At 65.6% G+C, this 56,402-nt stretch carries 56 protein-coding genes, 1 tRNA gene and 1 pseudogene (2 of these 58 running past the window's edge); 19 read left to right on the top strand and 39 right to left on the bottom strand.

All coding sequences use genetic code 11. The annotated features are described in order from the left end of the window. The 10 genes from U5S82_17980 to arsS form a co-directional block, all read right to left on the bottom strand. Positions 1–706 carry the 5' portion of a chemotaxis response regulator protein-glutamate methylesterase gene (locus U5S82_17980; GenBank protein MDZ7753475.1) on the bottom strand. 353 nt of this gene lie to the left of the window's left edge, so 706 of the gene's 1,059 nt are visible here — the first part of the coding sequence; the start codon lies at positions 704–706; its stop codon lies off the left edge, out of view. A 24-nt stretch (positions 707–730) separates the two neighbouring features. Next, positions 731–1,207 (bottom strand): hypothetical protein, encoded by a 477-nt coding sequence (locus U5S82_17975; GenBank protein ID MDZ7753474.1) that lies wholly within the window; start codon positions 1,205–1,207, stop codon positions 731–733. 88 nt (positions 1,208–1,295) lie between these two features. Next, positions 1,296–1,667 carry a response regulator gene (locus U5S82_17970; GenBank protein MDZ7753473.1) on the bottom strand — a complete coding sequence of 124 codons (372 nt, stop codon included), beginning with the start codon at positions 1,665–1,667 and terminating at the stop codon, positions 1,296–1,298. 65 nt (positions 1,668–1,732) lie between these two features. After that, positions 1,733–2,584 carry an HDOD domain-containing protein gene (locus U5S82_17965; protein ID MDZ7753472.1) on the bottom strand — a complete coding sequence of 284 codons (852 nt, stop codon included), beginning with the start codon at positions 2,582–2,584 and terminating at the stop codon, positions 1,733–1,735. Further along, positions 2,574–3,059, bottom strand: coding sequence for a chemotaxis protein CheD (locus tag U5S82_17960; protein MDZ7753471.1), 486 nt, complete (start codon positions 3,057–3,059; stop codon positions 2,574–2,576). Before U5S82_17960 ends, U5S82_17965 begins: the two co-directional genes overlap by 11 nt. Positions 3,060–3,071: 12 nt before the next feature. Beyond that, complete coding sequence (locus U5S82_17955; protein MDZ7753470.1) at positions 3,072–3,890, bottom strand: protein-glutamate O-methyltransferase CheR; 819 nt, start codon at positions 3,888–3,890, stop codon at positions 3,072–3,074. A gap of 94 nt (positions 3,891–3,984) precedes the next feature. After that, positions 3,985–6,588 carry an Hpt domain-containing protein gene (locus U5S82_17950; protein ID MDZ7753469.1) on the bottom strand — a complete coding sequence of 868 codons (2,604 nt, stop codon included), beginning with the start codon at positions 6,586–6,588 and terminating at the stop codon, positions 3,985–3,987. A gap of 288 nt (positions 6,589–6,876) precedes the next feature. Further along, positions 6,877–7,524, bottom strand: a complete 648-nt coding sequence (locus U5S82_17945) for a TIGR04282 family arsenosugar biosynthesis glycosyltransferase (GenBank protein ID MDZ7753468.1) — start codon at positions 7,522–7,524, stop codon at positions 6,877–6,879. Beyond that, on the bottom strand, positions 7,496–8,227 hold the full coding sequence (locus U5S82_17940) for a TIGR04283 family arsenosugar biosynthesis glycosyltransferase (protein MDZ7753467.1): 732 nt from the start codon (positions 8,225–8,227) through the stop codon (positions 7,496–7,498). Before U5S82_17940 ends, U5S82_17945 begins: the two co-directional genes overlap by 29 nt. Before the next feature lie 96 nt (positions 8,228–8,323). Further along, positions 8,324–9,283 carry an arsenosugar biosynthesis radical SAM (seleno)protein ArsS gene (gene arsS, locus U5S82_17935; GenBank protein ID MDZ7753466.1) on the bottom strand — a complete coding sequence of 320 codons (960 nt, stop codon included), beginning with the start codon at positions 9,281–9,283 and terminating at the stop codon, positions 8,324–8,326. A 218-nt stretch (positions 9,284–9,501) separates the two neighbouring features. Here arsS and U5S82_17930 point away from each other — a divergent pair. Further along, positions 9,502–9,577: transfer RNA gene (locus U5S82_17930), tRNA-Ala, on the top strand. Positions 9,578–10,029: 452 nt separating this feature from the next. Here the strand turns inward: U5S82_17930 and U5S82_17925 are convergent. The 9 genes from U5S82_17925 to U5S82_17885 form a co-directional block, all read right to left on the bottom strand. After that, on the bottom strand, positions 10,030–10,461 hold the full coding sequence (locus tag U5S82_17925) for a heme-binding protein (protein ID MDZ7753465.1): 432 nt from the start codon (positions 10,459–10,461) through the stop codon (positions 10,030–10,032). Next, a complete protein-coding gene (locus tag U5S82_17920; protein ID MDZ7753464.1) occupies positions 10,461–11,384 on the bottom strand; it encodes a catechol 2,3-dioxygenase in 924 nt (307 codons plus the stop codon). The genes U5S82_17925 and U5S82_17920 overlap by 1 nt, the downstream gene beginning before the upstream one ends. A 34-nt stretch (positions 11,385–11,418) precedes the next feature. Further along, entirely contained in the window at positions 11,419–11,763 is a 345-nt protein-coding gene (locus tag U5S82_17915) for a 2Fe-2S iron-sulfur cluster binding domain-containing protein (protein ID MDZ7753463.1), read from the bottom strand. A gap of 9 nt (positions 11,764–11,772) precedes the next feature. After that, complete coding sequence (locus U5S82_17910) at positions 11,773–12,834, bottom strand: 2Fe-2S iron-sulfur cluster binding domain-containing protein (GenBank protein MDZ7753462.1); 1,062 nt, start codon at positions 12,832–12,834, stop codon at positions 11,773–11,775. Positions 12,835–12,850: 16 nt separating this feature from the next. Further along, positions 12,851–13,210, bottom strand: coding sequence for a phenol hydroxylase subunit P4 (locus U5S82_17905; GenBank protein ID MDZ7753461.1), 360 nt, complete (start codon positions 13,208–13,210; stop codon positions 12,851–12,853). Between the two features lie 29 nt (positions 13,211–13,239). Next, positions 13,240–14,757 (bottom strand): aromatic/alkene/methane monooxygenase hydroxylase/oxygenase subunit alpha, encoded by a 1,518-nt coding sequence (locus U5S82_17900; GenBank protein ID MDZ7753460.1) that lies wholly within the window; start codon positions 14,755–14,757, stop codon positions 13,240–13,242. 17 nt (positions 14,758–14,774) lie between these two features. Next, positions 14,775–15,050, bottom strand: coding sequence for an MmoB/DmpM family protein (locus U5S82_17895; GenBank protein ID MDZ7753459.1), 276 nt, complete (start codon positions 15,048–15,050; stop codon positions 14,775–14,777). 9 nt (positions 15,051–15,059) lie between these two features. Further along, positions 15,060–16,061 (bottom strand): aromatic/alkene monooxygenase hydroxylase subunit beta, encoded by a 1,002-nt coding sequence (locus tag U5S82_17890; GenBank protein ID MDZ7753458.1) that lies wholly within the window; start codon positions 16,059–16,061, stop codon positions 15,060–15,062. A gap of 100 nt (positions 16,062–16,161) precedes the next feature. Further along, entirely contained in the window at positions 16,162–16,419 is a 258-nt protein-coding gene (locus U5S82_17885) for a phenol hydroxylase subunit (GenBank protein ID MDZ7753457.1), read from the bottom strand. Positions 16,420–16,806: 387 nt separating this feature from the next. Between U5S82_17885 and U5S82_17880 the strand changes: the two genes are divergently transcribed. From U5S82_17880 to U5S82_17850, 7 genes are all read left to right on the top strand, one after another. After that, positions 16,807–18,501: a sigma 54-interacting transcriptional regulator gene (locus U5S82_17880; GenBank protein MDZ7753456.1), complete on the top strand. Its 1,695-nt coding sequence runs from the start codon at positions 16,807–16,809 to the stop codon at positions 18,499–18,501. A gap of 84 nt (positions 18,502–18,585) precedes the next feature. After that, a complete protein-coding gene (locus U5S82_17875; protein MDZ7753455.1) occupies positions 18,586–19,554 on the top strand; it encodes a 2-dehydropantoate 2-reductase in 969 nt (322 codons plus the stop codon). A gap of 88 nt (positions 19,555–19,642) precedes the next feature. Next, positions 19,643–20,938, top strand: a complete 1,296-nt coding sequence (locus U5S82_17870; protein MDZ7753454.1) for a hypothetical protein — start codon at positions 19,643–19,645, stop codon at positions 20,936–20,938. Between the two features lie 143 nt (positions 20,939–21,081). Next, the gene (locus tag U5S82_17865) at positions 21,082–21,384 is read left to right on the top strand and encodes a hypothetical protein (GenBank protein ID MDZ7753453.1); all 303 of its coding nucleotides are present in this window, start codon (positions 21,082–21,084) and stop codon (positions 21,382–21,384) included. After that, positions 21,381–21,572 carry a hypothetical protein gene (locus U5S82_17860; GenBank protein ID MDZ7753452.1) on the top strand — a complete coding sequence of 64 codons (192 nt, stop codon included), beginning with the start codon at positions 21,381–21,383 and terminating at the stop codon, positions 21,570–21,572. Before U5S82_17865 ends, U5S82_17860 begins: the two co-directional genes overlap by 4 nt. Positions 21,573–21,964: 392 nt before the next feature. After that, entirely contained in the window at positions 21,965–22,798 is an 834-nt protein-coding gene (locus U5S82_17855) for an SH3 domain-containing protein (GenBank protein MDZ7753451.1), read from the top strand. Next, entirely contained in the window at positions 22,795–23,730 is a 936-nt protein-coding gene (locus U5S82_17850) for a hypothetical protein (GenBank protein ID MDZ7753450.1), read from the top strand. The genes U5S82_17855 and U5S82_17850 overlap by 4 nt, the downstream gene beginning before the upstream one ends. A gap of 222 nt (positions 23,731–23,952) precedes the next feature. Here the strand turns inward: U5S82_17850 and U5S82_17845 are convergent, their stop codons facing one another. The 5 genes from U5S82_17845 to U5S82_17825 form a co-directional block, all read right to left on the bottom strand. After that, on the bottom strand, positions 23,953–24,657 hold the full coding sequence (locus tag U5S82_17845; GenBank protein MDZ7753449.1) for a PEP-CTERM sorting domain-containing protein: 705 nt from the start codon (positions 24,655–24,657) through the stop codon (positions 23,953–23,955). Between the two features lie 28 nt (positions 24,658–24,685). Continuing rightward, on the bottom strand, positions 24,686–25,270 hold the full coding sequence (locus tag U5S82_17840; protein MDZ7753448.1) for a hypothetical protein: 585 nt from the start codon (positions 25,268–25,270) through the stop codon (positions 24,686–24,688). Between the two features lie 493 nt (positions 25,271–25,763). Further along, positions 25,764–26,438 (bottom strand): hypothetical protein, encoded by a 675-nt coding sequence (locus U5S82_17835; GenBank protein ID MDZ7753447.1) that lies wholly within the window; start codon positions 26,436–26,438, stop codon positions 25,764–25,766. Then, positions 26,435–26,986: a sigma-70 family RNA polymerase sigma factor gene (locus U5S82_17830; GenBank protein MDZ7753446.1), complete on the bottom strand. Its 552-nt coding sequence runs from the start codon at positions 26,984–26,986 to the stop codon at positions 26,435–26,437. Before U5S82_17830 ends, U5S82_17835 begins: the two co-directional genes overlap by 4 nt. A gap of 379 nt (positions 26,987–27,365) precedes the next feature. Further along, positions 27,366–29,105 (bottom strand): VWA domain-containing protein, encoded by a 1,740-nt coding sequence (locus U5S82_17825; protein ID MDZ7753445.1) that lies wholly within the window; start codon positions 29,103–29,105, stop codon positions 27,366–27,368. A gap of 222 nt (positions 29,106–29,327) precedes the next feature. Between U5S82_17825 and U5S82_17820 the strand changes: the two genes are divergently transcribed. The 4 genes from U5S82_17820 (at position 29,328) to U5S82_17805 (ending at position 32,876) form a co-directional block, all read left to right on the top strand. Beyond that, entirely contained in the window at positions 29,328–29,693 is a 366-nt protein-coding gene (locus tag U5S82_17820; protein ID MDZ7753444.1) for a hypothetical protein, read from the top strand. A gap of 2 nt (positions 29,694–29,695) precedes the next feature. Beyond that, entirely contained in the window at positions 29,696–30,292 is a 597-nt protein-coding gene (locus tag U5S82_17815) for a cytochrome c (GenBank protein ID MDZ7753443.1), read from the top strand. A gap of 3 nt (positions 30,293–30,295) precedes the next feature. Continuing rightward, positions 30,296–31,780 carry a cbb3-type cytochrome c oxidase subunit I gene (locus U5S82_17810; GenBank protein ID MDZ7753442.1) on the top strand — a complete coding sequence of 495 codons (1,485 nt, stop codon included), beginning with the start codon at positions 30,296–30,298 and terminating at the stop codon, positions 31,778–31,780. A 307-nt stretch (positions 31,781–32,087) separates the two neighbouring features. Further along, positions 32,088–32,876 carry a Crp/Fnr family transcriptional regulator gene (locus U5S82_17805; GenBank protein ID MDZ7753441.1) on the top strand — a complete coding sequence of 263 codons (789 nt, stop codon included), beginning with the start codon at positions 32,088–32,090 and terminating at the stop codon, positions 32,874–32,876. Between the two features lie 294 nt (positions 32,877–33,170). Here the strand turns inward: U5S82_17805 and U5S82_17800 are convergent, their stop codons facing one another. From U5S82_17800 to U5S82_17755, 10 genes are all read right to left on the bottom strand, one after another. Then, positions 33,171–34,721, bottom strand: a complete 1,551-nt coding sequence (locus U5S82_17800) for a cytochrome D1 domain-containing protein (GenBank protein MDZ7753440.1) — start codon at positions 34,719–34,721, stop codon at positions 33,171–33,173. Positions 34,722–34,739: 18 nt separating this feature from the next. Next, on the bottom strand, positions 34,740–35,918 hold the full coding sequence (gene nirJ, locus U5S82_17795) for a heme d1 biosynthesis radical SAM protein NirJ (GenBank protein ID MDZ7753439.1): 1,179 nt from the start codon (positions 35,916–35,918) through the stop codon (positions 34,740–34,742). 9 nt (positions 35,919–35,927) lie between these two features. Further along, positions 35,928–36,926, bottom strand: a complete 999-nt coding sequence (locus tag U5S82_17790) for an Lrp/AsnC family transcriptional regulator (protein ID MDZ7753438.1) — start codon at positions 36,924–36,926, stop codon at positions 35,928–35,930. Then, a complete protein-coding gene (locus tag U5S82_17785; GenBank protein MDZ7753437.1) occupies positions 36,923–37,474 on the bottom strand; it encodes an AsnC family protein in 552 nt (183 codons plus the stop codon). The genes U5S82_17790 and U5S82_17785 overlap by 4 nt, the downstream gene beginning before the upstream one ends. Continuing rightward, positions 37,465–37,932, bottom strand: coding sequence for an Lrp/AsnC family transcriptional regulator (locus U5S82_17780; protein ID MDZ7753436.1), 468 nt, complete (start codon positions 37,930–37,932; stop codon positions 37,465–37,467). Before U5S82_17780 ends, U5S82_17785 begins: the two co-directional genes overlap by 10 nt. A gap of 2 nt (positions 37,933–37,934) precedes the next feature. Then, entirely contained in the window at positions 37,935–39,098 is a 1,164-nt protein-coding gene (locus U5S82_17775; GenBank protein ID MDZ7753435.1) for a cytochrome D1 domain-containing protein, read from the bottom strand. 65 nt (positions 39,099–39,163) lie between these two features. Next, positions 39,164–39,487, bottom strand: a complete 324-nt coding sequence (locus U5S82_17770; GenBank protein MDZ7753434.1) for a cytochrome c — start codon at positions 39,485–39,487, stop codon at positions 39,164–39,166. Further along, positions 39,471–40,274: a uroporphyrinogen-III C-methyltransferase gene (gene cobA, locus U5S82_17765; GenBank protein ID MDZ7753433.1), complete on the bottom strand. Its 804-nt coding sequence runs from the start codon at positions 40,272–40,274 to the stop codon at positions 39,471–39,473. The genes U5S82_17770 and cobA overlap by 17 nt, the downstream gene beginning before the upstream one ends. A gap of 120 nt (positions 40,275–40,394) precedes the next feature. After that, positions 40,395–42,119, bottom strand: coding sequence for a cytochrome D1 domain-containing protein (locus U5S82_17760; GenBank protein MDZ7753432.1), 1,725 nt, complete (start codon positions 42,117–42,119; stop codon positions 40,395–40,397). Between the two features lie 88 nt (positions 42,120–42,207). After that, complete coding sequence (locus tag U5S82_17755; GenBank protein MDZ7753431.1) at positions 42,208–43,725, bottom strand: 4Fe-4S binding protein; 1,518 nt, start codon at positions 43,723–43,725, stop codon at positions 42,208–42,210. A gap of 274 nt (positions 43,726–43,999) precedes the next feature. On the opposite strand from U5S82_17755, the gene U5S82_17750 reads away from it, so the two are divergent. The 5 genes from U5S82_17750 to U5S82_17730 all read left to right on the top strand — a co-directional run bounded on the left by U5S82_17750 (position 44,000) and on the right by U5S82_17730 (position 47,872). Continuing rightward, complete coding sequence (locus tag U5S82_17750) at positions 44,000–44,242, top strand: DUF2249 domain-containing protein (GenBank protein MDZ7753430.1); 243 nt, start codon at positions 44,000–44,002, stop codon at positions 44,240–44,242. A 113-nt stretch (positions 44,243–44,355) separates the two neighbouring features. Next, complete coding sequence (gene nhaR / locus U5S82_17745; protein ID MDZ7753429.1) at positions 44,356–45,255, top strand: transcriptional activator NhaR; 900 nt, start codon at positions 44,356–44,358, stop codon at positions 45,253–45,255. Positions 45,256–45,412: 157 nt separating this feature from the next. Beyond that, positions 45,413–45,796: a hypothetical protein gene (locus tag U5S82_17740; protein ID MDZ7753428.1), complete on the top strand. Its 384-nt coding sequence runs from the start codon at positions 45,413–45,415 to the stop codon at positions 45,794–45,796. Between the two features lie 40 nt (positions 45,797–45,836). After that, positions 45,837–46,736: a DMT family transporter gene (locus U5S82_17735; GenBank protein ID MDZ7753427.1), complete on the top strand. Its 900-nt coding sequence runs from the start codon at positions 45,837–45,839 to the stop codon at positions 46,734–46,736. Positions 46,737–46,903: 167 nt separating this feature from the next. Further along, positions 46,904–47,872, top strand: coding sequence for a nitroreductase (locus tag U5S82_17730; GenBank protein ID MDZ7753426.1), 969 nt, complete (start codon positions 46,904–46,906; stop codon positions 47,870–47,872). 81 nt (positions 47,873–47,953) lie between these two features. On the opposite strand, the gene U5S82_17725 is transcribed toward U5S82_17730, so the two are convergent. After that, the gene (locus tag U5S82_17725; GenBank protein ID MDZ7753425.1) at positions 47,954–48,295 is read right to left on the bottom strand and encodes a TusE/DsrC/DsvC family sulfur relay protein; all 342 of its coding nucleotides are present in this window, start codon (positions 48,293–48,295) and stop codon (positions 47,954–47,956) included. A gap of 106 nt (positions 48,296–48,401) precedes the next feature. Here U5S82_17725 and U5S82_17720 point away from each other — a divergent pair, with 106 nt between their 5' ends. Next, positions 48,402–49,346 carry a LysR substrate-binding domain-containing protein gene (locus tag U5S82_17720; protein MDZ7753424.1) on the top strand — a complete coding sequence of 315 codons (945 nt, stop codon included), beginning with the start codon at positions 48,402–48,404 and terminating at the stop codon, positions 49,344–49,346. Next, a complete protein-coding gene (locus tag U5S82_17715) occupies positions 49,336–51,159 on the top strand; it encodes an SLC13 family permease (protein MDZ7753423.1) in 1,824 nt (607 codons plus the stop codon). The genes U5S82_17720 and U5S82_17715 overlap by 11 nt, the downstream gene beginning before the upstream one ends. 34 nt (positions 51,160–51,193) lie before the next feature. Here the strand turns inward: U5S82_17715 and U5S82_17710 are convergent, their stop codons facing one another. The 4 genes and pseudogenes from U5S82_17710 to U5S82_17695 form a co-directional block, all read right to left on the bottom strand. Beyond that, positions 51,194–52,162, bottom strand: coding sequence for an FAD-binding oxidoreductase (locus U5S82_17710; protein MDZ7753422.1), 969 nt, complete (start codon positions 52,160–52,162; stop codon positions 51,194–51,196). A gap of 58 nt (positions 52,163–52,220) precedes the next feature. Then, a complete protein-coding gene (locus U5S82_17705; protein MDZ7753421.1) occupies positions 52,221–54,620 on the bottom strand; it encodes a DEAD/DEAH box helicase family protein in 2,400 nt (799 codons plus the stop codon). Positions 54,621–54,804: 184 nt separating this feature from the next. After that, positions 54,805–55,349, bottom strand: a pseudogene (gene rhuM, locus U5S82_17700) (RhuM family protein). Next, positions 55,346–56,402: the 3' portion of a restriction endonuclease subunit S gene (locus tag U5S82_17695; protein ID MDZ7753420.1), read on the bottom strand. The gene runs 212 nt beyond the window's last position; only the last 1,057 of its 1,269 coding nucleotides appear in the window; its start codon lies off the right edge, out of view; it ends in the stop codon at positions 55,346–55,348. Before U5S82_17695 ends, rhuM begins: the two are co-directional and overlap by 4 nt.

Below are 56,402 nucleotides of genomic sequence, written 5' to 3'. Positions count from 1 at the left end.
CCGGGGCGATGAGGGCGAGCCCCGGCAGCACCGAGTCGTTGTCCCTGGCCTCCCTCACCTCGATATCGCAGAGCTGATTCAGGCGCTGGGCGAAGGAAGCGGTGAAGTGTTCCGGCATATGCTGCACCACGACGATGCCGGGCGACCCCGACGGCATGGCCATCAGCAGGGTCTGGAGGGCCTGGGTGCCACCGGTGGAGGCCCCGATGGCAATGACGGTGTGGGTCATCCCCGCCTGGGAAATGCGGATCTCCCGACGCACCCCGCCCGGTGGTGCCTGGGGCTGGGCTATCCCCACTTTCGCCCGTGCCGCCGCCCTGATCTTCTGGATCAGATCCGCCGACATGTCGTTCACCGACAGCGCCGATCCGGGCTTGCACAATACCTCCACCGCGCCGCTGTTCATGGCCTCCAGGGCCAGTTCGCCGCCCTTCGGGGTCAGGGAGGAGACGATGATCACCGGCAACGGGTAGTACTTCATGATCTTCTTGAGAAAGGTGAGGCCGTCCATGCGTGGCATCTCGAGGTCCAGAAGCATCACGTCGGGCCGGTTCTCCACGATCATGTCCCGGGCCACATAGGGGTCGGGTGCGGTCCCCATCACCTCGATGTCCTCCGCCCGGGCCAGTTCCCGCGACAACACCTGGCGCACCACGGCCGAGTCGTCCACCACCAGCACCTGGATCTTCCCTTTCGTCGTCGTCATCGCCCTAGCCGCCGTGGCGCCCCGTCATGCCGGCGACTCGGCCGGCGACTCGGAAAGCCGCGCCAGCAACGGCGCATCATCCACCGCGAAAAGCACGTAGCGGTCGTCTTTGGACAGACCATCCCATTCACCCGCCGTCACGGGCCGCGTGTGGGGGATGGAGAGGTCGAAGATATGGTCATCGCCATGCTTCTGCACCAGCAGGTAGCCGCAGGCGACGTTGAGCACCTCCGCCAGGGCACCGGCCGCCGAGTCTTCGGGCAGAGGCTCGTCGTCATCGTCCGTCCCGAGGATGTTCTCGGCCAGTTCTTTGCACAAATCGGCGGGCACGATGATCTCCATTTCCCCCGATACGCCCCGCCCCCGAAACTCGATGCCGGCACCGATGAAGGCATCTGCCGTCCCCAGGTCATCATCGGCCTCATCGACGAACATGAACGCCAGGCCCTCGAAAACGCTGGCCAGGGATCTCAGCAGGTGTGCCCTGTCTTCATCATTCATATCCGGTCCGTTCTCCTGTTTGTGCCGCCTTGAGTGGCGCCTTCTGCGCCGGACAGGCCGGTGCGCCCGGCGCTGACCGCTCCTCGTCTCACAGCAGACCCTTGATGACGGTGGCAAACTCCTCCGGCGTGAAGGGCTTGTTGATGTAGGCCTTGACCCCCATCTCCTTCAAAGCCGCGATCCGTTCCTTGCTGCGCTCCGTGGAGATGATCACCACCGGAATGGTGGCGGTAAGTTCCCGGCGGTTCATCTCGGCGATCAATTCCAGGCCGTTCATCACCGGCATGTTGATATCCGCCAGCACCACGTCTATCCAGTGCTGCTCCAGCTTTTCCAGAGCCTCCCGGCCGTTGGCCGCTAAATGAACCTCGCCGAGATCGATATCCGCCATGGCGAGATTCCTGGCCACCATTTTGCGAATGATGGCGGAGTCGTCCACGATGAGAACATTGTTAGCCATAAGGCCGGCCCTTACCTGTTAGTCCCCGCTCCGGCGTCGACCGGTTCGTCGTCGGGCCGGCCATCTCAGGGTCTCAACCCCAGGATGCCGGCCAGCTCTCTCATTTTGTCCACCGTCTCGCTCGCCACGTACTCCACCTGCTTCTGCCGCAACCCCAGGGCACTGATAGCGTCGGAGGAGGCCCGGAAGCCCATGCCGTAGTCGCCGGTGCCGATGCCCTGGGAGAAGGCCAGGATGTCGGCCAGGTGGATCAGGTTCACCAGTTCCCGGTGCGCCTCCACCCGTTCCGGCTCGTGATGCCACCTGACGGCCGTCACCACCGCGTCGCTGAGGCGCCAGTCGGCGAGGATGCGGGCCCCGGCCTCGGCGTGGTCGATGCCGAGGACCTCCTGCTCGACCTGCTCGAAGGAGCGATCCGAGGCCTGGAACAGATCGTCGAAACGCGCCTTGTGCCGGGCCACGAAGGGATCCAGCACCACCATACCCAGGTCGTGCATGAGACCGATGGTGAACGCCATCTCGGTATGCCGCATGCCCAGCAGGCGCGCCAGTTCCCCGGCGGCCACCGCGGTGAAGATGGAATGGCGCAGCAGGTCGTCGCCCCCCAGGCCCATGCCCGGCAGGTCGGTGACGAGACGGGTGGAGACCGTCAGGGCGAGCACCATCTCCAGCACGCGGTTGACCCCCAGCCGCGGCAGCGCCGCCCTCAGGGAGTCCACCTTACGCACGCCGCCATAGGCCACCGAGTTGGCCATCTTGAGGATGTTTGCGGTCAACCCCGGGTCGTACTGGATCATCTCGGTGACCCGGGCGAAGTCAGCCTCCGGGTCCTGCAGATAGACTACCAGGTCCTGGCTGAAGGCCGGCATCCCCGGGAATTCCCTGAGATGGCGCTCGATTTCCGGATTAAGGGTCATAGTGGGTCGTGATGCCTGCCGCCTTGATGTTGAACCTGCCGCTGCCGATCTCCAGGGACACGGTGCGGGAGGTCTTGCCCCCCACCTCCTGCACATGCATGAGCAGACTGTTCTTCCAGAACAGTTTGCGCAATACCGTGACATTCCGTTCGCCGATCTTGAATACTCCCTTGTCGTCCAGCACCTGGGCCCCACCGGCCACGCTGATGACCGCCCGCGACTTTCTCAGGCCCATGTCGTAGAGCCGGTTCAGCATCATGGATACCCCGGTGTCCACGAACATGTAGGGGCGCTGGGCCGCCTTCTCGGGATCCACCTTGGACAGGGGCAGCATGCAGTGGACCATACCGCCCAGGTGCAGCACCGGGTCATAGATGGAGACCCCCACGCAGGACCCCAGGGAATAGGTGATCAAGACATCCTCGGGGTTGCTGGAGATCTCCATGCCCGCGATATCGACGACGATGGTGGTCATAGATGCGCCCCCTCAGTCCTTGACATAGACCGAGGGCTTGACGGCCCTGAAGGTGTTGCCGAGGCCGGTGAGGCTCTCGGAATGGCCCACCATCAGGTAGCCGCCGGGCCGCAACAGGCGATGGATCTCGTCCACCAGCAGTTGCCTCACGCGCTGGTCGAAGTAGATCATGACGTTCCTGCAGAACACCACGTCCAGGGGACCCTTCATGGGGAACGGCGGGGTGGCGAGGTTGAGCCGGGCGAATTTCAGCATGCGCCGCAGGCCCTCCCTGACCTGATAGAAACGCTCACTCCCGCTGCCGGTCGACGCAAAGTATTTGCCCAGGAACTCCCGCGGCACCGTCTCCACCTTCTTCGCCTCGTAACGCCCCCGCCGGGCGGCCGCCAGCGCCCGGGTGGAGATGTCGGTGGCCAGGATGCGGACGTCGGAGACGTCCCCCAGGGCCTCGGCCAGGGTGATGGCCAGGGTATAAGGCTCCTCCCCCGTGGAGGCGGCCGCGCACCAGACACGAAAACGGCTCTGGCCTTCGTTGCGCCATCGCCGCAGCAGGGTGTCCAGGATCTCGAAATGCACGGCCTCGCGGTAGAACTGGGTGACATTGGTGGAGATGGCGTCGATGAGCATGACCAGTTCGCCGCCGGCCCCATCCTCCCTGACGTAGGCGAAGTAGTCCTCGAAACGGCCGATCCCGAGGCTGCGCATCCGCTTGCCCAGACGGGCCGCCACCAGGGAATGCTTGTGGCTGCCAAGGGTAATCCCGGCCTCGCTGTAAATGAGGTCCGCGAAGCGCGCGAAGGTGTGATCATCCAGGACGGCGGGACCGTTCATCGGGGATCCTTGTCATTATCGTTTTCGGTCGTCACGCCATTGATGAATGGTACCCGGCATCGCCGGAAGATGCGCGGCCCATGGTCCGCCGCCATCAGACGCCCATCTTGAACAGGCCGCCCACATCGATGATGAGCCCCGGGAACCCGTCGGGCATGATGCTCGCCCCCGCGATACCCTGAACCCGCCCCAGGCCGCGCCCCAGGTTTTTGATCACCGTCTGATTCTCCCCCAGTAACTCGTCCACCAGCAGCGCCAGCTGGTGGCCCGAGTCCTCGATGACCACCACGATGGCCTTCGTCGGATCGGCCTCGGCCCCCTCCACCTCAAACAGACGGGCCAACCTCACCATGGGCAGCGGACGCTCGCGAAAGGGTACCATCTCGCCGCGGCCGTAGACGGTTGTGATCATGTCCGGGGTGGGCTGGAAGGACTCGACGATGGACAGCAGGGGCAGGATATAGCGGTCCGTGCCCACCCGCAGGATCATGCCGTCGATGATGGCCATGGTCAGCGGCAGCACCAGGGTCACCCGGGTGCCCCGGCCCTTTTCCGAGGTGATGCGGATGTTCCCCCGCATGCTCAACACGTTGCTGCGCACCACGTCCATGCCGACGCCCCGGCCCGACACCTCGCTCACCTGTTTCGCGGTGGAGAAGCCAGCCTCGAATATCAGGCCGTAGATCTCGTCGTCCGTGAGACTATCGGGGTTGGTGATGAGGCCCCGCTCCAGGGCCTTGGCGGCGATGGCCTCGCGGTCCAGGCCGCGGCCGTCGTCTTCGATCTCCACGTGGATATTGCCCCCCTGATGGTAGGCCCGCAGGGTGATGGTGCCCGCCGGATCCTTGCCTGCCGCCTCACGGTCCGCCGGGGTGGCCTCGATGCCGTGGTCCACGGAGTTGCGGATCATGTGCACCAGGGGATCCCCCAGCTTCTCCACCATGCCCTTGTCGAGCTCCGTCTCCTTACCTTCCACGACGAGATTGATCTTCTTGCCCGTCTTCTTCGCCAGGTCCCGCAGCAGGCGGCTCATCTTGCGGAAGGTGTTGTCGATGGGGATGAGACGCATGGACATCCCCATGTCCTGGAGGCTGCGGGTGATCTTGGTGAGCTGGCTGAGATTGGACTCCAGTTCCCGGGATTCCGCCCGATAGCCCGCCACCTCCTGGGAGACGATGGACTCCACGATCACCAGCTCACCGATGATCTCCAGCAACAGGTCGATGCGATCGGCGTCGATCTTCATGGTCTGGCGCACCCGCGTGCTCCCGCCCCCGCCCTCCCGCGGGACCTCCGATGCTGCTGCCCGGGCGGGTGGCGGGGGCGCGGCGGCCGGCGCCACTGCGGGCGCCGCCGGGGCCCGTGCGGGCCCTTGAGGCAGGGTCCTCGACCGGCCTTCCGCCGCCTGCTTGAGACGGTTGAACACCTGCGGCAACTCGGGATCGGGGGTGAAGGGCTCGCCGGCATTGAGAGCGGCCTCCAGATCCTTGAACATGCGCTTGAGGAGGTCGAGGCCGCTGAAGGTGGCGTCCACCACCTCGCCCTCGAAGGCCAGCTTGCCGGTGCGCACCCCGTCCAGCAGGCTCTCGGCCTTGTGGGCCAGCTTGGACACGGCCATGAGGCCGAGGAACGACGTGGTGCCCTTGATGGTGTGGAAGGCCCGGAAAATAGAAGCGATGGCCTCCTCGTTCTCCGGGTCGCTCTCGAGGGTGATGAGGTTTTCGTCCGACACCTCGAAGTGCTCGTTGATCTCGGAGATGAACTCGGCCGTGATCTCGGGATCCTCTATCTCGACGGGGCCCATGTGGTTGGCGATCTCGTCATCGATGATTGCCTCATCTCCGGCCTCATCTCCGGCCCCATCTCCGGCCCCAACCGCGGCCTCTTCCTGTGGGACAGCCCCATCCACCGGCCCGCCTCCCTCATGGACGGGCGCGGCGTCTCCTCCGGCCGCAGCGTCTTCCTCCGGCAACACCCGCAACTCCGCCATCAATGGCGCGCTGTCGGGCAGGGGCTGCCCCTGCTGCAGGGCCTCCACCACGTGCTCGAACCAGTCCTTGAACTCGAGCAGTGCGTCGATCTTCAACTCGTCACCGGCGCCGGCGATATAGTTCTCCACCTCGTGGAGCACCGCCTCCACGCGGTTGATGCCGAGCACACCGGCCTCCCCCTTGGCGGTGTGCAGCAGGCGCTTGAGCTGCACCAGCAGATCGGGGTCGGGCTCCGTCTCGTAGGTGAGGAGCAGGTCTTCGATGTCCGACACCACCGATTCCTGGTGGCTGATGTATTCGGCCATGATCTCCTTATCGAACCCCGCCACCGGATTGATGTCCGGCTCGCCATCCAGGGGCGTCCCGTCGCCGCCGGCAGCGGCCGCCACCGGGTAGTCCACGTCGGCCTCCTCCAGGCCACGGGCGGTGAAGTGCTGCAATCCGGAGAGCGCCTGCTCGACGAATTCTGTGTCCGTCTCCGCCAGGGCCTCGCCCCGGGCCACCGTATCCTGGAGCCGCCGGGCCGCCGACCGTGCGACCTCCGAGGAGCGGGGATAGCCCCCCCCGAGATCGGCCGCCAGGGCATCGAAGATGGATGCGACATCCGCCAGAAACCCGGCATCACCGGGGTCGGCCATGACGAAACGCTCGGCGAGGCCCTCTACCGATTCCGAAACCCGCTGCTGCAGCTCTTGCGACTCGCTCATCTCATCATCCCGTTGTCCATGCCCCCGAGGGCCTCCGCCGCCACCGACTCGGCACGCCCTTAACTGTTATCGCCCGACAAACAGTATGACTTAAGCCGGCATGACTAAAACATCTGGCGCGGGAAAATACACTCCCGCCGCCGTGGATCGAGTGGAACAACACTTCCATCCACGACACGATCGAAACAGCGGACGCCCCGGGCCATACACCGGCTCGGGCGCAGGGCAGTCAGTGGACCGGGGCCCGCGGCGAGCGGGAGACCGCCGCGCGTAGGGGAGACGCCGGGATCAGGTAGAAGAAGGGACGGCGGGGGCAAGCCGGGGTGGGCAATCGGGGTGCTCCTCCAGGAGGTGAAGGTCCTCGGGCCGGTCGAGGTCCCGCACCGGCTCGAGTTCCAAGGCGCGAACACCCAGGGCCCGCAGCCGCCGGCGCGTCAGGGCCAGCACGGCATCCGTGCCCCAGGGCATCCCCGAGAATAACTCCGGCAAGGCTGCATGCATGCCGATGAGCACATAGCCGCCATCCATGGCGGGCCCCAGCACCACCGCTGCGCCGTCGCCCTCCAGGGCCTGCCGTGCCGCCCGTAGCATGGCGGTATCGAGGTCGGGACAGTCACAGCCGACCAGCACGCCGGCACCGGCCCCCGGGTCATGACCCAGGGCGTTCAGCATGCGCTCGCCCAAGTCCATGCCCCACTGATCGCGCAGGACCACGGGGTACGCCCGGGCGAGTTCCCCGAAGAAGGAATGGCCGCTGTGCGGCGCGCACCACAGCTCCACTTGTTCATAGCCGGCTGCGCAGGCCAGGGCCACGGTGCGGCGCGTCAGCCAGCGCTGCAAGCGCGCCGCCCCTTCTGGGCCGAGGGCGGGGATCAGCCGGGTCTTAACGGCCCCGGGTACGGGGGCCTTAGAGAATATCTTGAGAACGACGGCCATGGTGGCGCGGCTGAGGCCGGCGGGGATAGTAGATGGCCGCCAGGCGCCGCGCGGGAACGCCCGACCAATAGGCCGCCCGCAGGGCCCACATGGTGAGGATGGTGCGCACCATGCCGCCCTCCTCCCAGCGCCGGCTGGAGGTCCATACGGTGTCCCGCAGGCAGACGGGCCGGCTCACTCCGAGGAGACGCCGGCTGAGCTCGATGTCCTCCATCAGGGCTTGCTCGGGCACACCGCCCACCGCCTCCAGCACGTCGCGCCGCACGAATATCGCCTGATCGCCCGTGGCGATGCCGGTGAGCCGCGAGCGCAGATTCATGGCACGCTCCACCAGGCGCAACCCGCAACTGCCGCCACTGAGGCAGACATCGAAGCGCCCCCACGGCGCGCCGCGGGCGAGGGCCTCGACGATCAGCAGATCACCGCCGGCCGGCAGCTCCGTATCGGCGTGCAGAAACACCACGGCATCACCTGTGGCATGACGCGCCCCCAGGGCCATCTGGCGACCCCGGCCCGGGGCACTCGCCAGGACCCGGTCGCACAGTCCACGGGCACGATCGACGGTACCGTCGGTGCTGCCGCCGTCCACCACGATGACCTCGTGGCCCCGCTCCCGCATGGAGACCAGGGCCAGCAGGGCGCGCTCGATGCGAGGAGCCTCATCCAGCACCGGCATGACGATGGAGAGCCTACGGACCACCATGGACCCCGGGGTGATAATCCGCACCGCGCGAGCCCGACCGAACACAGCCCGCATAGGGCTTGTCCGGAGTTTCCACAATGGTCAGCGTGTTCCGCATCAGGCCAGGGCCCCGCCGCAACTGCTGCCCTGCCCGGCCGTGCAGCCATAGCAGTGGCCGGCGACGGTGATGGGCCGGTCCACCAACTGGCGGACATCCACGTCCCGAACATGGAGGCGCGCGCCGGCCTCCGCCAGCGGCAGGTCCAGCATCTGGTTGAAATCACAGTCGAACAGGTAGCCCCGCCAGTCCACGCTCACCAGGGAACGGCACATCACCTGCTCCAGGTTCTCGTCCCGATGAGCTTGGCGCAGGGTATCCATGTAGTCGTCGAACTGCCCGCTGGACAGCAGGGTGCTACCGAAGCGCTGGATGGGCATGTTGGTGAGGGTGAGCAGACGATTGAAGTGGATGCCGTAGCGGGCCTCCAGTTCACGCCGGTAGTCCGCCTCCAGGCCACACTGGGGCGGCGGCAGGGAGGCGCCCTGGGGGTTGTACACCAGTTCCAGGTCGAGGCCGCTGCCCGGCATGCCGTAGCCCAGGTCGTTGAGGGTGCGGAGTCCACGAATGCTGGCATCGAACACGCCGTCGCCGCGCTGCGCGTTGACATTCTCCTCCAGGTAGCAGGGCAGCGAGGCCACCACCCGCACCCCATGTTCCGCCAGAAATTCAGCCAACCCTTCCTGGCCGGGCTCCTCCAGGATGGTGAGGTTGCAGCGATCCAGCACCTGCACCCCGCGGGCGCTGGCCAGTTCCACCAGGGTACGGAAATGGGGATTGAGTTCCGGCGCGCCGCCGGTGAGGTCCAGCACCGCCACGCCGGCCCGATCCACGAACTCCAGCAAATCCTGCATGGTCTCCCAAGTCATCTGCTCGCGGCGCTTGGGGCTGGCGTTGACGTGGCAGTGGAAACAGTGCTGGTTACAGCGATAGCCGAGATTCACCTGCAGGGTCTCCAACCGGCCGCGCCGGATGGCGGGAAAAGGGATCTGATTGAGTCTGGAAAGTGTCGGTCGCATGGCTCTCTCTGGAAAAACTGCCACAGACCGGAGGGGCGGCCCGCAGCTTGTGGCGATGGTCCCATGGTATCGCGACTCACCGTCCATCGGCAGTCTCGCGCCCCCGGGAACCCGGGTCATCAAGCGCCGCACCCTCGGCCTGATGTCCAAGTGACCGCCGCCGCCCGTCTTTCCTCACTGGCACCGCGCCCCGCCATAGGCTATATTCCGCACCCTCTGGGGCCGTAGCTCAGCTGGGAGAGCGTCGCGTTCGCAATGCGAAGGTCAGGGGTTCGATCCCCCTCGGCTCCACCAACAAAAACAGCAAGTTATAAGCAAAGCAAGAACAGAGAAAGGCAAGACAGGACGCCCCGTAAACGCCAGGTAACCGCGAATGCGCGCCGACAGCGCGCCCAGCGCTCTCCGGGTAAGCGCAGAAGCCAAGGAGGACCCGGGGGTTAAAATCATCCATGGCATAAGCGAAACCCTCATCATCGGCAACCGCGTACAGGTCGCGGTCCTCGCCGTGATAGGGACTCACTTCCACCAAGCGGAGGTTAACTCTCATGGCGATACGCGCCCGCCCAAGATGATGAAAGAGGAGCGCGTATCGCCATGCTCGTTCCCTCACCCCATCCCTGTACTCCGGGCATCCGGCCCTTCGCCCTGCGGGCCGCGCCAAGGCGCGTTCAAATCCGTTCCCGACGGATTTGTCCCAGCGGGAGAGGGGGAAATCGTGCTTCGCGACTTTCACATTAAAAGGCTTTTCAGGCGGCATCCAGGCCCACGGCCCGGAGTCCCGCTAGGGCGCAGGCCGTGTCTTCTTCCTCGCTGGCCCCCGATACGCCCACGCCGCCGATGATCTGCCGGTCTTCCACGATGGGCACGCCGCCTGCCAGGGTCACCAGCCGCGGGCGCAGCATCAGGCCATCCTTGAGCTGGGGGGCCTCCTCGAAGATCCCCTTCCACTGGCCGGTGGGAAAACCGAAGCCCACGGCACAGTAGGCCTTGTCCTGGGCGATGTCGATGGAATGCAGGAAGGCGCCGTTGACGCGCTGAAAGGCCATGAGGTTGCCGCCGGGGTCCACCACGGCCACGTTCACCTTCACGCCCATCTCGATGGCATGGTCGGCGGCCGCCTGGCAGATCCGCCCGGCGGTCGCCCACTCGATGCAGCGTTGCTCGATGGAGGCCGCCATCAGGTCACCACGGTGAGGAAACGCTCGTTGAGCACCTGGTCATGGTAGAAGATGGCGCCGCCCAGCTCGTCGGCGGTCCAGGTGATGGGCTCGTAGTCGGGATAGAAGCTGTAGTCGCCGTGGAACACCTCGTTGCGGTTGCCCGACGGATCGAAGAAGTAGATGGTGCGCCCGCGAGTGATGCCGTGGCGGGTGGGGCCGATGTCGATGGAGATCTTGTAGCGCCCGATGATGTCCGCGGCCCGCAACACCTCCTCCCAGGAGCCCAGCAGGAACGAGGCATGGTGGAACTTGCCGTCCTCGGCGTGGCGCACCAGGGCGAGATCGTGGGCCTTGTTGCTGCAGGTGATGAAGGCCGCCACCCGCAGTTCACCGTCCATCACCTGTTCCGTGAGGCGGAAGTCCAGGGCGTCCTCGAACAGCTTCACGGTGCCGTCGATGTCACCGCCGTAGAGCAGGCAGTGGTCGAAGCGCTGCACCGCCATGCCGTGGGTGATCTCCTCATGCCACGGATCGGGGTTCACCAGTCCCATGGCGGTGCCCATGTAATCCTTCTCGGCATAGAGCTCGAACACGTGTCCGGTGGGGGAATCGAAACGCACCCGCTCGCCGCAGTGGTTGAGTTCACCCGCCGGGATGCGCTCGGTGGTGCTGCCGGCATCCTTGAGCCGCTGCTCGAAGGTATCCAGGATCGCCTGGCCGTCCACCTTGAAGCCCATGAAATCCATCCCCGGGGCGTCGGCCTCCCGCAACACCACCGAGAACCAGTCCCGCTCGTCCCAGGCCTTGAGGTAGACGCGGCCGCTGTCGTCACAGTCCACCTCCTGGAGGCCGAGACGGTTCTTGTAGTGGACCAGGGACTCCTCCATATCCAGGACCCGGATGCATACATGCCCCGGCCGCATTACGCCTGTCATTGCCATTGTGTTCTCCTCCTCGTCGCCTAAGCCGCGCCGGTCATCGGGCATCGCCCGCCTGCGCGTGCTTGAAAAATGCCTTGTCCATGGTGCCGATGACGGCCAGTTTGATGTCGCTAGCGGGCCGGCAGCGGCAGGCGAGCACGATGCCCCGGGCCTCGTCCTCGACGCTCACATGGACGCGGCTCATCTTCCGGCACTGGATGTCGCCCGCGGTGACATGGACCTTGCATACGCCACAACCCCCACCCCGGCAGCCCACGGGAATACCCTTGCGCCCGAGGCGCTCCATACCCGTGAGCAGGGTCTGCCCCGCTCCACAGTGGAAGGTCTCGCCAGTGTCCGTGATGAACACCTCATAGACCTCTTCCCCAGCTCGCGCCATGGGCAGTCCTCAGACCTTGCGGAACAGGGGGCTACGCTGACTGTCCTGGGCGGCATCCGCCGCCGACAGGAACTTCTCCATGAACATGTCCCGCTCGAACAGGCGTCCCCGCATGAGACCCGTGACACAGGCGTCGATCATGACCGGGGGGCCGCAGATGTAGGCCTTGTTGCCGCGAAACTCGCCATTGAAACGGGCGCTCGCCACATCGTGGACGAAGCCCGTGGCCCCCTCCCAGGCGTCATCCTCCCGGGGTTCGGATAGGGCGGGGATGTAGGTGAAGTTATCATGTTCGGCCGCCAGCCCCTCGAAGAACTCGCGGTCGTAAAGTTCCGACAGGTTACGCACCCCGTGCACCAGGGTGATGGGCCGGGTCTCGCCGTTCTCCAGTAGATCGAGGATCATGCCCTTGGGACTGGACAGCCCCGTGCCCCCGGCCAGAAACAGCATGGATTCCGGCGCCGACTTGCGCACGAAGAAGCGGCCATAGGGGCCCGTCAATTTCAATTCGTCGCCCACCGCCAGCCTCTCGTGGATATAGGTGGTGGCTTCTCCCCCGGGGACCAGGCGCACCTGGAGTTCCACCTCGCCCTCCCGGGAAGGCGGATTGGCCATGGAAAAGGGGCGCGGCTGCTCGATGCCGGGCAGTTCCAGTTGCAGATACTGGCCGGCCTGGAATGGCATGGGGCGGTCCAGTTCCATCAACACCCGTTTGGCCGTGGGGGTGAGATCCTCGAGGGCAACGACGCGTCCCGTGAAGTCCTCCACGGGATGCACCTCGGCGTCGGGATCCTCATCGATATCCGCCTCGATGACCAGATCCGACTCGGGGATGGACACGCACGCCAGACACTTGCCCTCCTCCCGCTCGAAATCCATGAGGGCGAAGGGGGAGGCTTCACCATGCTCCACCTCGCCTTCCAGCACCTGTACCTTGCAGGTGGCGCACAGGCCGTGACAACAGGCATGGGGCAGCCAGATCCCCGCCCGCAGGCAGGCATCGAGGATGGTCTGGTTCTCTTCGACCTCGACGGTCTCGCCGAGGGGTTCGATGGTGACTTGGTAACTCACTTATCCGGCTCCTCCCTTACCCACCCGTGCCCTCGAGGCCATCCAGACCGGGCTGGTAGAAACGCAGCACCGACTTGTGGTGAATACCCTGGTCCTTGAGGCTCTTGTCCATGTCGGGCTGGAAGGGCTCGTCGTCCAGCGTCCACTGGACCTCGGACCAGTCGATGTGTTGCCAGTCGGGATGCTCCCCGTAGGCGTTGGGGGTGATGTCGTCGCACACGATGCCGAAAGGGGCATCGGGCGGCACCGGCACGCAGATGGGGGAGCAGAACATGCGATGCTTCTCCCAATCCAGATAGATCAACTGGTTGCCGTGGAAGTTCTCCACCTTGTCGAGGGGGGTGCCCTCATAGCCCGCGGGCGTGGTATTGCTCATGGCTCAATCCTCCTGTGGTCCGGCCCGCCTCAGGCGGCATCGTCTTCCTTCGCCACCTGTCCCTTCCACTTCTTCCAGTTCTCGTAGTCCGGCGAGAAGGGATACTTGGCGTTGTCGGCACCATCCACCAGGTGATACCACTCGAGGACCTCGGGCACGGTGGCGCCACCGCAGTTGCCCTGATAGATCTGATGCACCGGCAGCCAGCTCTGCACGTATTTCTCTGGCTCGTTGTCGAAGATGTCCTTGCAGCCGTCCGAGCAGAAGTGGTAGTGGTCGCCCTTGTACTCGCTGGCGCGGAAGCAGACGGTCGTCGGATCATCCGGCTCCGTGTAGAACATGGGGACCTGGCAGGTCTGGCACAGCATGGGCAGGGTGGGGTTTGAGAACGGCTTGCCCTGCTCTTCCAGGTTACGGAAGAAGGTGAAGCGCGGCCGGTAGTACTTGTCGAAGGTCTCCGGGTACTTGGCGGACAACCACTCCATCTCCTCCTCGCTCGGCATCCAGGAGTTGAAGGCGGCGGCGTGGCCGTAGTTGTAGAACACATTCCAGGTCTCGTGGGACAGGCGATCGGCCTCCTTCACGGACACCTCCCAGTGCTTGGGCATGCGCACCCCGTAACGGGCCAGGTCCTCGAACAGGGCGCCACCGTTCTGCACGAAATACATGTCCCACGCCTCCTTCCAGGACATCACACGCTTGGGCAGCATGTAATCCATCATCATGGAGACCAGGGACAGCAGCCGGTAGCCACGCCAGAACCACTTGTCGATCCAGCCCTGGATGATGGGCAGGTTGTCGGGATGGGCCTCCAGCATGAACTTGATGACCTCGAGGCCGAGGGTCATGTGACGGGACTCGTCCGACTGGGCGGAGAAGCCGAAGGTGACGGTGGCCATGTCGCCGTTGTAAGCGGCGCCGGACATGAAGGGCATGAACAACAGGTTGGTCAGCACGTACTCGAAGGAGAAGGAGATGGCCGTGATGAACTCGAAGGGCCCCGCCGTCATGGCGTCGTCGAAGAAAGACTTGGGCACCGACAAATACCACACCCGGTCGTGCATGTGGCTCCAGTCATGGAATCCGTTGAAATACTTGTTGTAGTGGCTCATGGTGTGGATCTGGGTCTGCACATGACGCAGCTCGTCCACGGACTGCATCTGACAGGCCACCTGGGCACCCACCCCCGGGAACTGGCGCCCCACCATGGCGAAGCCCCGGTGGGCCTGGTATTCGAGGGGCGAAACCCCGGTCAGGAACAGCTTGATGGCATTGACGTAACGCGCGTCCGTCACGTTCAGATGGGCGTTGTTCTGAGCGAAGGCGTCGATGATGGAATAGAGCTTGCGCTCTTTCTCCGCCTGGTACTTCCAGTAGGCGTCCATGGTCAGGCGGAAGGGGTCTTCCCATTTGCTCCAGTCATCGATCTTGATGCCCTCCATCTCCATCTGGGGGAACAGTTTCTCGAAGGGCTGATAGCTGGGATCCCAACTGAGATCCCGGGTCATGAGGGCGTACTTGTCACGCAGGTTGAGTTTCTTGGCCATCAATATCTCCTAACCGTTCAGTTGTTTCGCTCGAGGATGAACTCGTCCTCGGTCTCATCCACGTTGCCCGAGATGGATACCAGACTGACGTGGATCTCCTGAGGGTCCCACTCCCGCCCTATCAACTCCTCGACCGTCTCCCGCTTCACCACGATCCGTCCGGGGGCGTCTATCTTCACCATGGCCGGAAAATGACTGACCGTGGCATGGGGATTGTCCCGCTCTATGGCCTCGATGATCCCGCGCGCGTCTTCGTTGTTCTGAAGCGCGATATACACCATGTTTTTCGGCATTGGACTCCCCTAGAATTCTAGATTGCACTTCTTCGCGGCGCGGTTCTTCAATTCCGCCACCATGTCGGCGAGGGCGCCCGGTCCCTCGTCACCCAGGGCCAGGGTGGCCAGAGGGGCGAGGGCCTCATGGGCCCGTTCGGTCCACTGGGCGCACCATGCCTCGAGTTGCTGCTTGTTGGCGTCGGACTCGGCCGCCGCGGTCTTCATGAAGGCATCCACGCAGCGGGTGCTCTCGGCAAACCAGTCCACCATGAAGGTGGTGAGCATGGTGAGGGTGGACCCGCCGTGCTCGGAGACGGCGAGATCGAAGCGGTCATAGATCATTGGATACAACAGGCCGTTCATGACGAAGTTCTGGGCGGCATAGATCTCGAACCAGTCGTCCAGCACCATCATGTCTTCCATCATGCGCCGCAGGGGCTGCCAGCCCTCGTCCTCCATCCACTGGCGCTTGGATTCCGCCAGGGCGTCCCCGCTGTTGCCGTCCAGCAGCAGGCCGATGCGGGACAGGTACTGGGCCATGCCCAGGTGGTCCATCATGGCGAAGGCCCCGGTCTGGGTCATGGCGGTGCCGTAGCCATAGGCGGCGATGTAACAGTTGTTCTGGTTGGCCGTGAACTCCACATGGCGCAGGGGCAGCAGCACGGCTGCCACGCGGGCCCGCCACTCATCGCTCATGAGGTCCAGCAGTTCGCGCTTCTCCACGAAGCTGAAGTTGCGCTCCGCGTTGTCCTGCTGCTTGGCGCGGGTGATGGTCCAGGTGCCGTAATAGAACTGGCGGGGATCCTTGAAGGCGTACCAGTCCTCCATGCGGATGGCAGTGCGGCGCGGATCATAGAGTTCGTGCTGCGGGTCCCAGAAGGGCCGGTAGTGGAAGTTCTCCATGGGCTGGACATCGAAGGTGGCCTCCTGGTAGCGGGAGGCCGTCTTGCCCTCGCCGATGCGCCGCGCCACGTTGTCGAAGGTCTGGCGGATAGGCTTGATGTCGGTGGTCCTGATGTCGATCTGCATCTGACGCTCTCCGGTCTTTCAGTTGATTGGCATTGAGTATCCGACGAGCCCATGCCGCCCCGGCATGGGCCATCGCTTATCCATCTAGGGGCCCGTCCACCTAAGGCCTATCATCCTTTTTCACCTCGTCCCCCTCCTGGGAGATGAAGCCTTCCCGCCAGCGCTTGCGATCGGCCTCGATGGCGGCGGAATCGGCCTCATCGAGAAAGGTCACGCCGTTGGCGTTACAGAACTCGTTGAAGGCCGTGGTGGGTAGGATGAGTTCCACGTAGAGACCGGGGTCCCCGATGGAGAAATCGAACTCCACGAACCCATCGTCCCGCATGCGACGTATGCACACGTACTTGTCTTTGGTCACGTCCCCGGCACCGGCAGGCCGCTTGAGGGGGAGGACCCTGCGGTCTCGCTTCATCGTTTCTTCCACCACCCAATGTTATTGGGAAAGACTGTTAGCAGGAACCGTGCCATGGCTGTAGCGCCTTATTTATCAGCTAGTTAGGAATGGCCGCCAGTCACGCCTTGCTGAACTGGTTAAAAATACGCCAGGACGGCCTTATCAAATAATGAACCCTTCAGCTTCTCAGAAGAATTTCACCATTTAATAACACGCCTATGGGGTTATCGCTCGTTAAAATCGACAAATCGCTATATTTGCGATATTTTACCTTATGCACGCCTCGTCACAAGTCGATGCCCTTGATGAATAGATCAAATTGATGTTTTTAACCCGTCCACAGGTAAGGCCATGCCGTCCATCGAACTGAACAGCTACGTCGATATGCCCTCCCCCTTGAGCGTGGAGTTCGAGAAGGGGCGCATCACCCTCGAGAAACACCGCATGCTCATGCTGCACGCGGGTGCCATGGGGTCCCTGCGCCGGGAACTCATCGACACCCTGGGCATGGAGTGGGCGCGGCGGGTGCTGACCCGCATGGGCTTCGTCTCCGGCGAACTCGATGCCGGCATGGCCCGGCGCCTGATGCCCAACGCCGCCGATGACGATCTGCTCCTCATGGGGCCTATGATGCACTCGGCGGAGGGCATCGTGCGGGTGTCGCCGCTCAAGGTGGACATCGACATCGCCAACCAGAAGTACTACGCGGAGATGCTGTGGGAGGACTCCTTCGAGGCCGAGGTCCACGTGGAGTCCATGGGCCTGTCCCCCGAGGCCGTGTGCTGGATCCAGATCGGTTATGCCTGCGGCTACACCAGTGCCATCGTCGGCAAGCGGATCCTTTACAAGGAGGTGGAATGCGCGGGCTGCGGCGATCGCCACTGCCGCATCATCGGCAAGCCTATCGAGGAATGGGAAGACGCAGCGGAAGAAGCTCGATATTTCGAGCCCATCCGCGTGGCCGACCAGATCATCCAGCTCCAGGAGGAGGTGCAACACCTGCGCTACTCCATAGACGACCAGGTGGCCATGGGCGAGATGGTCGGTACTTCCGCGGCCTTCCGCGACACCTGCGAACTCATCCACAAGGCGGCGGACAGCCAGGTAACGGTGCTCCTGCTCGGTGAGACGGGGGTGGGCAAGGAGGTGTTCGCCCGTTCCCTCCACAGCATCAGCACCCGGGCCAAGAACACCTTCGTGCCCATCAACTGTGCCGCCATCCCCGAGGAACTCATTGAGTCGGAGCTGTTCGGGGTGGAAAAGGGCGCCTACACCGGAGCCCAGCATTCCCGTCCCGGGCGCTTCGAGCGGGCCCACGGCGGCACCCTGTTCCTGGACGAGGTGGGTGAACTCTCCGCATCCGCCCAGGCCAAGATCCTGCGGGTCCTGCAGGATGGTGAATTCGAGCGCATCGGCGACACCCGCACCCGCCGGGTGGACGTGCGGCTGGTGGCGGCCACCAACGTCGACCTCAAGCAGGCGGTGGAAGCGGGGCGTTTTCGCGCCGACCTCTACTACCGCCTCAATATCTTCCCGGTCATCGTGCCGCCCCTGCGGGATCGCAAGGACGACATTCCCCTGCTGGTGAACCGCTTCCTGGAGAAATACTCGGCCCGCCACGGCAAGCGGGTCACGGGCATCACCGAGCGCGCCATGGAAACCCTCATGAAGTTCGACTGGCCCGGCAACATCCGCGAGCTGGAGAACATGATCGAGCGCGGCGTCATCCTGGTGGGGCCCAACCAGCAGATCGACGTCAAACAGATATTCCCCTGCGTGGATCTGAGCCGCGGCATGGCGGGCACCGCCCCCGGCCCCGGCGGCGAGGCCCCCCGGGAAGCCGCGGGCTCCCTGGACCACATGGTGGAAAGCGCCCTGAATCAAAGCACCTCCCTCGAACAGATCGAGCAGATCATGCTGACCAAGGCGGTGGAGCGCAGCAATGGCAACCTCAGCTCCGCCGCCCGCCTGCTCAACATGACCCGGCCCCAGTTGGCCTACCGCCTGAAGAAATACCAGGCGGAACCCGCTGCGGTAACGGATTGACCGTCTGAAGCCGATCGAACCATCCGCAAAGGGGGGCGGGGAAAAGAATCGACCCCCACCTGAAGGCATGACAGACAAGAAGCGATGAGATTCCTGATCCTCGGCGCGGGCGGCATCGGTGCCTATTTCGGCAGCCGCCTGGTGCAGGCGGACCACGGCGTGACCTTCGTGGTGCGGGGCGACCATGGCGCCGCCCTCGCCTCCCGGGGCTTGGTGCTCGACCACCCGCAACACCCCTATGCCGGGCCGGTGGATACCGTATCCGGCGACGCCCTCACGGCGGCCCGGGTGATGAATGCCGACTACGTGCTGGTGTGCCTCAAATCCACCGCCACGGCGGAGGCCGCCCACCACCTCGCGGCCCTGATGCCGCGCCGGGAGGACCCCGGCGGCCCCCTGGTGGTGTCCCTGCAGAACGGCGTGGACAACGAGGCCGTGCTGGCGGACATTCTCGGCGCGCGGCGGGTGGTGGGCGGCCTGACCCGGCGCATCGGCGCCCATATCGCCGCGCCCGGCCACGTGTGGGCCACCGGCCCGGCCGAGACCCTACTCGGACGCTGGCCCGACGATGCCCGCTGCGGCCCCGATGCCCCGTCCCGTGCCTCCATCGAGGCCCTGGCCGAGGCCCTGCGGGGGGCGGCCATCCCCACGGAGATCAGCCCCGACATCCACCGGGAGCTGTGGCGCAAGCTGGTGATCAACAACGGCGTCAACGCCCTGGCGGCCCTCCTCGGAGAGGAGACCGGGCCCTTGCTCGCCGATCCCGGCCTGTCGGAACTCGTCCACGACCTCATGGCGGAGGCGGCGGCCGCCGCCCGGGCCGACGGCGTGCTGCTGGACCGGGAGGCGGTGGATGAGATGCACCGCCTCATCTCCACCTTCGATTCCATCAAGCCCTCCATGCTGGTGGACCGGGAACGGGGACGCGAGCCCGAGATGGACGCCATCTGCGGCGCCGTCATCGCCCGCTGCCGGGCGGCCGGGGAGGATGCCCCCCACACCCGCACCGTGGTGCGGCTGCTGCGCCACGCCCTGGAGCGGGATCGCCGGTGAACCTCGTCGTCGAGGTGCTCCAGGTCAGCGTGCCGGTGTTCCTCATCGCGGCCCTGGCGGTGATCCCCGCCGTGCTGTTCGTCATCCTGTGACCGGGGTTCGGCGCCAGCGGCTGGCAGGCGGGCTGCTCACCATTACCTTCCTGACGGCCATGGCGCCGGCCCTGTGGCCCGAGGCGCCCCGCTGGCCCGGCGGCGCCGCCGCCTGGTTCGCCGCCCTGCTCATGTGGCGCGACATCCCCGCCCGGGCACGCCGCCAGTCGGTGGTGCTGGTGGGGGTGGGAGGCTTGGCCATGGCGCCCTTCCTGGTCCAGGGCACGCCCATACCCTGGCGCCAGGCCCTGGGGGCCAATGCCCTGCTCATCGGCATGCTCATCGCCGTGAGCTTCCTGCGGCTGGTGAGCCACGCCGGGACCGTTGATGGCGAGGTGCCGGGCGGCCGCCGGGCCCTGTGGCGCACCCTGCTGGGCCTGCACCTGTTCTCCTCGGTCATCAACATCACCATGCTGTTCATCGTCGGCGATCGTCTCGCCCGGGACGGTACCCTGGGACGCCGCCGTGCCACCGTGCTGGCCCGCGGCTTCGTACTGGCCGCCTACTGGTCCCCCTTTTTCGCCGCCATGGCCACGGCCCTGACCTGGGCCGAGGGCGCCCGCCTGGACCTGCTCATGGCCCTCGGCCTGCCCCTGGCCGCCGTGGGCCTGCTGCTCACGGTCTGGGAGCGGCCCGCCGCCGCCGACAGCGACTTCCACGGTTATCCCATGAACTTCGCGGGGCTGTGGGTGCCGGGCCTGCTGGCGGCCCTGGTGCTGACCATCCATCAACTGTGGCCGCCCATCCCCGTGCTCGCGGTCATCGCCATCAGCGCCCCTGCCATCAGCCTGCTGCTGCTGGCGATCCGGGCGGGTCCCGCCGCCGCTCCCGCTCTCCGCCACCACGTGGAGTCCGGCCTGCCGCGACTGTTGAACGAACTGCTGCTCTTCATCGCCGCCGGCGTCCTGGCGGCCGGGCTCGGCGTGCTGTTCGCCAACCTCGGCGGCTGGCTGCCCTTCACGGCCTTCGGCCCGCTGGAGGCGACGGTGGTCCTGCTGGTCATCGTGGCGGCGGCCGTGGCCGGCATCCATCCGGTGGTCACCATCGCCACCTTCGGCACCCTGCTGGCACCCCTGGAGCCGAACCCTCATCTGCTGGCCATGAGCTACCTCGCCGGCTGGGCCATCGGCCTGCCCATCAGCCCCTTCTCCGGCGTCGGCCTCGCCCTCCAGGGCCGCTACCACGTCCGCGCCGGCGACATCATCCGCTGGAACTACCCCTGGGGGCTCGCCATGATGGCCCTCACCGTCGGCGGCTTCTTCATCATGGAGAGGCTCAGCGTGGGCCATTGATGGCCTCCCCCGAAACCGCTAAGACCGAAACGCCGACCACCTGTTTGCAGCCTTGGGGCACCGCGCTATGCCGAGCCAATACTCCCTGGAATATAATCGGTTCAGATTGGCAAGGAGCGTTTGGCAACCCGCGGGACAAGAGAATGAACACGCCGGATAAGCGGATCATCATTATTGCCGGTCCTAACGGTGCGGGAAAAACCACCTTCGCCGGGGAGTTTCTACCGAATGAGGCCCACTGCCCGACCTTTGTCAATGCCGACCTCATCGCCGCCGGGCTCGCCCCCTTCGAACCGGAACGGGCAGCTTTCAGAGCCGGGCGGCGGCGCTTCGTAGCTGGCCTGCGAAATTTCGAAAACCTGTACAAACCGGTGGTTAATGAGTGGGCGCTGTACGACAATTCTGGCGGCGAGCCGGCGCTGATTGAAGAAGGAGTGAACGCATGAGCGGAGAATTCATGGATTCCAGCAACAAGCCGAAAGAACGTGACCCCGATATGGCGGCGGCTGAAATCGCCATGAAACGGGCGGCGGCGAAGGCCCGGCGGAAGGCCAGGCAAGTGGGTGTGGGCATTGTGCTGTGGAAGAATGGCCAGGTCGTCGAGGAACAGCAAAACACCTCGGCTGGCGAGTGATTCTCGCAATATGCCAGAGTGAGTAACCCATGCCCCATGCCATCAGAGTCCATGAAACCGGGGGGGCCGAGGTGCTGCGCTGGGACGAGGTCGCCGTCCGGCCAGCGCTGTGCGACACAGCCCTCAGCTCTCTCTTGCCGCGGGCGTGGCCGGCAAAACAGCGGTGGGCGCAAATCCGACCCATTGCACCCATGGCTCAGTAAACGGTTAATAGACGTTTGTGTGCCAACGAACAGACACCGCCCGGATCATCGGCATAGCGTGACCCAATGCAGGGACAACGAAGCCATGTCGCACGGTCCACGCGCAAGGACGTTCTCCACGCCCCATCAACAAGTCGCCGGTCCCGTCGTGTCCTACGACGTCGACCCAGGCTCACGAGGTTATCCAGAATGAACAGATCCCATACCCGACAGGTCATGGTCGCCGCAACCGTCTTGACGCTCGCCGCCGGACCGCTGGCGAGGGCGGAGCATCCGGCTTCGCAGCACCACGGCCAGGATGACTTCATGAGTCGGATCACCGACATGCTGACCAAAGAGAACGTGGGAAAAGGCGTCGGCGGCGTGCTCGGCGGTGTGCTCGGTTCACAGGTGGGCTCTGGATCCGGCAAGACAGCCGCCACCATCGTCGGCGCGCTGGCCGGCTACTGGCTTGGTGGCGAGGTCGGGCGCCGCATGCAGGCGTCAGATCGTGAAGGCCTGGCTCACTCCACCGCCACCGCCATAGAGACTGGCGAGTCGCAGACATGGGTCAATCCCGATACCGGCGTGCGCACCGAGGTACAGGTGCAGGACGCCGACGATGAGCCGTCGAGCCGCCCGACCCAGGCGCCGCCCCTCGAAATGATCAATGGATGGTACGCCGCGACATCGCGAAGTAATGTGCGTAGCGGTCCAGGTACGAACTATCCGGTCATCGACCAAATCGAGGATGAACAAGAGGTGCCCGTCGTCGGACGGGTGTCGGGCGAGAACTGGTATATGTTGGCTCGGAACGGACGCGGCTATGGATTCGTTCATTCGACGTTGCTGAATCCCGTCGGGCAACAGCAGGCGGACAGCAACGCGATCCGCGAGCACGCCGGCCAGGACTTCGACGACACCATGCTCGCCCAGCCGGAATGCACGCTAGTGACCCAGAAGGTGACGATGCCGGACGGCAGCACGGCCTCGGAGAAGTTCAGAACCTGCCGCAACGAAGACGGCACCTGGGAGGTCGCATGAACACGGCAAGAATCGTAGTGGTCCTGGCGATGGTGGCCGGCGCTCCGTCGGCGGCGGCCAGCGGGCGCCTGCTTCTCGAGGATCCCTCCTTCCATGCGACGGTCTCCAGCGCTCTGGACTGCGGCGCGCCGATCCATCTCGGGCTGACCACCCCGGATCCGGCGCTACTGGACGCGGACACCGGCGACGCCCAGCGCGTGGTGGATGCCGCACTGGCGGCAATCCGCTTCCAGTGCCCGGACATCACCCGGGTGACGGTGCACGGATCACTGCAGGGTGACGCCGAGGAAACATTCATCGCCACGGCCCACAGCAGGGGCGGCTGGATGCTCAAGCCCGAGCGGACCTTCCAACTCTCGCTCCCACCACGGGCGAGCGGCGTCAACCGCACCCCATTGCAGCCGTCACCAGAGGCGCCGGTGCTGATGATTGCGGGCCTCGAGCCGGGCATGAGTCTGGATGCGGCCCGCGCAGCCATCGCCGCGAACTTCGGCACCGAGCCGCGTTTGTACGACGACGGCCCCAGATTGGCCGTGGAGGAGAACGGCTGTCGCCCCGGGGGCAGTTGGCAGACCCGCTCCTCCGGGGCCGTGGCGGGCTCACGGTGCATCGAGGCGTGGTTCACGGATACCCGCTACCCCCGTCTTTACCGTATCGAGTATGCCGAAGTCGTCACGGGACTACAGTCCGATGACGCGACCGACGGTCTGGTGCACCGCTACGGCAAGCCGGCCGTTCGCGAAGACGCCACAGGGAGGTGGAACAGTCCCCGCGCCACGCACCTCGCCTGGGGCCAGGTGCACACGGTGGACGGCGCCTCGCGTCATCCCCTGGAAGCAACGGTCACCCCCTTGAGAGAACTGACCGTGCTCGAGATTAGCCTTCACGAACCGGACACCGCCCAGACGACCGCACCATCGTTTCGCTACTGAACTCGATGAGGCAGGGATCCAGGGGGGGGTGTAGCAGCAAGGTAGGTCGGCTGCTCTTGGCAGCCGACGAGGCCCTGGGTGTCGCCACATCCCCATGCCGGATGTCGCCGGAGTCGCGGCATTCATAGGAGAAGTCGCCGATCAAGCGGCGGGTCCTGAGTCACAGTCACAATGCCCGCGGGATCGGAACCACCGTCATCCCGAAGTCGGCGTTGGCATGGCTCAGTTGCGCCTCGCACCCCGCGGGCGTTTATTGGAGCGGCGCAGATAGAGACCGGCGCCGCCGAGCGCGAGCAAGGCGAACGTGCCGGGCTCGGGGATCGTGCCACCGTTAACGCCGCCGCCCGGCGGTGGACCGGGGACGAAGGTATCCGCGGTGATCTGCACTGCATAGCCATTGCTCGAGCCGTGGTCCTCGAGCAAGAGTTGGAGGAAGTGTGTGCCCGCGGAAAGATCGCCGACGTTGAATACGTGTTCGCCAAGAGAAACACCGCCGGCCCGGCGCGCGCCGCCGAGATAGGTGCCGTTCAACCAGGCGAAGATGCCGTTATCGACGCCGAAGTTCGCCACCACGTTCGTCGCCGCCAGCGTATCGAACTGATAGATGACCGCCACCTCGGTACCCACGGTCCAGCTGTTGGGAATGGCCGCGAGGAGGTCCCAGTTGGCATTGAGATTCAACGGATCGGTAAGCCAGTTGCCGAGCACGGCATCGGCGGTGGACAGATCCGGTGCGGTCGGGAAGTTGAGATTTGAATCGTTGGAGACCGGGAACGGACCGCTTTCCCCGCCGTTGGTACTGTTCAGCAGCGTACCGATGCTGTTGTTGTAAAAGCCCGGATCGCTGGTCTCTACGAGCACCACCGCATGCGCATACACCGGAACCATAATGGCGGCGACGATTGCGAGTGTCTTGAGTCTGTTCATGAGTCTTCTCCGATTAAGTCTTCTCTGGTTACGACCTTGTAGCGGGGTTCCTCGTCGACCTCGGATCCATCACGCGCCGTCTGGCACCGAGGAGCAATCCCAGCGCAGGGGCCAGCATCACGAGTGCGGGGGGCAGTGGAACGGGAGCGACCACTACAATACCGGGCGCCGGACCCGATCCCCAGACGAAATCGAATACGCCGCCATCGAAGATGCCATTCAAGTCATCGTCAATCACGATGTCGTATTCGCCCGGCGTAAGTGGGGCGGGCCACAACTCAACGTCGATGAACACCCCAGTCAGCGTCTCGGCGAGGCCTGCCAAGTTTAGTGCACCGCCTGGGGTCACATCCGCCGGGATCGGCTTGGCGAAATCCCAATTGTCGTTGGGCACGACGTAGACGTTTGCGGTGGCCGGGATGACGATGGGTGGAATGACGGAGATCGAGCCCGGCGAGATCTGGCCGGTAATGAAGATGGACTCCTCGATCTGAAAGATTTCCTGGCCAGCCGGATCCAGTCCGTCGGTGGGGAGCAGAAAGGTGGCTGACCAAGCTGGCGTCGCGATCAGCAGCGAACCGAATAACACAATCGATGTCAATGCTCGCATCATTGCTCTCCTTCCGCGACCGGACACGCAACACTCATTAAATAGGCAAACCGCATGCCAGGGTTCAGCATACTCAAAACAATCAATATCATAGGACCGGCAGGTCGAGTCGATACCGTTCTTTACACGGTGAAACTGTAAAGTTCGCCGACAGGATCGGCCGATCCTGGTCGGGGTCGGACGAGCGAAAGGCCAGCGGAATCAGAAGTCTGCTCGTCAGACCGGTTGAATATTGCGGTTAGCGGAAACATTACGTCTCCAAAATCGACACTCCAGGGAAGGAACTCATGGCGCGCGCCAAGCTTTTTCACGGCGAAACTGTAAAGTTTGTCGACAAGATCGGCCCACCCTGGCCAGGGGGCCTGTCCGGGCGGATGGCGGAAGCCGGTTGTCGGACTGAAGTCCGACCTACAACCGACTTACAGCCGCCCCCAGATACACCACCACCGCCCGTTCCCGGGGCACGGATGTGGGTCGGGATTCATCCCGACATGGATCACTGGCGCAGCAACGCGTCCAGTTCCGGAGGCAACTCGTAATCCGGGTAGCGCTCCACGAAGGACTCCAGGCGGCGCCGGGCGACCTTTGTTTCCCCCGTCTCGACGAGCCGCCGGATGGCGGCCAGTTCCGCCGCCGCCCCGGACGGCAATCCGCCGGCCCCGGCATCGTCGTCATGCGCTTGGTCCATGGCCTTGCTCCGCGGCAGGTGCATCAGGCGTGCCGGCGTGCCGCCTCCTTCCTTTTCCCGTGACGGCAAGGCCCGGTCGCTAGCAGGCGCGGGAGGGGGAACGGCCTCCCGCAGCAGTACCGGGGGATCTCCGTTCGCGGGTGCGGGCCGCCGGTTTTCAGTGGCGGCGTCGGAGGCGGACGGCGGGGCCGGCACGGCGTCCGGGGCCGGCGCCGCCGTCTCCTGGCGCGGCACCATGTCCTCGTCCACGAGGATCGGGTCCGGATCCACCTGGTAGATCAGCAGGGTAGTGGTCATCACCACCACGGCGGCGGCCGACAGGGCCAGGGGCCAGCGACCGCTGAAGGGGGTGAAGCGCGCCAGAGGGGAACGGGTGGCGCGCCGGGCGGCGTCACGGATGGTACGGTCGAGGTGGGCCGGCGGCTCCTCAATGGCGGCGACTCTGTAGAGGGCCGCCAACTCCTGGTCTCTCTTTCCTGTCACAGGCAATCCTCCAGCCCCCCGCGCAACCGGCTCATGGCATGGCGCAGCCGGCTCTTGGCGGTCTCCGCCCCCACGCCCATGACGCGGGCCATGTCCTCGAGGCCGAGCCCCCCTTCCTGGCGCAGCAGGAAGGCCTGGAGCTGGGGCGGCGACAGCTTGTCCAGCAACGCCATGAGGCGCTTAAGACAGTCCGCCATGAAGGCCTGATGGTCCATGGCGGGGCGCGGGTCGGGGTCCTCGGGCCCATCGCCGGATACCAGCCGGGAACGCTCCTGCTGGCGGTAATGGTCCACCAGCCGGTTGTGCGCGATACCGTAGAGCCAGCTCCGAAAGGAGCCCGTGGGCCGGTAGCGCCGGCGCATGCCGATGACCCGCATCCACACGTCCTGGAACAACTCCTCCGCCACCTCCGGTCCGCCGCACTGGCGCAGCAGGTAACGGTACACGCCGTTCCTGTGGCGCCCGTAGAGGATGTCGAAGGCATCCGCGTCACCGCTCGCGTAGGCGCTCATGAGGTATTCGTCGGTGGGGTCGGTGGGGACGGGCATGGGGAAATGGTGAATGGTGAATGGTGAATGGTGAATGGTGAATGGTGAATGGTGAATGGTGAATGGTGAATGGTACAGCGAGTATGGCTCCTGGTTGGCGTGGGCAGTAACATCAAGGCACGCCAGCTTGCACCAAATCCCTCAAGCCAAAGCGGAAACGCCCACCTTCAGCCACCCCCCCGTCGTCGCCTTTTGCCTTTGCCTTTGCTTTTGCTTTTGCTTTTGCTTTTGCTATTGCTATTGCTATTGCTATTGCTATTGCTATTCACCATTCACCATTCACCATTCACTTGCTTCTGGTCTATTCACCATTCACTTGCTTCTAGTCTATTCACTCACTTCTGGTCCATTCCCTCGCTTCTGGTCCCTTTTCACTCCCCTACTTCCCCCCCGCCGCCGGCGGCGACTCCAGCGCCTCGGCCAGGGCCACGAGGGGGAGAAATCCGCCCCGGTAGCCGAATGGGTCGTCACCGCGGGCACCCTGGGCCAGGGCCAGTATTTCAGGGTAGTCGAAGCCCTCCAGATACTTGCCGCCCCGCAGGCGCTGGGCGAAGGCGGCCACGGCGGCGGCGAAACGAAAATCCTGGCTGGTTTCGGCGAGTAGGGGCGCACTATCCGACACCGCCAGCACCTTCTCCTGGAGGACGCTGGCGCCGTCATGGGCCGTCTTGTAGCGCAGTCGCAGCAGTCCCACCTCGCCGTCGCGGCCGCCGTCCGCCACCACCGGGGTCTGGTAGCGCCCGGGGCTGAGGCGCCGGGCGGGGCTGTCCACCAGGGTGAGTTCGTAGAGGGCGGTGACGGTATGGCCGGCACCGATGTCGCCGGCATCCACCCGGTCGTTGGCGAAGTCCTCGCGCGCCAGGGCCCGGTTCTCGTAGCCGATGAGTCGGTATTCCGCCACCACCGCCGGATTGAACTCGAGCTGAATCTTCACGTCGTGGGCGATGGTGAACAGCGTCGCGCTCATCTCCTCCACCAACACCTTGCGGGCCTCGGCCAGGGTATCGATATAGGCATGGTTGCCGTTGCCGGCGTCGGCCAGGCGCTCCATCAGGTGGTCATTGTAGTTGCCGGCGCCGAGGCCCAGGGTGGTCAGCCCGATGCCGCTGCCGCGCTCGCGTTCCACCAGGCCCACGAGGGCATCGAAGTCCACCATGCCCAAGTTGAAGTCGCCGTCGGTGGCGAGGATGACGCGGTTGACGCCGCCCTCGATCCAGCCCTGGCGGGCCAGGTCGTAGGCCAGCCGAATGCCCGCACCACCGTTGGTGGAGCCACCCGCCGTGAGGCCGTCGATGGCCGCCTTGATGGCGGCCTTGTGGTCCCCCGAGGTCGACTCCAGCACCGTGCCCGCAGCACCCGCATAGACGGCGATGGCGATGCGGTCATCGCCGTCCAGCTGACCCACCAGCAACCGCAGGGCGTTCTTGAGCAGGCCCAGCTTGGCGGGGGCGCGCATGGAGCCGGACACGTCCACCAGGAACACCAGGTTGCTGGCGGGAAGTTGGTCAGGCGGTACCGCGTAACCCTTGAGGCCGATGTGCAACAACCGGGTTTGGGGGTTCCAGGGGGTGGGGCCTATCTCCGTGGTGACCCGGAAGGGACGCTCCCGACCGGCGGGCGCGGGATAATCGTAGCCGAAGTAGTTAATCAGCTCCTCGGCCCGCACGGCGTGCGCCGGAGGCATGCTGCCGCGCTGGAGCAGGCGGCGCACATTGCTGTAGGCGCCGGTATCCACGTCGATGCTGAAAGTGGAAAAGGGATCCTCCGCGGCCAGCCGCAGGGGATGGTCATGGAAGCCATGGTAGTTCTCGCGATTCACCGGCTCCGCGGGGGGACGCAGGGCCGCGAGATCGGCGGCGAAGGTGTCGGCCCGCGCCACCGGGCGACCGGCCGGGTGCGCCGTGTGGGCCTGTTTGGGTCGCGACGGCGTGACCGCCAGCTCGTGGCGTACGCCACCGGCCCCGGGCGCGGCGGGCTCCACCGTCACCCCCGGCGGCGGCGCGCCGCTGCCATCCGGCACCGGCGTCACGGCGGATCCCGTATCCTCTTTCGATGTGGGGGCACAGGCTGCGGCCAGCAACACCGCGACCACCAGGCCGATGATTACAGGTTTCTTCATGACGTTCTCCCGCGGGAACTCCAGTGGATGGGCTGTCTCTCATCCGGGGTAAACGTCCCGGGCACGCCAACGGGGTAAAACCGGTGTCGCAGCCGGCTGCCTGATGGCAGGGAAAAGGGGGAGCCGGTTATCACGAAGGGCGCCCGCCGTGCTTGATCTTTGTCAAGGCGACAGCGGGCACCCTCGCCAAACTGCCGGGCCTTGTTAAGCGAGGCGGCAACCATGATCGAGCCCGTTCACCTGGACAACTTCTTCATCGCCTTCTTTTCCGGTGCCATGGTGGTGATGGCGGGCGCCCTCTACGCCCTGCTGTTCGCCTTTTCCCGGGTCCACGGGCTGCCCCGTCTCATGATCGCCGCCTATGGGGCCTACGGCCTGCTCGCCGCAGCGGTGCTGACCCTGGCCTACGCCCTCAATCTCGACGGCCTGTGGCAGGCCGTGGTGCTGGCCATGCTGGTGGGCTACCTGCTGGCGCCCCACGGCATCTGGCACCTGTGCGAGGGCACCCATGAGCACCAGCCTGATGGCGCCGCGCCCGCGGGGGGCGCGACGCCGGATAACGTGATTCGACAACCTGGAGGGAACTGATCATGTCCACAACGCCCTGGTGGGCCGCAGAAGACGTCTGGAAGAAGTTGGCCATCTGGGTCACCGCCCTCATGTTCGTGGCCCTCATATTCCTCACCATGGACAGCCTGCAGCAGATCTCCGTGGGCAGCGAGCGGGTGCCCGCGTACACGGTCATCAACAAGCGTGTGTCCTATGTCTTCGACGAGGAGCGCAACTACCAGATCCCCGTTATCGGCGACGATGCCCCACTGTTCGCGGAAAGGCTGTCCGAGGACGAGGCGGAGGCCGTGGTGACCCATGGCAAGAAGATCATCCAGGGCCGCAACTGCATGAACTGCCATACCCTCCTGGGCAACGGCGCCTACTACGCCCCCGACCTCACCAAGTCGTGGCTGGACCAGGCCTGGGGCGCCGAGGCGGCCCGGGAACAGCTCATGCTCCAGTTCCTCATGGACCCGGAGGGTAACGCCCGCACCTTCGGCACCGGGCGCAAGATGCCGAACCAGCATCTCAGCGAAGAAGAGGCCAAGGCGGTCATCGCCTTCCTCAAGTGGATGTCGTCTATCGACACCAACGGCTTCCCCTATAACTTCAAACAGATTCCCCAGGAGGGCTAGGCCATGAGTACCGTGGGTGTCATCAACCTGGATAATCTCAACGGCGGCCAGCGGCTGGCCGTCAAGTACTTCACTGTGGCGGTGGTGCTGTTCGCCGCCCAGATCCTGTTCGGCATGCTGGCGGGCCTGCAATACCTGTATCCCGACCTCCTGCGGGGTGTCCTCGACTTCAACGTCAACCGCATGGTGCACATCAACGCCATGGTGGTGTGGATGCTCTACGGCTTCATCGGTGCCATCTACTGGCTGTTGGAGGACGAATCCGGGACGGAGGTGGTAGGCCTGCGCCTGGGGGAAATCGGCTTCTACATCCTGACCGCCGCGGTCACCGTGGTGGTGCTGGTATTCCTGCTGGTGCAGTGGGGCCCTGGCACCGACACCACCCTGTGGTTCATCAACGAGGGGCGCGAGTACATCGAGGCCCCGCGCTGGGCCGACATCGGCATCGTGGCGGTGCTGCTGGTGTTCTTCTACAACGTGGCCGCCACCTTCATGAAGGGACGCTTCACCGGCATCGGCGGCGTCATCGTGCTGGACCTGGTGGCCCTGGCCGGCCTCTATCTCGCCGGCATGTTCTACACCACCAACATCTCCCTGGACCAGTACTGGTGGTGGTGGGTCATCCACCTGTGGGTGGAGGCCACCTGGGAGGTGCTGGTGGGTGCCATCATGGCCTACGGACTGATGCGGACCCTGGGGGTACGGCGCAAGATCGTCACCACCTGGCTCTACATCGAGGTGGCCCTTATGTTCGGCGCCGGCATCCTCGGGCTCGGCCACCACTACTTTTGGATCGGCACCCCCCAGTACTGGTTCGGCATCGGCGGCCTGTTCTCGGCCCTGGAGCCCGTGCCCCTGGTGGCCATGGTGGTGCACGCCGTCTACGACTCCGGCGTCCACAAGATGAAGAACTCCAACCACCCGGCCCTGGCCTGGCTCATCGCCCATGCCTTCGGCAACTTCTTCGGCGCCGGAGTGTGGGGCTTCATGCACACCCTGCCCCAGATCAACCTGTATACCCATGGCACCCAGTGGTCCGCCTCCCACGGCCACCTGGCCTTCTTCGGCGCCTACGCCACCATCAATATCGCCTTCTTCTACTTCGCCATTCAGAAGGCCCGGGGCAACGTGTGGATGTCCGGTGGCATGCCAGGCGACTGGCGCTGGAAGTGGTCTCTGGCCCTGCTCAACATCGGCGTCTGGGGCATGACCATCGCCATGCTGGTGGCGGGCTACGACCAGTCCCAGATCGAGCGCGCCATCAACGGTTCGAGTTGGATGGGCTATTTCGCCGCCCAGTCCAATGTGTGGTTCGTGCAGGCCATGAACTGGCGCATGGTCTTCGGCTGGATCACCGCGGCCGGCACGGTGCTGCTGATCTGGGATCTCATGGCGCTGGGCCGGGGCGAGACCCGTAAGGCCCCGGTCTACCTGGACGAGATCGAGCCGGATCGGGTCTCCGGCGAGCCGGCCCCGGGCCCGGCATAGCCTTCCGGGCGGCCGGCCGCCCCCGGCCGGCGCATGCCGGGGCCCACCCGCGGTGGGTTTGAGCGCGAAGGTCGCCCGGCCGGACTCCGGTAGCCGCGGGATATCCCCCTCGGGCCGAGGCCCGACCCGCAATTCCTGTCCCGCACCACGCGCCTCAGGCCGATGTCCGCGTCCTGGGGGTGGCATGATATTCTTGGATTGGCGTCGCCGGGCAGCCCATGATTTTCGGCTCGTGCAGGGCTACGCTTATAAGAAAAGTTTGATTACGAGCCCGGCCGAGAACCGGCCACCGGCGGAGCCCAAGGTCATGCCCATCATCGACGACTTGAGGAAAGGCCAGTTTTTCGCCTGTCTGGACACCAGCCAGCAGGAGCGGGTGGCCACCCGGGCGGTGCGGGTGCGGCTGGCCGCCGGCGAGTCCCTGTTCCAGCAGGGGGACAAGGCGGAGCGCTTTTATTACGTCATCAGCGGCCTCATCAAGCTCTATCGCATCTCCCCCGCCGGTAACGAGAAGGTGGTGGAGGTGGTGAGCGCCGGCAGCACCTTCGCCGAGGCCCTGATGTTTCTCTACCGCCCCTATTACCCGGTGGGGGCCGAGGCCCTCCAGCCCTCGGAACTCATCAGCGTGGACGCGGCGGATTTCTCGGACATGCTGCGGGGTTCCGTGGAGACCTGCTTCATCCTCCTGGGCGATCTCAGTCAGCGCCTGCGGGGCCTCATCCGCGAGATCGACAACCTCAGCCTGCACACGGCGGTATGCCGGGTGGCGGGCTATCTGCTGGCCAACGCCCCGGAAGGCCAGGACGAGCTGGTGCTGGACGTCCCCAAGCAGACCATCGCCTCGCGCCTGTCGGTGAAGCCCGAGACCCTGTCGAGGATCATCAAGAATCTCTGCGATCTGAAGGTCATCGAGATGCACGGCAATCGCGTCACCCTCCACGACCGGGAGCAACTCCAGGGCATGGCCGACGCCTGCGCCGTGGCCCAGGACTCCCTCAAGGACACCTTCCTCTACCCCTGCCCGCCCCACTACGTCCCCAACTCCGTGGCCACGCCCGGCCCCCAACACGTGAAGTTCACCGCCCGCACCAAGTAACCCGGTATTCATCCATCGGGGCCATATCGCCGGCGCGAGACAGCGAAAAGCTGTAACCACGAAAGACACGAAATAAAGCGAAAAAAGAGAAGGCAATTCATTATTCCCCATCCGCTATCCCCGATTTCCCTTTTCCCATTTCCCATTTCCCATTTCACCATTCCCTATTCCCTATTCCCTATTCCCTATTCCCTATTCCCTATTCCCTATTCCCTATTCCCTATTCCCTATTCCCTATTCCCTATTCCCTATTCCCTATTCCCTATTCCCTATTCCCCATGCGCTATCCCCCCCTCAATGACTAGTCCCCTCCGACAGCGTGATCTTGTTATACACATTGTATTTCCCCGACGGTTTGTTCATGGGCAGGCGTTTCACCTCTTCCAGGGTGCGGGCGTCGTAGACCACCACGGCACCGGCGGGGTCCCAGATGCTGAGGAGGGCGTGGCGGCCGTCGCGGTCGAACTCCACGTGGGCGGCGGTCTTGCCGGGGGCCGGGCGCAGGGTCTCGACGATCTCCAGGGTCTGTTTGTCGATGACGTGCACCGCGTCGCGGTGGGGGCCGAAGAACACGTCCACCCAGGCGTAGGGCGAGTTCTCGTGGCTGCGCATGAAGAAGCCGGGGCCCTGGGTCTCGATGGTCCCGACGGTCTCCCAGGTCGCCGTGTCGATGACCGTGACCTCGCCCTTGCGCAGATGGGGCGTCGCCATCACCCGCCGCCCGTCCAGGGTCCAGGTGATGCCGGAGCCCAGGTGGGGCAGGCCGTCCAACCCCAGATCGCTCACCTTGACCCCGCGCTTCAGGTCCACCACCTGGCCGTTCCGGGCATTGCGCGCCGCCCCCATGACGTGGCGGTAGTCGGGGGTGAAGAAGAAGTCGTCCAGGTAGTCGTCAAGCACGATGCGTCGCGGCGTCACGGGGCCGGACCCTCCGTCCCCGTCCACGGGCAACTCCCAGATCTCGGGGATGTCCTTGAGGGCCGCCACGAAGCTGTGCCGGGGCGGGGCGCCATAGACGGCGCTCACCCGGGAGGTTCGTCCGGCCCCGTCCGTCACGGGGATCACCTCCCGCAGGGAGAGGTCCCGGGCATCCAGCAGCACCAGGGTGTGGGGCAGGTAGTTGGCCACCGCCACCACCCGGCCGTCGCCGGACACGGCGAGGTTGCGGGTGTTGATGCCGGCCCGCACCTCGGCCACGTACTCCAGGCCCCACAGGTCGAACTTGCTGATCCAGCCATCCCGGGAGGCGAAGTAGACGAAGCGCCCGTCGGGGGAGAACTTGGGCCCGCCGTGAAGGGCGAAGTGGGTCTTCATGCGATGGATGGGCTCGAAGCGATCGCCATCCAGGATAGTGGCGTGATGGTCCCCCAGTTCCACCACCACGAAGAGGTTCAGGGGATCGGCGCCGTAGGCCGGCGCGGTCACCAGTTCGGACGCGTCATTGATGATACGCCGGGTGGCCCGGATGTGCTCCGCCGACCACTCGGGGGTGTAGTCCAGGGGCGTATAGATGAACTCCACCAGGGCCGCCACCCGGGCATCGTCCAGCATCTCCCCGAAGCCCGGCATCTGGCTGGCCGCCCGGCCCCGGCGGATCACCGCCGCCGCCTCGTCGCGTTTGAGGCGCTTCAGGTTCCCCGGCAACAGCGCCGGCCCCATGCCCCCCAGCCGCTCGGCCCCGTGGCAGGAGGCACAGTGCTCGGCATAGGCCGTGGCTCCCTCCGCGGCCGGTGCACTCAGGGGAGCCAGGAGGGCCAGCAGGGCCAGCAGGGCCAGCAGGGCCAGGGCCGCAGATATCGGCCGTTGTTTCCTTTTTTCGCGTCGCCGCGCCGCCGTGATGTCCATTGCCTTCCCAAGCCTTGGCTAGGCACTCGCCGCCGCCCGCGGCGGGGCGATGCCGATCTCGGCGTCGGTGAGGTAGCAGCCGGGGTCCTCGGCCCAGGGGTCGCCCGTGAGTTGCCAGGCCCGGGTGCGGCTGTTGCCGCCGCAGATGGCAAAATGGGCGCAGGTGCCACAGCGGCCGCCGATGGTACGCGGCCGGGCCTTCAGGCCCGCCAGCAGGGGATCGGAGCGGTCTTCCCAGATCTCGGAGAAAGGCCGTTCCCGGACGTTGCCGAGGTGATAGTCCCACCACATGGTGTCCGGGTGGACGTTGCCCAGGTTGTCGATGTTGGCGATGTTCACCCCGGAGGAGTTGCCGCCCCAGCGCATGAGCATCCGCTCCAGGGCTTCGGCATGCCACGGGATGCGTCGCGCCGCCCAGTGCAGCAGATAGACGCCGTCGGCATCGTTGTTGCCGGTGACGAACTCCTTGGGCCGGCCTTCGCCGATGCGCCGCCAGCAGTCCTCGAAGAGCAGGTCCATGGCCTCCCGGGTGACGCCGTGGAGAGCATCGTCGCCGCGGTTCCTGTTGCCGCGCCCGGCGTAGTTGAGATGGGACAGGTAGAGCTTGTCCACGTCGTATTCGTCCATCAGCCGCAGCAGCCCGCCCAGTTCGGCGGCATTGTCCCGGGTCAGGGTGAAACGCAGGCCCACCTTGATGCCCTTCTCGGACAGGCGTCCGATCCCCGCCAGGGAGGCGTCGAAGGCGCCGGCCTTGCGGCGGAAGTAATCGTGGGTCTCCCGCAGCCCGTCCAGGCTCACCCCCACGTAGTCGTAGCCGGCGGCGGCGATGTGTTCGGCCATGGCCGCATCGATGAGCGTGCCGTTGGAGGACAGGCCCACATAGAAACCCCGTGTCTTGGCCTCCCGCGAGATCTCGAAGATATCCGGGCGCAGCAGGGGCTCGCCGCCGGAGAGGATGAGCACCCCCACGCCGTAGCTTCTCAGGTCATCCATCACCTCCAGCACCTCCTCGGTGGTGAGCTCGCCGGCAAAGTCGATGTCGGCGGAGGTGGAATAGCAGTGGCGACAGGTGAGGTTGCAGCGCCGGATGAGGTTCCAGATGACCACCGGCCCGCGGCTGCGGGCCACCGCCGGCGGCACCACCGGAGTCCCGGCGTCACGGGTCAGGGAATCAAGGAATCGGGTGAGACGAAACATGGCAAACCCTCATGCGGAACGAAAACCGGTCTTTTTCAGGATGCCGTCGCTGAACAGCACGGCCTGGCTGCGGCAGGCCACGCCCAGGGTCCGGGCGATGGCTGCGGTCTTGGCGTGGACCTCGGCCCGGTCCATGCCATGGACCATGGCGAACAGGTTGTAGGGCCAATGGGGTGGCCGCCGCGGGCGTTCGTAGCAATGGCTCACGAAGTCGAAACGGCCCACCACCTCGCCCCGGACCGCCATCTCGCCGTCGGCCACGTCCCATACGGACATGCCGTTGGCCCGCAGGCCGAGGCGGTAGTGGTTGGGCAACAGGCCGATGCGCCGGATCACGCCGCCCGCAAGCAGTGCCCCCAGGCGCTCCAGGACACTGCCTTCATCCATATCCGTGGCCCCGGCGATGGCCCGCCAGGGCTCGGGCTCCAGGGGCAGACCCGCCTGCAGGGCATCGATGAGCCGCCAGTCGGCCGCTTCCGGCACGCACGCGGCCGGGGCCTCGGCGGCGGCGGGGGAGTTCGGGAACGGGCCGGTGGTGACCCGGCCGTCGCGCCCCAGCACCAGGTGCAGGCCGAGCCGGAACTGCCGCAGCTTGGGCAGATGGAGCACCTCCAGACCGCTGCGCCGGGAGATGTCATCCACCACGGTGGTCATGGCCGCGGGCGTCGATGTGGCCACCACAAACCACATGTTGAAGCGATGAAGGCGCCGGTAATTGTGGGCCACCTCGGGATAGGCATTGACCAGCTCCTTGATCTCATCATAACGATGCTCCGGCACCTCCAGGGCCGCCAGGGTGAGGGCCCCGCCCAGGCGACTGGCGTCGAAGGAGGGACCGAAACGGGTGGCGATGCCCTGCCTCAGCAGCCGCTTCAGACGGGCGATGACGTCCTCCTCCGAGGTCCCCAGGACCGCACCCATCTCCCCATAGGGGCGGGCCACCAGGGGCACGCCCCCCTGGAAGCGGTTGACCAAGCGCCGGCTCAGGTCATCCAGACCGTGGCTCATGACGGCACCACCGCGCGACCGGCCGTCCCGGCGTAGCCGCCCAGATAACGGGCGCCCCGTTGCTTGAAGCGCCGTTCGCTAAACAGCACCTCGTGAGTCACGCCCTCCAGTCGGCAGGAGGCCACCAGGTGACCGAGGTTGGCCCGCACCCCGGCCTCGTCACGGCCGTGGATCATGGTGAACAGGTTATAGTTCCAGTCCGGCGGGCGGCGCGGCCGCCGGTAGCACAAGGTGACGCAAGGGAAGTGGGACAGACGCCGCCCCAGGGTCGCCACCCGATGATCGGGCACGTCCCACACCACCATGCCGTTGGCCCGATAACCCAGTTCCCGATGGCGCACCACCACGCCCCAGCGCTTGATCACCTGGACCTCCCGCAGGCGGGCCAGGCGGGCCAAAACCTCGGCCTCCGGCATGTCCAGCAACGCACCCACGGCGGCATAGGGCCGGGCCACCAGGGGCAGCCCGTTCTCCAGGGCCCCGAGCAGGGCCGCGTCCCGGGAGTCGAGTTCCCCGGCCAGGGGCAGCGCGGTCGCGGCTATTCCCATTGGATGGAAAACCCCAGATCGATGAAGTAATCCTCGAGCATGGGCAGGTCGAGGACGGGCAGGCCCGTGGCGCCTTCGATGTCCGCCAGCACCCGGGACAAGCCCTGCCGGCTGGGGGCGGCCACCACGAACCACAGGTTGTATTCATGGCGGCGCTCGTAGTTGTGGTTGACCTCATCGAAGCCGTTCACCAGCCGCGCCACCCGTTCCAGGTCGGCCTGCGGTACCGCCATGGCGGCCAGGGTACTGGCGCCGATGCGGTTGGGCCGCACCACCGCCCCTACGCGGCTCACGGCGCCGCTGCCCTGGAGTCCCTGCAGCACCCGGATCACGGTGTCCTCATCCACCCCGTGGCGCCGCGCCAGCTCCGCGAAGGGCCGCGGGCACAGGGGGAAGTCATGCTGGTGGTCGTTCAGCAACGCCCGCTCCAGGGGCGAGAAATCCGTCCCCATCGCCATGGTCAGAGGCCCACCTCGTGGGCCCGGGCGGTGAGGAAGATGCCGCTGGGCCGGGCGGCCTCGAGGGTCGCCACTCGCTTCAGGGTGGCGGTGTCCATGACATCCACCCGATCCTCGTCTCGCACCGACAGCCACACCTCTTCGCCGCGGGGCTCGAACTCCATGTGCAGCACGCCTTTGCCGGGCACCAGGGTACGGCTGATAGCCAGGGAGGGCACATCGATGACCTGCACCGTGTCGTTGTCCGGCAGGGCGAAGTTCACCCACACCTGGCGGCCGTCGGGCCTGGCCATGACGAACACCGGCTGGCCCTTCACGGGGATGCGCCCGACCTCCTGCCAGGAATGGGTATCGATCACCAGCACCTCGTGACGGCCCACCGCCGGCACGAAGGCCCGGGACCCGGCCATGGCCCAGCCCTCCAGGTGGGGCATCTTGTAGACGGGGAGCTTCTGCTCGCCGCGGCCGTAGCCCGGCAAAATGCGCCGCACCCCGGCATCCAGGTCCCACAGGTCCAGCAACGCCATGCCGTCCTCGCCGAACAGGCCGGCGATGTAGTAGCGGCCGTCGGGCGTGATGAGGGCATCGTAGGGATTGCGTCCCACGTCCTCGAAGCGCCGCACGGCGGGGACGGCGGGATCGTCGAGGTCGAGGACCCAGATCTCGCCCGCCTCCCACAGGCTGAAGACGAAGCGGTTGCCGGGGGCATCCACCAGCCCCACCACCTTGGAACGCCGCTCGCCGTCGAAGGTAGCGGGGATGTCCGCCACCAGTTCGAGGTCCGCGGTGGTGAACACCTTGACTCCCCCCGGCTCGTAGTTGGATACCGCCACCAGGCGGCCATCCTGGGAGATGGCGCCGCCGATGCTGTTGCCGGACTGCATCACCCGCCTGACGATGCGCTGCTCCAGCAGGTCCACCTTGGTGAGGCCGCCGTCACGGCCGAACACGAAGGCATGGCGCTGGTCGCGGGAGAACACCACCGATGCATGGGACAGGTCTCCCAGGCCCTCCACCCGGCCGATGGCGGTGTTGCCGCTGGTCTCGATGATACGCAGAGTGCCGGCGGCGCGTTCGATCACCACCCCCAGGTCGCCGCTGCCCCGCAGCACCTCCGCCGCCGTGCCGGGAGGGGCCAGCAGGAACAGGGCGGCGACACCCGCCATGAGGCCGCGCCATGAACCCCACCATGAACCCCTCCATGGACCCCGCCATAAACGATATCCCGGATTCACGGCCGCGCCCCCTTCTGCAGGCGCTCCACCAGCCAGCGCGCATCCTCCACCGACAGCAGGGATCGCCACGGCGGCATGGCCGTGCCCGGACGGCCATCGAGGATGGTGGCCAGCAACGCCGCGGGCGGGCGCGCCGCCATGGCCTCGGGCACCAGGGGCCGGCCGAGGCCGCCCTCCAGGGTCAAGCCGTGACAGGAGCCGCAATCGTGGCGCAACAGTTCCTCCAGTTCGACCGCCCGTTGGGCGCCGGGGGCCCCCGCGGCGGCGACGCTCACGGCCGCGAGCACCGGCAGGAGGGCATGTTCAGGCCTGAAGCGCATGGTCCCTGTCCCGCGTATCCGTGTCCGTGGCCCGGGCCGGCCGGAACCAGTCCAGGGAGCCGGCGAGACTCACCACCCGGCCGACGATGGCCAGGGCCGGCGCCCGCACTGCCTCCTGCACCGCCGCCGCGGGTAGCCGTGCCACCGTGGTCACCAGCCGGCGCTGCCCATCCTGGGTGCCGTTCTCGATGAGGGCCGCGGGCGTGGCGGGCTCGAGGCCGGCCTCCAGCAGGCGCCAGACGATATCATCGAGGTTCTGCAGCCCCATGTAGATCACCAGGGTGGTATCCGCATGGACGAGGCGCTCCCAGTCCATGTCGCCGGAACCCCCGGCGCGGCACTGGCCGGTGACGAAACTGACCCCCCGGGCCAGCCCCCGATGGGTCAGGGGGATGCCGGCATAGGCCGAACAGGCGGTGGCGGCGGTGATGCCGGGCACCACCTCGAAGGCCATGCCGTGGCGGGCCAGGACCGCGGCCTCCTCGCTGCCCCGCCCGAAGATGAAGGGGTCGCCGCCCTTGAGGCGTACCACCCGATAGCCGCCGCGGGCCATGTTGAGCAGCAGCCGGTTGATCTCTTCCTGGGGCAGATGATGGTGGCCCCGGGCCTTGCCCACGTAGATGCGGGTGACGCCGTGGGGCACCAGCTCCATGACGGCGTCGGAGACCAGACGGTCATAGACGACGACATCGGCCTCCCGCAGGCGCCGCAGTGCCTTGACGGTCAATAATTCCGGGTCTCCCGGCCCGGCCCCCACCAGCGATACCAGGCCGTCGCTATTCGTCACTGTCTCACCTCTCTTGCTCACATCTCCTGGACCCTGGCGGCGCCGTGCCCTCGGCACGGCCGCCGCATCGGTCAAGGCGGCCCGGCACGCGCCGGGCCGCCCGCCCCATCGTCTCTCGACTCAGTAGATGTCGTTCATGGTGTTGTAGACGTTGAACTTACCGGTGGGCGTCACCAGGCGCTCGTCCTTGATGACGTGCTTCACCTTGCGGGACCTGTCGTCCACCACCACGATCGCGGACCTTTCCTCCTTGCCGTTCCACACCGAGAACCACACCTCGTCGCCGGCCTTGTTGTATTCCGGCTGCACCACCCGCTTGGGGCCCTCGCCCAGGTCGGCGGCCGCGGCGATCTTCACCACCTCGTAGCCCGCATCCAGGTTGCCGATGTCGTACACCGCCACCGACTGGTAGACGGAGGCATCGGGGTGCATGGGATTGTCCACCCACAGATTGCGGGACTTGGGATGGGTCTTGATGAACAGCGATCCACCGCCCTGGCTCTTGAGATCACGCACCACCTTCCACGCGCTGTCCTTGTGCTCCTCGGGGTCGGTACCGATGAGCGCCAGGCAGTCGTTGCCGAGGCAGCTGGTGGCCCACACCGGACCGAACTCGGGGTCCACGAAGTTGGCGCCGCGGCCCGGGTGGGGGATCTTCTCCACGTCCACCAGGGCCTCGAGCTCCTGTTCCTTGGAATCCACCACCGCGATCTTGTTGGCCTTGTTGGCGGCCGTCAGGAAATAACGCCGAGTGGAGTCCCAGCCGCCGTCGTGAAGAAAACGCGCGGCGTCGATGGTGGTGACTTTCAGGGCGTCGATGTCCTGGTAGTTCACCAGCAGGATCTTGCCCGTCTCCTTGACGTTGACGATGAACTCCGGATGCTGGTGGGAGGCCACGATGGCTGCCACCCGGGGCTCGGGATGGTACTCCTGGGTGTCCACGGTCATGCCGCGGGTGGAGACGATCTTCAGGGGCTCCAGGGTGTCTCCCTCCATGATCACGTACTGGGGCGGCCAGTAGGCGCCGGCGATGGCGTACTGGTCCTCGTAGCCCTTGTACTTCGAGGTCTCCACGGAGCGGGCCTCCAGGCCGATCTTGATCACCGCGACGTTGTCGGGCTTCTTCATCCACAGGTCGATGAGGTTGACCTGGGCGTCACGGCCGATGACATACAGGTAACGCCCCGAGGCCGAGGTGCGCGAGATATGGACCGCGTAGCCGGTCTTGATGATGTTGATGATGTCCTTGCTGTCGCCATCGATGAGGGCGACCTCGCCGGTGTCACGCAGGGTCACCGAGAAGATGTTTTCGATGTCGTAATCGTTCATCTTCTTCGTGGGGCGTTTCTCCGGTGGCACCAGCACCTTCCAGGTCTCCTTCATCTCCGGCATGCCAAACTCCGGCGGAACGGGCGGCTCGTGCTGCAGGAACTTGGCCATGAGCTGGATGTCATCCTCCGTCATCTCGCCGCCGGTACCGAAGTTGGGCATGCCGGCCGGGGAGCCGAAGGTCATGAAGGTCTTCAGGTACTCGATGCCCCGTTCCTGGGTGACGTCGTGGGTCAGGGGCTTGCCCGTGGCACCCTTGCGCAGCACACCGTGACAGCCCGCACAACGCTCGAAATAGATCTTCTGGGCCCGCTTGAACTCGCCCTCGGTCATGTCCGGGGCGCCCGGCGTGATGACCCGTTTGATGTCCTGTTCGGGGATGGGCGCGCCCTTGTAGCGCAACTCGCCTTCGCTGGTGCCCGGGTGCTGGCTGTCCTGGGCGAAGGCCGCGGAGGTGGTCAAGGCGAAGGCCGTAGAAATCAGCACGGCCTTGAAGGGTGATCTGTAGACGTTCATCGATGTTCTCCCATGTGTGAACCAGGTCTCTGGCGTGCGAACCGGTAGGGAGTAAAACAACCAGGCTTCATGGGGTCTTTGATAAATATCAACCGCCGTCCCCAGCCACCGACCGGGCATCACTGCTCCCCGAACGGCTGAGCTTCTCCAGCTTCTTGCGCCGGGCCACCAGGGGCGGGCACCTGCGATCATTCCAATAGGTCACCTGGCAGTCGAGGCAGTAATGACATTCCGTGTCGATGATCTCGCCCGTCGGCTTGATGGCGCCCACCTCGCATTCGATGGCACAGATCTGACAGGGCCGGCCGCATTCCTTGCGCCGCCGCAGCCAGTCGAAGATTCGGAAGCGCCCGGGAAAGGTCAGGGCCGCGCCGAGGGGGCACAGGTAGCGGCAGAACGGCTTGGGGATGAACAGGGCGAGGACCAGCAGCCCTGCGGCGTAGACCACGAAGGGCCAGTCGCGCACGAAACGAAGACTGAAGGTGGTCTTGAAGGGCTCCACCTCCGCCAGCTGCTGGGCCAGCACCAGGGAGTGCAGGGACACACCGAAGAGCCCGATGAGTAAGACGTATTTCAGGGCCCACAACCGCTCATGCACCACTGCCGGCAATTCCCATTGCGGCAACCTGAAGTACCGCGCCGCCTGGAAGGCGAGTTTCTGCAAGGCACCGAAGGGACACAGCCAGCCGCAATAGACCCCCCGGCCCCACAGCAGGATGGTGAAGGCGACGAAGCCCCAGAGGATGAACATCACCGGATCGATGAGGTAGCTCTGCCAGCTGAAATCCCCGAGGAGCGAGTGGGTGAAAGTGAGCACGTTCACCACCGACAACTGGCCGTGGGCGATGACACCGATGAACAGCACGGTATAGAGCAGGAAGGCGGTACGCAGGACCCCGAGCAGTCGCGCCCGGCGTGCCACCCAGTCCTGGAACAGGAGGATGAACAACAACACCGCCAGCCCCGCCGCCAGGCCCGCAATGTAGGGCACCTTGGTACGCCAGTTCTCCACCCACAGGGGCCCCGGCGGCGCCCGCGCCGGGGCCGTCCCATGGCCGGTATCGGGCCCACCGGCGACGAAGGGGATACCCCGCGAGTCCGCCACCCGTTGCGCCGCCACGGTGACGGCGCGGTTGATCACCATCACCGTGATGGTGGCCCCCGAGATGGCATCCAGGGCCTGGCGCTCGCTGGTGGAGCGCCCGCCGATGCCGATGTCCTGCGCCACCGTCTTGCCGCGGTACTGGCGGGTGAAGGCATGGAGATCATCATCGGACAGCCCGATCACCAGGATGGGCTCCTCGTGGGCCACGATCTCCACCCCGCGAATGCGGCCATCGGTACCAAGGCCTACCAGGGAGTCGATGGGCTTACCCGAATAGGCGGGAATGGCCAGGATATCGACGGTATGAAAGGCGTAGCCCAGCAGCCCGCCCGCCCCATCCCTGACCGCCATGGCCGGTGGATCCCCAGTGGGAGCCTCCACTTGCGCGGCCACCGGGAACATCTCACGCACCAGCCCGCGGGTATCTTCGGGGACACTTGCCGCCGCGCCCACGGCCAGCAGGGCCGCCAGAGGCGCGGCGATGATGCGGTGGAAAACCATGAAACGGGAACTCCAGGAACAACCGCCGATGCACTCCATCCCGGACTGCCGAAGGGCCACGCGGCCCGGTGGATGCCCCAACGCTAGGACCGCACCCATCCATCAACCTTGACCTTTATCAAGGATCGGGGGCCGTGGCTCCCCTGGAATAGCTCGCAGCATCGGGGAAGCCGAAACCGCTCCGTAGCCTCAGGCATCGCCATCGGCCGGCGCGCACCAGGCCGCGAACCATCCGCGCGGCGCCCATCCACCAGCAGGCGCACAGGGAACGCCCATGGAACATACACTGGAAGCCCGTGGCCTTTCCCCGCCCGAACCCCTGGAGCATATCCTCGATGCCCTGGCGGACATGGCGGACACGGATCACCTTCATGTGCTGCTGGAGCGCGACCCCCTCCCCCTCTATTCCATGCTCAGCACCATGGGCTATCGCTGGCGACGCGAGGCGGTTGGCGGGCACTTCGAGGTCTACATCTGGCGCGCGGATCGGGAGCCACCTGCACAGACGGGCGCATGAGCATCACGGGACCTCGCCATCCCTGCACACCGCGCTTCTGAATATCCCCGCACCCTCCTCGTACGATTCATCTCTGGTATATAGTCGTCCTCTACGGAGGAATGCGGCTACCCATGTCCAAGCTCAATCTCAAGCATCTGCGCTACTTCTGGGCGGTGGCCAGCCATGGCACCATCGCTCGGGCCGCGGAAATGCTGCACATCACGCCCCAGACCATCAGCGGCCAGATCCATGAGTTGGAAGGCCAGGTGGGGGCCAGACTGTTCGAGAAGAGCGGGCGCAACCTGGTGCTGACGGACACCGGCCGCCTGGTATTCTCCTATGCGGACGAGATGTTCCGTCTGGGCACCGAACTGGAGGACGTGCTCTCCGGCCACCCCCCGGACGCGACCCTTGCCTTCAACGTGGGCGTGGCCATGGTGGTGCCCAAGCTGCTGGCCTACCGGGTGTTGGAGCCGGTGCTGGCGATGGAGGAGCCGGTGCGGCTGGTATGCAACGAGGCTCCGCTGGTGGACCTGCTGGCAGCCCTGTCGGTGCACAAGCTGGACCTGGTGCTCGCCGACAGCCCCCTGAGCCCGGCCCTCAACATTCGCGCCTACAACCACTCCCTGGGCCACTCCGGCATCAGCTTCTTCTGTCGGGAATCCGAGGCCGCCAACTACCGGAGCCACTTCCCGATGAGCCTGGACGGGGCACCCATGTTGATGCCCACGGCCAGCAGCGCGTTGCGCCGTTCCCTGGACCTGTGGTTCGAGCAGCAGGGGATCCGCCCCCTGGTGGTGGCGGAATTCGAGGACCGTGCCCTCATGAAGGCCTTCGGCGAGGCCGCCGCCGGCATCTTCACCTCCCCCACCACCGTGGAGGCCGACGTGCTCGCCAAATACGGGGTGAAGGTCATCGGACGCACCCGCGAGGTATCGGAGCACTACTACGCCATTTCCGCCGAGCGACGCATCAAACACCCGGCGGTGGCGGCCATCACCGAGAACGCCCGCACCCTGCTGTTCGCGTAGGGGACCGCGGTCCCAGGCAGCGGCTGGACGGCCATAGCCCCACCGTCTGCGCATTGCAAAATCCCCGTCAGGCGTTAGATTGACAGGACCAGCGACGGCCGGCGGATCAACCCGCGGCCGTGACCGGAAAGCAACCACTATTGCGGAGGAGAAGAGCATGACAATCGCAGACGCAGGCACGGGGCGAGGCATCATCGTGGCCGTGGTCATCGTCGGAGTAGTGGCCAGCGCCGTGGCGGCCGTGGTTCCCCATTACTCCAACCACTACCGCCTGGATGCAGGCGTCCTGGCGGCCTGCCTGCTGCCCTATCTGCTCTACGGCATCTTCGGCTGGCTGGCGCCCCGCAGCGGCCTGCTGCACCTGGTGGGAGGCCTCAATCTGGCCGACCACCTGTGGCTGGTGACCACGCGGCGGCTCATGGATTTCGATGGCTACGCGTCAGGCGCCATCTATTACGCTCCATTGATATTCGCGGTATTGATAGTGGTGGCAGGCATCATGGGCATGCACCGGGAAGGCACCCGCCTCGCCCCCCAGTGACGGCCCCGGGGGGTGTTCCGATAAATCCCGCGGCAGACTGATGTCCCAGCCCCCCTGGCGTTCCCTCCTGGTGCTGGAGGCCCTGTTCGTGCTGACCTGGAACTCGGGCTTCATCGGCGCCGAGTACGGCCTGCCCTACGCCGGGGCCTTCACCCTGCTGCTGTGGCGTTACCTGCTCCTAACCGGCCTCATCGCCACGGTACTGGCCCTGCGCGGACGCCTGCTCTGGCCCGGCACTCCGGCCGCCGGCCTGGCGGCCCTGGTAGGCGTGCTGGCTCACGGCGGCTGGCTGGGTTGCGTGCTGCTGGCCCTGCAACTGGGGGCCCCCGCCGGCATGATCGCCCTGGTGACGGCGCTGCAACCTTTGCTCACCGGCGCCTTCTCCGGCCCCGTGGTGGGGGAACCCACCGGGGCCCGCCAATGGGCCGGGCTGGTGCTGGGTTTTCTGGGAGTGGTGATCGCCGTGGGCGCGCGCCTGGCGGGGGAGGAGGAGGTGCCCACGGTGGCCTACCTCCTGCCCTTCCTGTCGGTGCTGGCCATCACCACCGCCAGCCTGATCCAGCGGCGCATGGATCGCTTCGAGTCCGTCCACCGGTTGCCCGTGGACCTGGCCATGTTCTACCAGAGTGGCGCCACGGCCATCGCCATGGTCCTGCCCGCCGTAATGGTGGAAGGCCTCGCCACCACCTGGACCGGCACCTTCATGGCCACCATGGCGTGGCTGGTGGTGGTGGTCTCCCTCGGCTCCTACGGCCTGATGTGGGTCCTCATCGCCCGCCGCGACGCCACCCGGGTGGCCAGCCTGTTCTACCTCAGCCCCCCCGTCACCATGGTCATGGCCTGGCTGGCCTTCGGTGACACCGTGACCCCCACCGACATCCTGGGCCTCGCCGTCGCCGCCACCGGGGTCGCCCTGGTGCATGGCGGCTCACGGCCCTGACCTCACCACGGCCCTGCCCAACGCCATGGCAACGGCCCTTCCCCGCCGTAGACAGGCCACCCCTGCTGGATCTCCCGCCGGCCCGCGGTGACAATTCCCCTGTAGGCCCGACCGACAGCCCGGAGTTCCGAGGTCCGCCGACCCTTCGCCCAAGTCAAGGAGGCACCATGGCCAACGCCCCATCCAACAGGCCCGCTATAGACACCATCAACGAGCTGCTGGCCAGCGCCATCCAGGCACCCTCCAACCACAACACTCAGCCGTGGCGCTTCTTCGTCGCGGCGGACCATATCGATCTCTATGCGGACCGTACCCGGGCCCTGCCCGTCAACGACCCCGAGGACCGGGAACTCACCATCAGCTGCGGCTGCGCCCTGATGAACCTGCGGGTGGCCGCGGCCCACCGCGGGCTGGCCACGGTGGTGGACGACACCCCGAAGAGCGCGGACGAAGATCTGCTGGCCACCGTCAGCTTCCAGGACGCCCCCGCGACGCCGGCCGAGGCCCGGCTCCATGGCGCCATCGCCCCACGCCGCACCTATCGGCGGCGCTTCGCGGCGCGGGAGGTGCAGGAACAGGAGGTGGCGGCATTGCAGCAGGCCGCCCGCGACGAATGGGCGTGGCTCCAGACTTACAGCGGGGTGGCCCAGCGCCATGAGCTGGCCGCCCTCGTCGGCGAAGGCGATGCCATCCAGTGGGCCAACCCCAGTTGGCGCCGCGAACTGGCCATGTGGATGCACCCCCGTCGCAGCGGCGACGGCCTGACCGTTCCCGGTCTCCTGGCACCGGTGGCCCATATGGTGGTGCGCCGCTTCGACATGGGCGACGGCCGTGCCGCCAAAGACGCTGAACTGGCGGAGGAATCACCGCTGCTGGCGGTGCTGGGCACCCCGGGCGACGGGGTGCTGGATTGGCTCAGGGCCGGTCAGGCCCTCCAGCGCGTGTTGTTGACGGCCCACGGCATGGGCCTCCAGGCCTCCTACCTCAACCAGCCCATCCAGGTCGCGGAGCTGCGACCCCGGCTCCAGGATTACCTGGCCCGGGACGGCCTGCCCCAAATCCTGCTGCGCCTCGGTCATGCCGCCGACACCCTGCCCGCCACGCCACGACGCGCCTTGGGCGACGTCATCGATTGATCACGGCAGTGCCCGCGTCCCGCTGACCGCCGCTAAGGGCACCGCCCGCGGCTTCTCATGGCCCTGGCACGCCCCTGGGGATCAGAAATAGGTCCGCGCCTCCTCGCCGGGATTCGGCAGCCCGGCGATGTACCAGATGGTCCGGCAATCCCCGAAGAGGGCCTTGACCTCGTCCCGCGGGATGCCGGTGGCGCGGCACACCAGACGCAAGGCGGATACGCCACCCACCCGCTGGAAGCGTTCCCGCACATGGTCGATCAGACGCCAGTGGCGGTCGGTCAGGGGGCCGAGCCCCTCCAATTCGGCGAGGCTCTCCGCGAGTTCCCGGCTCCACAACGAGCCCTCGACGAGAAAGCCGTCTTCGTCCAGGGGCACCACCGTGACCGGCTGGACGCTGTCGAAGGTTTGATTGTCGGTGTGCATGGTCTTGCTCCTGTCTTTGGTGGTCGTATGCCCTCACAGGAGAGTGTTGCCGCATTCATATATTAGGTAAAATTATTCATTTACATATTATATTAGGATTCATGATATGGAACTTCGCCAGCTCCGCTCCCTCGTGGCCGTCGCCGAGTGCGACTTCAGCGTCAGCCGGGCGGCACAACGCCTGCACCTGGTTCAGCCCGCGGTCTCCCATCACCTGAAGCAGCTGGAGGAGCAACTGGGAACGGAACTGTTCCGGCGTCAGGGCAAGCGCCTCACCGGCCTCAACGAGATCGGGCTACGGGTGCTCGGCTACGCGCGGGAGGCCCTGGCGGCGACCACCAGCATCACGGCCATCGGCCGCGATCACGCCGGCCACGAGGCGGACATGCTGCGCATCGCCGCCACCCACACTCAGGCCCGCTACGTGCTACCCCCGGTGATCCGCCGCTTTACCGCAGACTTCCCCGAGGTGTCCCTCGAACTCCATCAGGGCACCCCCGCCCAGCTCATCGACATGGTGCTGCGGGACAGCGTCGACCTGGCGGTGTGCACGGAAGGGCTGGGCGAACACAGCGACCTGGTGGCGGTACCCTGCTACCGCTGGAACCGCTGCCTCATCACCCCACCGCACCATCCGGTGCTCGCTCGCAAGGGTCTGGACCTCGAGGCCCTGTGCGCGTACCCCCTCATTACCTATGTCTTCGGCTTCACCGGCCGCGGCAGCCTGAGCAGGGCATTTGCAAGGGAAGGCTTACGGCCGCGGGTGGTGCTGGCGGCCGCCGACACGGACGTCATCAAGACTTACGTGCGCGAGGGCATGGGGATCGGGATCATCGCCGCCATGGCCTACCAGCCCGAGGCGGACGCCGATCTGGCGCAACGGGACCTGGCTCATCTGTTCCCCTGGGAGGTGACCCGGATCGCCTATCGGCGGGACCGCTACCTGGGCCGCTCCGCGCAGCGCTTCATCGACGCCTTCCAGGCCGAGACCGCAGCGCTCCAGGCCACGAATAATGGTCCCTTCAACACACTCCGCGCCCATGACCTTTGAGATCGCCCTCGTATTCGTCCTCATCGCCGCCGCCCTGTTCCTGTTTGCCAGCGAGGCCCTGCCCATGGATGTCACCGCGCTGGTGATCCTGGTGACGGTGACGGGTATTCCCATCCTGTTCCACTCCGAGGGGCTGGTGGCCCGAGGGATCGACCTCGAGGCCGCCTTCCCCACGGTCTCCGAGGGCCTGTCGGGGCTCTCCAGCCCGGCGACGGTCACCGTGCTGTGCATGTTCATCCTGTCGGCGGGCATCCAGCGCTCCGGGCTGATCCACGTGGCCGGCAAGCGGCTGTTTCCCATGCTGGGCACCTCGGAGATACGCCAGCTGCTGGTGATCGCCCTGCTAGTGGGTCCGGTGTCCGGCTTCATCAACAACACCGCCGCCGTGGCCATGGCCATCCCGCTGGTGGTCAGCATGGCCCGCCAGCGCGGCATCCAGGCCTCCCGCATGCTGATGGCCGTCAGCTTCTTCGGCATGCTGGGCGGCACCCTGACCCTCATCGGCACCTCCACCAACATCCTGGCCTCCACCATCCTCAAGGACGAGCCCGCCTTCGGCCGCGACATCGGGATGTTCGAATTCACCCATCTCGGCGCCATCGTCCTCGGCGCGGGGCTGCTGTACTTCATCACCGTCGGCCGCTGGCTGCTGCCGGCAAAGGATGCCGCGCCGGTGGACCACGAGGAGAAGGAGTCCTACGTGCTGGAGCTCGGCGTCCACGAGGCCAGCCCCCTGGTGGGCCAGACCCTCGAGGACGCCGGCTTCCGGGACAGGACGGGGGTGGAGGTGCTCAAGCTGGTGCGGGGAAACACCGGCCACGACAAGCGCGCCGAGACCATCAAGGTAGCCCCCGGCGACATCCTGCAGGTGCGTGCCAGCCTGCGCCAGATCATGGATCTCATGACCTCCGATCGGGTGGAGGTTCTGTCGGAGTTCGGCAAGCCCCACCGCGTGCGTGGCGACGCCGCCCTGGTGTCGGTGCTGCTGCGCAACCGTTTCGTTTTCAACGGCCGCACCGCCGCCTGGGTGGACTTCTGGGAGCGCTACCGCGCGCGCCTCATCGGCATCAGCTCCGAGGACCGGCCGGACAGCAGGCGCCTGGAGAGGGAAAAACTGCATGTGGGCGAGACGGTGCTGGTGGAGATATCCGACAGCGCCCTGCACCGCCTGCGCAGACACCCCGACGTGGTGGTGCTCGGGGAGTTCGAGGACGACTACGATCGCCGCAGGATGTGGCTTGCCGGGGGCATCGTCGGCGCCGTCGTCATGCTGGCGGCGTTCACCCCCCTGCCCATCGTCGTGGCCGCCATCGCCGGCGTGGTGGCGATGGTGCTCAGCGGGTGCATGCCCAAGGAGGAGATGTATGACAGCGTGTCCTGGGACGTCATCTTCCTGCTCGCCGGGGTCATCCCCTTAGGTATCGCCATGACCAAATCCGGCGCCGCCGAGTGGCTGAGCGGCCTGCTCGCCGCCCAGGCCGGCGACTGGCACCCGGTGCTGGTGCTGATGGTCCTCTACCTCTTCACTACAGTGCTTACCGAGCTCGTCAGCAACAACGCCTCAGTGGTGATCCTGGTGCCGGTGGGCATCTCCCTGGCCGAGGCCCTCGGGCTGCCCCCCTTTCCCCTGGTGCTGGCAATCATGTTCGCCGCCTCCACCAGCTTCCTTTCCCCCATCGGCTACCAGACCAACACCATGATCTACGGCACCGGAGTCTACCGCTTCTCCGACTTCGCCCGCATGGGCGCGCCCCTCAATGCCCTGCTGATGGTGGTCACCAGCGTCGCCATCTGGCTGTTATGGCTGGAATGAGCCAGACCCGACCCCATGACCCCGCCGACGGGCGTCAGTCGTACGGCTCGGTGTACACGGCAAAGCCCGCGGCCATGAAGTGGGACGCCACGGCATCCACCATGCCCGGGTTGCCGCAGGCATAGACGGCGGTGTCGCCGGGGGCGAGCCCGTAGTCCTCCGCGGCGGTGGCCGCGAGGACGTCCACGCGGCCCGTGGCGCCCTGCCAGCCGGCGTTGCGGGGGTCTTGGGGACGGCTGATGGTGGGGACGACGGTGACGGCGCCGGGATGGCGGGCCGCCAGGGCCTCCAATTCATCCCGGTAGCCCAGCTCGTCGCCATGGCTGGCCCCCACCAGGACGATGAAGCGCCGGTCGCCGGGGCCGCGGTGGAAATGGTCTCGCAACAACGATACGTAGGGGGCGATGCCCGTGACGGTGGCCACCATGAGGTGCCGGGGCCGGGCGGGGTCGAGGCTGAGGTCACCCTTGGCGCGGGCGTCGAGGGCCATGGCGGCCCCCGGCCGCAAGGGCCGCAGCCGCTCCGCCAGCTGCCCGCCCGGCACCAGTTCGACGAAGAACTCCAGATGGGGCTCGTGGGGTGCGGAGACCAGGGAGAAGGTGCGCAGCAGCCCCGGCACGCCCATCTTCACGTGTTGGCCCGCCCGGTACTCGAAGCCGGCGGGCCGGTCCATCCTCAGGATCAGCAGATCGGGGGTAACGTCGATGCGCTCCCGCAGCAGAGGGTCCTCCGTATTTCGGCGGGCGGCGGCCTCGGTGGGCGGCGTCTTGGGCGGCAAACCCTTCCCGCGGCCCAGCCAGGCGGCGGTGCGCGTGGCCCGCTGGTGATTGCCCGCCGCGGCCCGTGCCAGCAACCGCCCCAGGGCCGGGTCCCGGCAGGCGGCGGCACGCTCCTGGAGCATTGCCCGCGCCCGGCGCTGGCGCTGCTCGGTGGCCATGGCGAGGGCGCGCAGCTCAAGAGGGTCAGGCGTGGCTCCGCCCGGGGAAAGCCTGGACTTGTCCATGCCCCCATTGTGGCGAAAGGGCGGCGATGTGGCCAGGGGGGCCGTGCGGGCGGGGCTCTCAATACAGATGGCGCTGAAATCCCTCGAATACCTCACGAATGCTGCCCACCGGGCCCAGTTCCCTCACGGCGTCCCCTACGCTGTGGTATTTCAGTTCGATCAGATGGGGCAGTTTGGCGGTATCCAGCTCGCCCACGCCCCGCGCCACGTAGTGGTCCAGTACGAAGCCCAGGAATTCCCGCTGGCGGTAGTCGTGGCCCTGAAGGATCCGCTCGCGGTGTGACGCGACCCGCTCGGCCCGCGTCACTGGCGCCAGGTTGAAGGCGATATAGGCCAGCACGTCGTAGAGGTCGCTGTTTTCGGCCTCGATCAGCCTGCCCACCTCGGCCAGTTGCTCGCCACCGTAGCCTTTCTCCTCCAGCCCTTCCAGCAGCTTCCTGCGGGTGTCCGGGCGGCACCACAGGGCACGCAGTTGGTCTTCGTTCCTGAACAGTGCGGGCATGTCGCCGAACAGGCGCTGGATGAACTCTGCGGCGGATATGGGCCTGCCGTCGGGGCTCCAGAAGCTGGTGGCGCTCATGTGCTGGATGGTGCGCTCCTTGCCATCCGCCAGCTTGATGCGGAGCCGGCGCCGCTTCCCGCACGCGCAGGGCCGCTCACCGCAAACCTCGCAGGGCTCCTCACCTGCAATTTTGCAGACACAGGGCTGCCGGCCACATTCCGGGCAGGGCCCGGGCACGACCACGGCGCAGGTGCAGGGCGTATGGCCGCAGCGCGCACAAGGTTCGGGGGCCAGGGGCTCGCCGTCCCACTCCGGATCGCTGAAATGCTCGTAGGCCTTCACGAAATCATGGATGGTGAAGTAGTCCTTGCCGTCATACAGGCGAGTGCCGCGGCCGATGATCTGCTTGAACTCGATCATGGAATTGACCGGGCGCATCAGGACGATGTTGCGCACATTGCGCGCATCCACGCCCGTGGAGAGCTTCTGGGAGGTGGTGAGGATGGTGGGGATGGTCCTCTCGTTGTCCCGAAACAACCCCAGAAAACGCTCGCCTTCCTTGCCGTCGTTGGCGGTAACCCGCTCGCAGTAGTGGGGGTCGGTGCTGGTCTTGAGCTGGTTGATCAGGTCCCGCACCGCCAGAGCGTGTTCCTGGGTGGCGCAGAATACGAGGGTCTTCTCGCGCGGGTCCATCTGGGCCATGAACAGCCTTACCCGATAGCGCTCGCGCTCGGCAATCTCGATGACTCGGTTGAAGTCGTCCTCGGTATAGCGCCGGCCGGCCTCCACCTCGCCCTCGATGACCTGATCATCCGCGGTGTAGATATAGTCATCCAGGGTGGTGGCGATCTGGCGCACCTTGAAGGGGGTCAAGTAGCCGTCGTTGATGCCCTCCTTCAGCGAATAGATATAGACGGGCTCGCCGAAGTAGGCGTAAGTGTCGGCATTCTGGGCGCGCCTGGGTGTCGCGGTGAGGCCAAGCTGCACGGCCGGCCGGAAGTACTCCAGGATGCCGCGCCAGTTGCCCTCGTCGTTGGCCCCACCCCGGTGGCATTCATCGATGACGATGAAATCGAAGAAGTCCGGCGGGTAGTCTCCGAAATTGGGCGCCGGATCGCCCTCGCCGTCGCGCCCGGTCATGAAGGTCTGGAAGATGGTGAAGAAGATATTGCCGTTCTTCGGCACCCGCCCCCGCTTGCGGATGGCCTCGGGGTCGATGCGCACCAGGGCATCCTCGGGGAAGGCCGAGAAGTCGTTGAAGGCCTGGTTGGCGAGGATGTTGCGGTCGGCCAGGAACAGCACCCGCGGCTGGCGGGCCGGCGTACCGGAGGCCCGTGCCGCCAGGCTCCAGCGGGCATGAAACAGCTTCCAGGCGATCTGGAAGGCGATGGCCGTCTTGCCGGTGCCGGTGGCCAGAGTGAGCAGGATACGGTCGCGACCGGCGGCGATGGCCTCCAGGGTCTGGTTGATGGCGTTGTGCTGGTAATAGCGCGCCTGCCAGAAACCGCCCTTGTCCTCGAAGGGCACGGCGCCGAAGCGTTCGCGCCAGGTGTTGTGCCCATGGTCCCGGTCGCCGAAGGTCTCGGCCCACAGGCCATCCGGCGACGGATAGGCGTCCACCGGTCCTTCCGCGCCGGTGGCCATGTCCACCCGGTAGATGCCATCGCCGTTGGTGGCATAGGCGAAGCGGGCCTGCAGGCGTCCGGCGTAGCGCTTGGCCTGGGCCAGCCCTTCGGTGGCCGCCAGACCGCGCTTCTTGGCCTCGATGACCGCCAGCTTCTGGCCGCGATAGATCAGTACGTAGTCGGCAATATCCTGCTTCGCGCGCTTGCCGGCGCCCTGCAACCGGCCGAGGCTGATGACCTCACGCCGCACCCGGCTGGCCTCCACCACGCCCCAGCCCGCCGCCTTCAGGGCGGGGTCGATGAGCTCGGCGCGGGTCTCGGCTTCGTTCATTGGGGGCAAAGGGCAATTGAGAATGGATAATTGATATCGGTCACTTCGTAGCCCGAGTCGTTTTTATGATGCTCGTCAGAAGCTTGAGTAGCTCCAGAAGGTCAGCTTTTATCGATGCGAAGGCAAAAGACTTGTGACGTAGGGCGCTCATCAATTAACAATTGTCAATTGATAATTGAGCATGCCCCTCGTCGTAGCGTTGGAGCAGCAGAAAGGTCTGGGCGTAACGGGCCACGATATCCACCAGACCACGCCCGCTACTGGCATCCAGGGCCGGGCTCTGGGCGGCCTTGCGCATTAGCGCCATGGCCGCCTCCAGCTCGCGGCATTGGCCTCGAGGCGCTGGCGGCTCAGGGTCCAGCCCCGGGTCAGGTGCTCGCGCAGGATGCGGGTGGCCCAGATTCTGAATCGGGTTGCTCGCGCGGAACTGACCCGGTATCCCACGGACGGCACGGCATCCAGGCTATAGTGTTTGCGCTTGCGCTTGACCGTCCGGTCGCCCTCCTGCTGAACCTGTAAGAAATCCTTACAAGTTACCTCCTCCACCAACTCGCCCTCGCCGTAGATGTTTTTCAGGTGCAAGGTGATGTTCTGTGGCCTTACGTCAAACAGTCCGGCCATCTGGGCTTGTGTCAGCCACACGGTTGACTGGCCCGCATCCAGCCGCACCTCGACGGTCTTGTCGGCACCCTCAAAAATGACGATGGGGGTTTCATTCTGCGGCTTCATGCGATCTCCTCCTTAAGGGCCGGGTTGGGGACATCCTTGTGATCTGCCGTCAGTTCGCCGGAAAAGGCCTTTTGCAGTAGGGATTGTTTCAGTTCGGCGAGGGCGGTGAGTTTTTGTTGGTAGATGGATTCGACTGCTTGGCACTGAGCCGATAGATCCGAGACCTGCTCCACAGCATTCTTCTGTTCCCTAATGCCTGGCATCGAGACCCGCAGGTTGGAAAGCGCCTTATTGCTGAGATTTAACATTGTTGCGCCAGAAGAAAGCCGCTCAAGCTCCTTGCGGTATCCGACCGATCTGAGCAAATGCGCCAAAAAGGTTGGGGCCGTTGCTCCTACTGGCCTTATAAAGAAGCATCCCGTGCCGCACACCCATCCATTCTGGAGATCGGTAACCACAGCACACCGACCAATCTCCCCTCGGCGAGCGATGACGACATCCCCTTCCTTTAGAACATAGGTTTGCAGCCTTCTCCTTACATCACCGTTTATCATTTTCCTTTGGTCAGGAACTATTTTGTCCCCCACAATGTTGATTGGATTAACAAGCGGGACGCCATCCGAGACATAATCCGACTTGTGGAGCAAGGAACCGAAGGGGCCAGTTGATATGGAATCAACGAATTTTTCCAATGGCTTCTCGACCCACCCCTCGCCCCGCTGGCTGAACACCGAATTCAAATAACTCTCGAATAATTCGCGGGCGTTGGCGAGGTTTTTTTCGGTGTTGGCGACCGCCGTGTCGATCCCCGCGAAGGCCTCATCGAGGATGGCGACAATGCGTTTTTGTTCGGGGAGAGGCGGGAGCGGGATTGGACAACCTTCGATGAATTCTTTCGGAACACGCTTATGACCAACAGCGCCCGACATGACGCTCGCACCGGCGTCTCGGAAATTGTCTTGTGACAGGAAATAGAAAAGATACGCGGCATCAAGCGAACGATCTGGCCTAAAAACGATAAACTCACTGGAGCCGAATCCAACTCCGTTGGTAAGTCCCTGCGCAATACCAAGCTTGCCGTTTTCGAAGCAGGGTGTAATTTTGGCGAGGAGT

The organism is Gammaproteobacteria bacterium, from assembly GCA_034522055.1.
Taxonomy (GTDB): domain Bacteria; phylum Pseudomonadota; class Gammaproteobacteria; order JAABTG01; family JAABTG01; genus JAABTG01.
Note: the sequence above shows the minus strand (reverse complement) of the source record. Positions and strands in the feature narration are given on the sequence as shown.

Coding starts and splice junctions, on each gene's coding strand:
- U5S82_17725 (MDZ7753425.1), bottom strand. CDS start 48,295: ATGCACACCGACAATCAAACCTTCGACAGCGTCCAGCCGGTCACGGTG.
- U5S82_17770 (MDZ7753434.1), bottom strand. CDS start 39,487: ATGCGCTTCAGGCCTGAACATGCCCTCCTGCCGGTGCTCGCGGCCGTG.
- U5S82_17975 (MDZ7753474.1), bottom strand. CDS start 1,207: ATGAATGATGAAGACAGGGCACACCTGCTGAGATCCCTGGCCAGCGTT.
- U5S82_17900 (MDZ7753460.1), bottom strand. CDS start 14,757: ATGGCCAAGAAACTCAACCTGCGTGACAAGTACGCCCTCATGACCCGG.
- U5S82_17820 (MDZ7753444.1), top strand. CDS start 29,328: ATGATCGAGCCCGTTCACCTGGACAACTTCTTCATCGCCTTCTTTTCC.
- U5S82_17780 (MDZ7753436.1), bottom strand. CDS start 37,932: ATGGCGATGGGGACGGATTTCTCGCCCCTGGAGCGGGCGTTGCTGAAC.
- U5S82_17875 (MDZ7753455.1), top strand. CDS start 18,586: ATGAGATTCCTGATCCTCGGCGCGGGCGGCATCGGTGCCTATTTCGGC.
- U5S82_17755 (MDZ7753431.1), bottom strand. CDS start 43,725: ATGGTTTTCCACCGCATCATCGCCGCGCCTCTGGCGGCCCTGCTGGCC.
- U5S82_17845 (MDZ7753449.1), bottom strand. CDS start 24,657: ATGAACAGACTCAAGACACTCGCAATCGTCGCCGCCATTATGGTTCCG.
- U5S82_17915 (MDZ7753463.1), bottom strand. CDS start 11,763: ATGGCGCGAGCTGGGGAAGAGGTCTATGAGGTGTTCATCACGGACACT.
- U5S82_17895 (MDZ7753459.1), bottom strand. CDS start 15,050: ATGCCGAAAAACATGGTGTATATCGCGCTTCAGAACAACGAAGACGCG.
- U5S82_17855 (MDZ7753451.1), top strand. CDS start 21,965: ATGAACAGATCCCATACCCGACAGGTCATGGTCGCCGCAACCGTCTTG.
- U5S82_17815 (MDZ7753443.1), top strand. CDS start 29,696: ATGTCCACAACGCCCTGGTGGGCCGCAGAAGACGTCTGGAAGAAGTTG.
- U5S82_17830 (MDZ7753446.1), bottom strand. CDS start 26,986: ATGCCCGTCCCCACCGACCCCACCGACGAATACCTCATGAGCGCCTAC.
- U5S82_17840 (MDZ7753448.1), bottom strand. CDS start 25,270: ATGATGCGAGCATTGACATCGATTGTGTTATTCGGTTCGCTGCTGATC.
- U5S82_17760 (MDZ7753432.1), bottom strand. CDS start 42,119: ATGAACGTCTACAGATCACCCTTCAAGGCCGTGCTGATTTCTACGGCC.
- U5S82_17710 (MDZ7753422.1), bottom strand. CDS start 52,162: ATGGACAAGTCCAGGCTTTCCCCGGGCGGAGCCACGCCTGACCCTCTT.
- U5S82_17905 (MDZ7753461.1), bottom strand. CDS start 13,210: ATGAGCAATACCACGCCCGCGGGCTATGAGGGCACCCCCCTCGACAAG.
- U5S82_17740 (MDZ7753428.1), top strand. CDS start 45,413: ATGACAATCGCAGACGCAGGCACGGGGCGAGGCATCATCGTGGCCGTG.
- U5S82_17970 (MDZ7753473.1), bottom strand. CDS start 1,667: ATGGCTAACAATGTTCTCATCGTGGACGACTCCGCCATCATTCGCAAA.
- U5S82_17735 (MDZ7753427.1), top strand. CDS start 45,837: ATGTCCCAGCCCCCCTGGCGTTCCCTCCTGGTGCTGGAGGCCCTGTTC.
- U5S82_17955 (MDZ7753470.1), bottom strand. CDS start 3,890: ATGAACGGTCCCGCCGTCCTGGATGATCACACCTTCGCGCGCTTCGCG.
- U5S82_17920 (MDZ7753464.1), bottom strand. CDS start 11,384: ATGGCAATGACAGGCGTAATGCGGCCGGGGCATGTATGCATCCGGGTC.
- U5S82_17850 (MDZ7753450.1), top strand. CDS start 22,795: ATGAACACGGCAAGAATCGTAGTGGTCCTGGCGATGGTGGCCGGCGCT.
- U5S82_17965 (MDZ7753472.1), bottom strand. CDS start 2,584: ATGACCCTTAATCCGGAAATCGAGCGCCATCTCAGGGAATTCCCGGGG.
- U5S82_17880 (MDZ7753456.1), top strand. CDS start 16,807: ATGCCGTCCATCGAACTGAACAGCTACGTCGATATGCCCTCCCCCTTG.
- U5S82_17775 (MDZ7753435.1), bottom strand. CDS start 39,098: ATGGCGGGTGTCGCCGCCCTGTTCCTGCTGGCCCCTCCCGGCACGGCG.
- U5S82_17730 (MDZ7753426.1), top strand. CDS start 46,904: ATGGCCAACGCCCCATCCAACAGGCCCGCTATAGACACCATCAACGAG.
- U5S82_17945 (MDZ7753468.1), bottom strand. CDS start 7,524: ATGGCCGTCGTTCTCAAGATATTCTCTAAGGCCCCCGTACCCGGGGCC.
- U5S82_17785 (MDZ7753437.1), bottom strand. CDS start 37,474: ATGGGAATAGCCGCGACCGCGCTGCCCCTGGCCGGGGAACTCGACTCC.
- nhaR (MDZ7753429.1), top strand. CDS start 44,356: ATGTCCAAGCTCAATCTCAAGCATCTGCGCTACTTCTGGGCGGTGGCC.
- arsS (MDZ7753466.1), bottom strand. CDS start 9,283: ATGCGACCGACACTTTCCAGACTCAATCAGATCCCTTTTCCCGCCATC.
- U5S82_17790 (MDZ7753438.1), bottom strand. CDS start 36,926: ATGAGCCACGGTCTGGATGACCTGAGCCGGCGCTTGGTCAACCGCTTC.
- U5S82_17960 (MDZ7753471.1), bottom strand. CDS start 3,059: ATGACCACCATCGTCGTCGATATCGCGGGCATGGAGATCTCCAGCAAC.
- U5S82_17925 (MDZ7753465.1), bottom strand. CDS start 10,461: ATGGCGGCCTCCATCGAGCAACGCTGCATCGAGTGGGCGACCGCCGGG.
- U5S82_17950 (MDZ7753469.1), bottom strand. CDS start 6,588: ATGAGCGAGTCGCAAGAGCTGCAGCAGCGGGTTTCGGAATCGGTAGAG.
- U5S82_17720 (MDZ7753424.1), top strand. CDS start 48,402: ATGGAACTTCGCCAGCTCCGCTCCCTCGTGGCCGTCGCCGAGTGCGAC.
- nirJ (MDZ7753439.1), bottom strand. CDS start 35,918: ATGTTTCGTCTCACCCGATTCCTTGATTCCCTGACCCGTGACGCCGGG.
- U5S82_17865 (MDZ7753453.1), top strand. CDS start 21,082: ATGAACACGCCGGATAAGCGGATCATCATTATTGCCGGTCCTAACGGT.
- U5S82_17715 (MDZ7753423.1), top strand. CDS start 49,336: ATGACCTTTGAGATCGCCCTCGTATTCGTCCTCATCGCCGCCGCCCTG.
- U5S82_17750 (MDZ7753430.1), top strand. CDS start 44,000: ATGGAACATACACTGGAAGCCCGTGGCCTTTCCCCGCCCGAACCCCTG.
- U5S82_17705 (MDZ7753421.1), bottom strand. CDS start 54,620: ATGAACGAAGCCGAGACCCGCGCCGAGCTCATCGACCCCGCCCTGAAG.
- U5S82_17860 (MDZ7753452.1), top strand. CDS start 21,381: ATGAGCGGAGAATTCATGGATTCCAGCAACAAGCCGAAAGAACGTGAC.
- U5S82_17810 (MDZ7753442.1), top strand. CDS start 30,296: ATGAGTACCGTGGGTGTCATCAACCTGGATAATCTCAACGGCGGCCAG.
- U5S82_17890 (MDZ7753458.1), bottom strand. CDS start 16,061: ATGCAGATCGACATCAGGACCACCGACATCAAGCCTATCCGCCAGACC.
- U5S82_17800 (MDZ7753440.1), bottom strand. CDS start 34,721: ATGGACATCACGGCGGCGCGGCGACGCGAAAAAAGGAAACAACGGCCG.
- U5S82_17940 (MDZ7753467.1), bottom strand. CDS start 8,227: ATGGTGGTCCGTAGGCTCTCCATCGTCATGCCGGTGCTGGATGAGGCT.
- U5S82_17805 (MDZ7753441.1), top strand. CDS start 32,088: ATGCCCATCATCGACGACTTGAGGAAAGGCCAGTTTTTCGCCTGTCTG.
- U5S82_17825 (MDZ7753445.1), bottom strand. CDS start 29,105: ATGAAGAAACCTGTAATCATCGGCCTGGTGGTCGCGGTGTTGCTGGCC.